This window comes from Spirochaetaceae bacterium (genome assembly GCA_009784515.1).
In the GTDB taxonomy this organism is placed as follows: Bacteria; Spirochaetota; Spirochaetia; order WRBN01; family WRBN01; genus WRBN01.
Genome location: WRBN01000003.1, coordinates 1 through 43,744, shown reverse-complemented (window position 1 = coordinate 43,744; position 43,744 = coordinate 1). Strand labels below are relative to the sequence as shown.

At 41.3% G+C, this 43,744-nt stretch carries 40 protein-coding genes and 1 tRNA gene; 15 read left to right on the top strand and 26 right to left on the bottom strand.

Annotated features, from left to right (window positions below; translation table 11 throughout):
* The first annotated feature begins 171 nt into the window (after positions 1–171).
* Both FWE37_00885 and FWE37_00880 read left to right on the top strand, forming a co-directional pair.
* Positions 172–244, top strand: a tRNA-Ala gene (locus tag FWE37_00885).
* Between the two features lie 148 nt (positions 245–392).
* Positions 393–3,128 (top strand): DNA translocase FtsK, encoded by a 2,736-nt coding sequence (locus FWE37_00880; protein MCL2519546.1) that lies wholly within the window; start codon positions 393–395, stop codon positions 3,126–3,128.
* 29 nt (positions 3,129–3,157) lie between these two features.
* Here FWE37_00880 and mnmE read toward each other — a convergent pair whose 3' ends face one another.
* From mnmE to FWE37_00865, 3 genes are all read right to left on the bottom strand, one after another.
* Positions 3,158–4,474, bottom strand: a complete 1,317-nt coding sequence (mnmE, locus tag FWE37_00875; protein MCL2519545.1) for a tRNA uridine-5-carboxymethylaminomethyl(34) synthesis GTPase MnmE — start codon at positions 4,472–4,474, stop codon at positions 3,158–3,160.
* Positions 4,475–4,663: a heavy-metal-associated domain-containing protein gene (locus tag FWE37_00870; GenBank protein ID MCL2519544.1), complete on the bottom strand. Its 189-nt coding sequence runs from the start codon at positions 4,661–4,663 to the stop codon at positions 4,475–4,477. It lies immediately after the preceding gene.
* A 77-nt stretch (positions 4,664–4,740) separates the two neighbouring features.
* Positions 4,741–4,965, bottom strand: coding sequence for a hypothetical protein (locus FWE37_00865; GenBank protein MCL2519543.1), 225 nt, complete (start codon positions 4,963–4,965; stop codon positions 4,741–4,743).
* Positions 4,966–5,213: 248 nt separating this feature from the next.
* Here FWE37_00865 and FWE37_00860 point away from each other — a divergent pair, with 248 nt between their 5' ends.
* Positions 5,214–5,966, top strand: coding sequence for a class II aldolase/adducin family protein (locus tag FWE37_00860; protein ID MCL2519542.1), 753 nt, complete (start codon positions 5,214–5,216; stop codon positions 5,964–5,966).
* A gap of 118 nt (positions 5,967–6,084) precedes the next feature.
* Here FWE37_00860 and FWE37_00855 read toward each other — a convergent pair whose 3' ends face one another.
* The 3 genes from FWE37_00855 to FWE37_00845 form a co-directional block, all read right to left on the bottom strand.
* The gene (locus tag FWE37_00855; GenBank protein MCL2519541.1) at positions 6,085–7,065 is read right to left on the bottom strand and encodes a TRAP transporter substrate-binding protein; all 981 of its coding nucleotides are present in this window, start codon (positions 7,063–7,065) and stop codon (positions 6,085–6,087) included.
* 100 nt (positions 7,066–7,165) lie between these two features.
* Positions 7,166–8,470 carry a TRAP transporter large permease gene (locus FWE37_00850; GenBank protein ID MCL2519540.1) on the bottom strand — a complete coding sequence of 435 codons (1,305 nt, stop codon included), beginning with the start codon at positions 8,468–8,470 and terminating at the stop codon, positions 7,166–7,168.
* Positions 8,471–9,040 (bottom strand): TRAP transporter small permease, encoded by a 570-nt coding sequence (locus tag FWE37_00845; protein MCL2519539.1) that lies wholly within the window; start codon positions 9,038–9,040, stop codon positions 8,471–8,473.
* Positions 9,041–9,295: 255 nt separating this feature from the next.
* Here FWE37_00845 and grpE point away from each other — a divergent pair, with 255 nt between their 5' ends.
* The 4 genes from grpE (at position 9,296) to dnaK (ending at position 12,466) form a co-directional block, all read left to right on the top strand.
* On the top strand, positions 9,296–9,823 hold the full coding sequence (gene grpE / locus FWE37_00840) for a nucleotide exchange factor GrpE (protein ID MCL2519538.1): 528 nt from the start codon (positions 9,296–9,298) through the stop codon (positions 9,821–9,823).
* Between the two features lie 30 nt (positions 9,824–9,853).
* Positions 9,854–10,087 carry a hypothetical protein gene (locus tag FWE37_00835; protein ID MCL2519537.1) on the top strand — a complete coding sequence of 78 codons (234 nt, stop codon included), beginning with the start codon at positions 9,854–9,856 and terminating at the stop codon, positions 10,085–10,087.
* 59 nt (positions 10,088–10,146) lie between these two features.
* A complete protein-coding gene (locus FWE37_00830; GenBank protein ID MCL2519536.1) occupies positions 10,147–10,371 on the top strand; it encodes a hypothetical protein in 225 nt (74 codons plus the stop codon).
* Positions 10,372–10,531: 160 nt separating this feature from the next.
* A complete protein-coding gene (dnaK, locus tag FWE37_00825; protein MCL2519535.1) occupies positions 10,532–12,466 on the top strand; it encodes a molecular chaperone DnaK in 1,935 nt (644 codons plus the stop codon).
* 420 nt (positions 12,467–12,886) lie between these two features.
* Here dnaK and FWE37_00820 read toward each other — a convergent pair whose 3' ends face one another.
* A complete protein-coding gene (locus tag FWE37_00820) occupies positions 12,887–16,447 on the bottom strand; it encodes a hypothetical protein (GenBank protein ID MCL2519534.1) in 3,561 nt (1,186 codons plus the stop codon).
* A 333-nt stretch (positions 16,448–16,780) separates the two neighbouring features.
* Here FWE37_00820 and FWE37_00815 point away from each other — a divergent pair, with 333 nt between their 5' ends.
* Positions 16,781–18,406, top strand: a complete 1,626-nt coding sequence (locus tag FWE37_00815; protein MCL2519533.1) for a CTP synthase — start codon at positions 16,781–16,783, stop codon at positions 18,404–18,406.
* Positions 18,407–18,465: 59 nt separating this feature from the next.
* Here FWE37_00815 and FWE37_00810 read toward each other — a convergent pair whose 3' ends face one another.
* Positions 18,466–19,845 (bottom strand): ATP-dependent 6-phosphofructokinase, encoded by a 1,380-nt coding sequence (locus tag FWE37_00810; GenBank protein MCL2519532.1) that lies wholly within the window; start codon positions 19,843–19,845, stop codon positions 18,466–18,468.
* Positions 19,846–19,886: 41 nt separating this feature from the next.
* A complete protein-coding gene (locus tag FWE37_00805; GenBank protein MCL2519531.1) occupies positions 19,887–21,077 on the bottom strand; it encodes an RsmB/NOP family class I SAM-dependent RNA methyltransferase in 1,191 nt (396 codons plus the stop codon).
* Positions 21,078–21,298: 221 nt separating this feature from the next.
* Between FWE37_00805 and FWE37_00800 the strand changes: the two genes are divergently transcribed.
* Positions 21,299–21,523, top strand: a complete 225-nt coding sequence (locus tag FWE37_00800) for a hypothetical protein (GenBank protein ID MCL2519530.1) — start codon at positions 21,299–21,301, stop codon at positions 21,521–21,523.
* A 231-nt stretch (positions 21,524–21,754) separates the two neighbouring features.
* On the opposite strand, the gene FWE37_00795 is transcribed toward FWE37_00800, so the two are convergent.
* The 8 genes from FWE37_00795 to yedF form a co-directional block, all read right to left on the bottom strand.
* Positions 21,755–21,892, bottom strand: a complete 138-nt coding sequence (locus FWE37_00795; GenBank protein MCL2519529.1) for a hypothetical protein — start codon at positions 21,890–21,892, stop codon at positions 21,755–21,757.
* 3 nt (positions 21,893–21,895) lie between these two features.
* Complete coding sequence (locus tag FWE37_00790; GenBank protein MCL2519528.1) at positions 21,896–22,195, bottom strand: hypothetical protein; 300 nt, start codon at positions 22,193–22,195, stop codon at positions 21,896–21,898.
* Between the two features lie 29 nt (positions 22,196–22,224).
* The gene (locus tag FWE37_00785; GenBank protein ID MCL2519527.1) at positions 22,225–23,025 is read right to left on the bottom strand and encodes a hypothetical protein; all 801 of its coding nucleotides are present in this window, start codon (positions 23,023–23,025) and stop codon (positions 22,225–22,227) included.
* Positions 23,026–23,042: 17 nt separating this feature from the next.
* Positions 23,043–23,975 carry a selenide, water dikinase SelD gene (gene selD, locus FWE37_00780; protein ID MCL2519526.1) on the bottom strand — a complete coding sequence of 311 codons (933 nt, stop codon included), beginning with the start codon at positions 23,973–23,975 and terminating at the stop codon, positions 23,043–23,045.
* 174 nt (positions 23,976–24,149) lie between these two features.
* Positions 24,150–24,386: a hypothetical protein gene (locus tag FWE37_00775; GenBank protein MCL2519525.1), complete on the bottom strand. Its 237-nt coding sequence runs from the start codon at positions 24,384–24,386 to the stop codon at positions 24,150–24,152.
* Complete coding sequence (locus FWE37_00770) at positions 24,383–24,967, bottom strand: hypothetical protein (GenBank protein ID MCL2519524.1); 585 nt, start codon at positions 24,965–24,967, stop codon at positions 24,383–24,385. The genes FWE37_00775 and FWE37_00770 overlap by 4 nt, the downstream gene beginning before the upstream one ends.
* Positions 24,964–26,076 carry an aminotransferase class V-fold PLP-dependent enzyme gene (locus FWE37_00765; protein ID MCL2519523.1) on the bottom strand — a complete coding sequence of 371 codons (1,113 nt, stop codon included), beginning with the start codon at positions 26,074–26,076 and terminating at the stop codon, positions 24,964–24,966. The genes FWE37_00770 and FWE37_00765 overlap by 4 nt, the downstream gene beginning before the upstream one ends.
* A 5-nt stretch (positions 26,077–26,081) precedes the next feature.
* Entirely contained in the window at positions 26,082–26,639 is a 558-nt protein-coding gene (gene yedF, locus FWE37_00760) for a sulfurtransferase-like selenium metabolism protein YedF (GenBank protein ID MCL2519522.1), read from the bottom strand.
* An 88-nt stretch (positions 26,640–26,727) separates the two neighbouring features.
* Between yedF and FWE37_00755 the strand changes: the two genes are divergently transcribed.
* Positions 26,728–27,459: a hypothetical protein gene (locus FWE37_00755; protein MCL2519521.1), complete on the top strand. Its 732-nt coding sequence runs from the start codon at positions 26,728–26,730 to the stop codon at positions 27,457–27,459.
* A 56-nt stretch (positions 27,460–27,515) separates the two neighbouring features.
* Here the strand turns inward: FWE37_00755 and rpoD are convergent, their stop codons facing one another.
* The 6 genes from rpoD to pepD form a co-directional block, all read right to left on the bottom strand.
* Positions 27,516–29,279, bottom strand: coding sequence for an RNA polymerase sigma factor RpoD (gene rpoD / locus FWE37_00750; protein MCL2519520.1), 1,764 nt, complete (start codon positions 29,277–29,279; stop codon positions 27,516–27,518).
* Between the two features lie 26 nt (positions 29,280–29,305).
* Entirely contained in the window at positions 29,306–31,087 is a 1,782-nt protein-coding gene (gene dnaG / locus FWE37_00745) for a DNA primase (protein MCL2519519.1), read from the bottom strand.
* A gap of 28 nt (positions 31,088–31,115) precedes the next feature.
* Complete coding sequence (locus FWE37_00740) at positions 31,116–31,709, bottom strand: hypothetical protein (GenBank protein MCL2519518.1); 594 nt, start codon at positions 31,707–31,709, stop codon at positions 31,116–31,118.
* Positions 31,669–32,439 carry a site-specific DNA-methyltransferase gene (locus FWE37_00735; protein MCL2519517.1) on the bottom strand — a complete coding sequence of 257 codons (771 nt, stop codon included), beginning with the start codon at positions 32,437–32,439 and terminating at the stop codon, positions 31,669–31,671. The genes FWE37_00740 and FWE37_00735 overlap by 41 nt, the downstream gene beginning before the upstream one ends.
* Positions 32,440–32,517: 78 nt before the next feature.
* Positions 32,518–33,243 (bottom strand): GerMN domain-containing protein, encoded by a 726-nt coding sequence (locus FWE37_00730; protein ID MCL2519516.1) that lies wholly within the window; start codon positions 33,241–33,243, stop codon positions 32,518–32,520.
* Positions 33,244–33,381: 138 nt separating this feature from the next.
* Positions 33,382–34,788, bottom strand: coding sequence for a beta-Ala-His dipeptidase (gene pepD, locus FWE37_00725; protein ID MCL2519515.1), 1,407 nt, complete (start codon positions 34,786–34,788; stop codon positions 33,382–33,384).
* Between the two features lie 543 nt (positions 34,789–35,331).
* Here pepD and FWE37_00720 point away from each other — a divergent pair.
* The gene (locus tag FWE37_00720) at positions 35,332–37,050 is read left to right on the top strand and encodes an AMP-binding protein (protein ID MCL2519514.1); all 1,719 of its coding nucleotides are present in this window, start codon (positions 35,332–35,334) and stop codon (positions 37,048–37,050) included.
* A gap of 137 nt (positions 37,051–37,187) precedes the next feature.
* On the top strand, positions 37,188–37,346 hold the full coding sequence (locus tag FWE37_00715; GenBank protein ID MCL2519513.1) for a hypothetical protein: 159 nt from the start codon (positions 37,188–37,190) through the stop codon (positions 37,344–37,346).
* 390 nt (positions 37,347–37,736) lie between these two features.
* On the opposite strand, the gene FWE37_00710 is transcribed toward FWE37_00715, so the two are convergent.
* A complete protein-coding gene (locus FWE37_00710) occupies positions 37,737–38,993 on the bottom strand; it encodes a hypothetical protein (protein ID MCL2519512.1) in 1,257 nt (418 codons plus the stop codon).
* A gap of 30 nt (positions 38,994–39,023) precedes the next feature.
* Positions 39,024–40,079 carry an N-acetylneuraminate synthase family protein gene (locus tag FWE37_00705; GenBank protein MCL2519511.1) on the bottom strand — a complete coding sequence of 352 codons (1,056 nt, stop codon included), beginning with the start codon at positions 40,077–40,079 and terminating at the stop codon, positions 39,024–39,026.
* Positions 40,080–40,219: 140 nt separating this feature from the next.
* Here FWE37_00705 and FWE37_00700 point away from each other — a divergent pair, with 140 nt between their 5' ends.
* Complete coding sequence (locus FWE37_00700) at positions 40,220–41,134, top strand: YjgN family protein (GenBank protein ID MCL2519510.1); 915 nt, start codon at positions 40,220–40,222, stop codon at positions 41,132–41,134.
* Here the strand turns inward: FWE37_00700 and FWE37_00695 are convergent.
* Positions 41,124–41,795: a hypothetical protein gene (locus tag FWE37_00695; GenBank protein ID MCL2519509.1), complete on the bottom strand. Its 672-nt coding sequence runs from the start codon at positions 41,793–41,795 to the stop codon at positions 41,124–41,126. The two genes, FWE37_00700 and FWE37_00695, sit on opposite strands and share 11 nt — an antisense overlap.
* A 282-nt stretch (positions 41,796–42,077) precedes the next feature.
* On the opposite strand from FWE37_00695, the gene alr reads away from it, so the two are divergent.
* A complete protein-coding gene (alr, locus tag FWE37_00690; protein MCL2519508.1) occupies positions 42,078–43,208 on the top strand; it encodes an alanine racemase in 1,131 nt (376 codons plus the stop codon).
* 140 nt (positions 43,209–43,348) lie between these two features.
* A complete protein-coding gene (locus tag FWE37_00685; GenBank protein ID MCL2519507.1) occupies positions 43,349–43,708 on the top strand; it encodes a hypothetical protein in 360 nt (119 codons plus the stop codon).
* The last annotated feature ends 36 nt before the right edge of the window (positions 43,709–43,744 follow it).

The window sequence follows — 43,744 nt, the reverse complement described above, 5'->3', positions numbered from 1 at the left end:
TGGGTACTTTCTATTACGGCTTACTCTGGGGTCTTCTATTACCCTAAAATATTCTAATATATTTCTTTTCTCTTCTTCCATTACTCCTTTTTACCATATTTCTTTTATATGCTCTAGCCCTGCGCTCACTCTTGACAAAAGTATCAATAAGCTGTAAAGTTAGTAAAGTTAGGGGAATTAGCTCATCTGGTAGAGCGGTAGCTTTGCAAGCTTCAGGTGATCGGTTCGAGTCCGATATTCTCCATAAAAGCCCCTTTTATAAAAAAGGGGCTTTTATTTAAATTAATACTCAAACTTTTTTATATAATAAAAAATTAGCTATTAAAACTATATAACTTACCTATTTATTGGCTTTGTTAAAATACAAGCTAAAATTACCCGATACTAATAGTGTGAAAAGTAATAATATAGATGATATCCTTGCGGTAACCTTTTTTGCTATTGCCGCCTTTTTTTTCTTAACCTTAATTATAGCCTCTATGGGTTTTGCCACTTTTGGTTTTGCTTCGCAGCTATTGCGAGGTTTTCATATAGCCGCCTTTTATCTACCGTTTTACTTTGCCGCTTTAGGTTGGTTATTTTATAACAAAAAAGCCACTGCCGAAAGTATTTTATTAGCTAACTTTAGCTTTATCCCCTTTATTACCTTAGCTTTACTCTTAAAAACTTTGCTTTTTGATGCCGACAACGCCAGCTTATTTGAAATACAGTTGCTAAATATTTCGCGTAATGGTGTCCCTTTAGTTTTGATGGCTCTTTTTGCCATAGAGCTAATAATTATATTAAAGCTAGCGCAGTCTACCAGCTTTGAGGCTAATAACGAACGGTCGGAATTAGTACACGTTAATAACATTAATACAACTAAAACAAATAATTACGAAGAGCTAAAACCTATCGAGTTACCGCCTAACCAAGATGATAACCAATCGGAAGAAGTTGGTAGTATTTTTTACAGAGAGGGCTCGGGCCTAAAAAGCCAGCTGGAGCAAATCAATAAACAGTTTAACGATATTAAAACAGTAGCATTTCCTCAGCCTGAAGTTTTTACCGGTGAAGAAAACGCTGAGCAACTGCTTACCGGCGATAAGCTAAAATTAAATAGCGATGCCGAATTTTTAAACGAGCTTAATAAAGCCGAAGATGACGAGCCTCCACTTGTTGATATTGCGTCCATCAATATTGAAAACGACTTTAAAAAACAAAAGGCCAAATTAGAAGAAGAAGGTGGTACCAACAAGTGGCTGCACGAAACCGACCCGGCTATTGCTATTTTAAGCAGCGATGATAGCTTGCCGCCGCATTTGCGCGGGAACTTGCTAAGTCCCGAAGAAACCGTCGCTTTAAACCAAATAGCCACCGATTTAGATGACGAAAATGAGATAAGCGAAGATACCCAAATAGTTAAAATAATTGAAGGAGCTACCAGCAGCCTTGACGAAGCCCTAAACAGCCCCTTTAAAATTAAGTCTAATGAAGAAGAGCCTTTAGCTAATAACCATATTACCCTAGAAGAAACCGATGAAGATGAACCTTATAGTAACGAAAATAACCAAGAAATTTATTTAGATAACATTAGTGAGACAGAGCCCGAAGTTACTACTACAAATTTAGAAGACGAACCGGTTTTTGATAATGTCCGCCAACAACAAGAGGCCATAAATGAAACAGAGCTACCGACGGCTACAAACGACGACGACGAAATAGCCACTTTTGAAAGCGTAGATGTAAAAAGTTACAGCTATGATGTGCCCATTAAGGGTTTGCTAGATGATTACCAGCAAAACGCTTATTGGCAAATAGACGATGAAACAAAAAATAAAGCTAAGTTATTAGAGGCCACCTTAAAAGAATTTAAAATTGAAGCCGAAGTAATTGCTATTCGTAAAGGGCCGGTTATTACAATGTTCGAGCTGCTGCCTTCGGCCGGTGTTAAGCTTTCGCGTATAGAAGCTTTAAGTGATAATATTGCCTTTAGACTAGCAGCTAGCCGGGTGCGTATTGTTGCCCCTATTCCCGGCAAACAAGCTGTAGGGATAGAGATACCCAACAAAAGCCGCTCGTTGGTAAGTTTTAGCGAAATTGTTGCCTCGCCCGAAATACATAGCAATAAAAATTATATTCCCTTAGCTTTAGGTAAAGATATTGAAGGGGCCAGCCAAATTATCGATTTAGCTAAAACCCCGCACTTGCTCATAGCCGGCTCGACAGGGGCAGGTAAATCGGTATGCATTAACGATATTATTTGCTCTATTTTGTATACCCGCAGCCCGCGTGATGTAAGGCTTATTTTAATAGACCCCAAAGTGGTAGAGCTTAAACCTTACAACGATATACCGCACCTTTTAACCCCAGTTATCACCGAGCCTAAACATGCCAATCAAGCTATCAACTGGTTAATTTATGAGATGGAACGCCGCTACCATTTACTAGATAGTTTAGGTGTTAAAAACATACGAAGCTACAACAAAAAAATTAAAGATGATAACTTAATGGTAGAGTCGCTGCCTTATATTGTGGTAATTATTGATGAGTTTGCCGACCTTATGGCCAGCTGTGGTAAAGAGCTTGAGATGGGTATTGCCCGTTTAGCCGCTAAAAGCCGCGCCGCCGGTATGCACCTTATCTTGGCTACGCAACGCCCCAGCACCGATGTTATTACCGGTTTAATTAAAGCTAACTTTCCTAGCCGTATTGCCTTTATGGTAGCCAGCAAAGTAGATAGCCGTATTATTTTAGATATTAGCGGTGCCGAGCAGCTGCTTGGTAAAGGTGATATGCTTTTTGTGAGCAGCTGGAGCCCCTTCCCTGTACGTATGCAAGGGGCTTTTTTAAGCGAAGAAGAAGTTGACAGAGTAACCGATTATGTACGTTCGTTGGGAGAGCCCGATTACATTGATGATGAAATTTTTATTGATGACGACACTGACGATATAGATATGGAAGCTGCCGATGACCCTTTATTTGATAAAGCCATCGAAATTGTGCGTGAGCAAAAAAAGGCCAGTGCCAGCTATTTGCAGCGCCGTTTAAAAATTGGTTATAACCGTGCCGCCCGCCTTATCGAACTAATGGAAGAGCGCGGCATAGTAGGTCCAGCCAACGGCAGCAAAGGCCGCGATTTATTGTAGGCAAAGTTAGTACGTAGTAAAATTATTTTTTATTTACCTAAACAAAAGCTGCTAAACATGGTGGTAATGGCATCTTGCCTAGCATTTTGCCCTAATAAGGCTGCCAAAGCTTCGCCGGCTTTTTTTAAATAAAAGCTTTGCTCACTTAAATCATTTATATAATTTAAATTAAACATAGCCGTTAAAGCCTCTTCTACCAACTGGTATTGTCGCAGCGAGCCCAGCATAACTTCGTTATTTAAATTATTTTGGCTGCTTAATCTATGATTAAGCTCCGTTATTAATTTCTCTAACCCGCTACCGGTTACGGCCGATACCGCTAACCCTTTGGCTTGTGTTGGCTTAAGGTCGCTCTTACTACCTACTATGAGTGTTTTAGAGCTAAAATTGATTAATTCTTCACTAAGTTGCTTATTATCATTGGTTAAATAAATTATAACATCTGCTTCTTCCAAAAGACTAACAGCTTTGTTAATACCTAGCAGCTCAATTTCGTCGGTTGTTGGCCGGATACCGGCGGTATCAATTAGCCTAATTAACTGGCCATTAAGGGTAATGGCAGCCTCAATATAGTCGCGCGTGGTGCCGGCCACTGGGCTAACAATAGCACGTTCGCTGCCTACCAATACATTAAAAAGGCTGCTTTTACCTACATTGGGCTGACCGGCTATAACTACTAAAGCTCCATTTTGTAATTGCTTAGAGCGATTATAAGAAGCCAACAGCTGCTGTAACTGAGCAATAATATGATGGTAGCTTATCGGTAAGTTATCTGTTTCTTCCAGTTCATCGCCATAATCTATTAAAACATTAACTGCCGCTAAACGCTCAATAATTAAATGATAGATTTGACTAACTTTTTTGGTTAAAGCTCCGCTTAAACGCAGCAAGGCCGCATTAGTAGCCGCCGTGCTGGGAGCGGTAATTAATTCGTGCACAGCTTCGGCTTCGGTAAGGCTTAATTTACCATTTAAATAGGCACGATAGGTAAATTCACCGGGTAAAGCTAATCTAAAACCATTGCGGCAAAGTAACTTGATTAAATTATCAGCTATATGCATATTACCGTGCAGGTATATCTCGCCACTTTCTTCACCAGTGTAGCTGTGCGGCGGCCAAAAAGGAGCCAGCATTACTTCATCTAATTGCTCGGTATGCTGTAAATTGTTATAAAGATGGCCATAAACCATTTGCCCGGTAGCAGTTTGTAATAGCTGCTTAGTTTTACTAAAAAAAGGGGCTAACAAATTAATACAATTAGCCCCGCTTAACCTAATCACCGCAATAGCCGATTGTCCTTGTGCACTGGCCAAAGCTATAATAGGGCTATTTAACTGATAGTTCATCTAGTTAGTTACGGTATAGCCGGCAGCGGTAATAAGCTGAATTAATTTATCACGCGGTACGGTACTTTCTACACTAGCAAAACCTAGTTTAACTTCGTTAATAGTTACACCATCTAGCGTCAAAGCCTCTTTAACGCTATCTATGCAGTGGTCGCAGCCCATACCATCTATATTAAATTGCTCGGTCATTATAAAATCTCCTAAGCTAACTTTAACTTATAAATGTAAAGCTATCAAGACCACCAACGGCTTTCAGATGATATAAATTAGCGAATATGGTTTTGCATATAAAAAATTAACGATACCACAAAAGAGACCAGCCCAAAGCCGAGTGCAAAATAGCTAAAAAATTTGTTGGTTTTTTTGCTTAATAAAGCAGTTAAAGCTAATATTATAGCAAGCAAAGGTACAAGCACCCACATTATGGGAAAAAGGCGGCCAAATAAGGTAATGGCACTTAATAAAATAGAGGTTAAAACTACTGTTTTCATAGCTTAATAATAAGAATAAATAACTAAAGTGTCAACTGTTAATAATTGTTTACTAACTATTCTTTTAGAGTACTACCCCCAAATTCTCTTCGCTGACAAAAAAGATTTGTAGGCTATTTTTATTTTTGGTATCTATAAGTGGATAGCTAGAACCAAACAAAAGCCCAGCCAAATGGTTGACAGCCAAGTGCTAAACTACTATAATTAAACTGCAACAATTAAATTGGTGCTATATGTAAGGAGAGCCTATGCGTATTAAAGATTTAAAACGTGCAAGCTACGAAGCCACTATAAATATGAAAAAAAATCATTTAACCGTCCGCAATTTAGGGGCAGTTAGTGTCTTTGATAAAGCTACCGGCTTGTTAGCCATAAAACCTGCCCATAGTTATTACGATAATTTAAAGTACACCGATATGGTTATTTTAAACCTAGACGGCCGGATAATAGAAGGCAAAAACCCGCCCGGCGAAGTAAAAACCCACCTTGTTTTATATAAAGAACTTAAAGATATAGCCGCTATTTGCCATAGTTACAGCCCTTACGCTACCGCTTGGTCGCAGGCCCGGCGCAGCATACCGGTTTATGGCACCACGCATGCCACTTATTTACCTTGCGATGTACCTATTGCTAACGAAATTAACGTAAAAAAGCTTGGTAATACCGATTACGAAACCGCCATCGGCGAAGCCATTATTAAGCTTTTTAGCGACAGCGAAATTATTGTTAATGGTGTTGGTTTTGGGATTGCCGCCTTAAACGAAAGCACCATTGTTAAAGCCCAAAGCTCGTTAAAACCGCTGGAAATACCTATGGTGCTAACTGTAGATAACGGCCCCTTTACTTGGGGTATATCCGCCGGCGAAGCCGTTAATAATGCCCAAGTACTGGAAGAAATAGCCCATTTAGCCTACTTAACCGAGCAAATCAACAGTAAAGCCGTAAGAATTAACGATAATTTACATAAAACCCTTTACAAAAAAGAGCTCACTAATAATTAGGAACTATCCATTTTATAAGGCCCTCAAGTCCCTTTTGCTGACATTACAAGCTTTGCCTGATTATAAAAAACCCCTCTTACGAGGGGCTTTTATTTTTTTTATAACTTACTATTACAAATTATCTTACGTTGCGAATGCGTTCTATTATAGGAGCAAATTGGGCATAGGCCGGTTGGTCATATAAAGGCATTAAAGCATCGGCAAAAAGCTGTAGTTCAGCCGGGGTAGGAACGGTAATAGTATTCCCGGCAGCCCTAGCTATGTTTTCGTAATGTTGCTCGGCCTCAAGCCATGCCCTGCGTTGTACCTGTGCGCCATGCAAAGCGCCGCGTTTAATTATATCTTGCTCGGCAGCGCTAAAGCTATTCCATAGCTGAGTATTAATTAAAAACATTTCGGGAGCAGCCATATGTTGGTTTACGGTAAAAAACGGCGCTACTTCAAAGTGAGCGGCGTTTACGTACGATGGCCAGTTGTTTTCGGCGCCATCAATAACACCGTTTTGTAAACTGGTGTAAACTTCGCCCATACTCATAGGAGTTGGCGAAGCGCCAAGCATACGCACCATATCCATCATTAAGGCACTTTCTTGGGTACGGATGCGTAAACCGGCCATATCGGCTGGGGTACGAATTTCGCGTTGGCTGTTGTAAAAGTTTCTAAAACCGGCATCTAACCAACTTAAACCCAATAAGTTTTGACTGGTTAAACTGGTTAACATTTCATCGCCAATAGGGCCATCTAACACCGAAAACATATGAGCCCGGTCGCGAAATAAAAAGGGCATCGATAAGGCATTCATAACCGGGTTAATAGCGCTTAAAGGGTTGGTACCAATACGCACAAAAGCCAAACTACCGGTTTGCACCATCTCCATTGTGGTACGTTCATCACCAAGTACGGCGTTATTAAAAACCTCTATACGGATAGAGCCATTACTTTCGCGCAGTACATATTCGGCAAAAGCTAACGCACCTACTACCGTTGGGTAACCATCGGCATGAATATCAGCTAACCTAAGAACGCGTGTGCGCTCGCCGCAAGCCAATAAAGATGCCGCTACCAGCAATACAGCCAGTAAAGATAAAATTTTTTTCATATACTCTCCTCTTTTTTATTTACTAATTTATAATTTACTAATTTATTTTTTTATAAAACAATATATTTTACAAATGTTGCTTACGGCGCAGGCTCACCTGCTAACTGCCAAACATTAGGTTAGGTATAGTCATGGTAATGGCCGGCACATAGGTAACCAACATTAAACCAATAAACATAACTACATAAAAGGGCAATAAGGCCCGGATAGTTTGCTCCAACTTAATACCACCAATAGCGCTGCCCACAAAAAGTACCGTACCAACCGGCGGCGTAATTAAACCCATACTTAAGTTGTAAATCATCATTACCCCAAAGTGGATAGGGTCCATACCTATTACCGGAGAGGTTACCACACCTATTAAAATAGGCGCACTAATGAGAATAAGCGGGGCCATATCCATAATAGCGCCCATCGCTAATAAGGCTAGGTTAATAAGTAACAGCAGCACATATTTGTTATCCGAGATAGCTAGCAATAAATTAGTTACCAGTTCGGGGATACGCAAAATAGCCATCATATAACCAAAAGCGCCGGCGGCGGCAATAAGCGACATTACTAAGGCAATAGTGCGTAAGGCCCTTTTTAAAATAGGCACAATATCACGCGCTTTAATACCTTTGTAAAAGAAAAGAGCTACCAGCAAGGCCCATAAACAGGCAATAACGGCCGATTCGTTAGCGGTAACAATACCGGCAAAAACACCGCCCATTATAATAACGATAGTAAAAAGACCCAAAAAACTATCGGCAATAATTTTAAGCGATTGTTTAAAAGAATACCCTTCACCTACCGGGAACTTTTTAATACGCGCCATTACGTAACAATAAATAAGCAGCAAAGCGCAAAGCAAATAGCCCGGGATAAGCCCGGCCATAAAAAGCCTGCTTACACTGGCCCCCCCAATAGCGCTGGCATAAATAATAAGGTTGTGGCTGGGCGGCGTAATAACGGCAATGGTAGCGCTGGTACAGCTAAGGGCTACAGCAAAAGGTGTTGGATAACCTTGTTTTTTCATCATGCGTATTTCGATAGGGCCCATCGAAGAGATAGAAGCTACCGCCGAGCCCGAAATCATACCAAAAAAGACGCTGTCTAGGGCATTAACCATCGCAATACCGCCTTTGCGTTTGCCTACAAAAACGCTGGCCATATTAAAAATGCGGTCGCTTATGCCGCCGGCCCCCATAATTTCGCCGGCCAAAATAAAAAAGGGGATAGCAAGCAGGGCAAAACTATCTAAGCTGCTTACCATTTGCTGCGTAATAGCGCTAAGCGGTATAAACATATACATAGCGGTAGCAAAAGCGCTAAAAGCTAAACAAAAAGCTACCGGCACCTTTAAAACTAATAAAAACACAAATATTCCTAGCAGTAAAGTAATACCGCCCACATCTACAAACATTTATAAGTCCTCTCTTTGTAGTTCTTCTACTTTTAGGGCTGCTTCAGCCTCTTTACTCTCTTTAAGGCCTTTTAGCTTTAAAGCCTGTTCTTCGTCGGTGCCAAATTTAAAATGGTCGTAAATTTGGTAAACACAAATTAACGCAATAATCACCCCAATGGCGGTAGGTATGGCATAAACCCATAACACCGGTATGCCGCTGCCCGGCAAACGGTTATACCTTAACCTTTCAAAGAGTAGGCTCATATTTACGCTCATCATTATCCCTAAAGTGGCAATAAGGGCTTTGCCAAAAATTTCGATAGGCAGCCTAATTTTATGCAACAAACCATCGGTAAAAAAAGTTAGGGCAATATGAATTTTTTCGCGTACGCCAATAGCTATACCAATAAAGCTAAAAATTACCATAAACTGCCTAGCCATTTCTTCGCTCCAACCGGGAGTGTTTCTAAAAACATAGCGGCCTACTACCTGTATAATTACAGCTACCACCATAGCGGCTAAACAAAAAACGGCTATATATTCAAAAAATGAAACGATTTTATTGATAATCTTTTTGTAAATATTCACGGTTTTTTCCTTTTAAATCATTTTAAAGCCATTATGGCTATTTGTCAAGCAAAAAATACATTTGTTAAAAATAAAAATTTTTTAATTATGATTGATTTTTAAAAAATTATTTTTAACATTTATACAAAAGATAGCTTGACGCTAGCAGCATAAAACTTTATTTTATAGATAAGGGTTAAATGTTTTTGTTTATTCTTTAGAGAAATAATTAACCTTTATTATAATTTTAAATATAAAATGTTTAAGGAAAGAGCCGTGCCAGAACAAGAAGCAAGTAATAATAATGACGACAAAGAAAAAGATGAGCTACAAAGCTTAAAGGAACGTATAGGCGAGCTGGAAGAACTTAATGCCGATTTGCAAGATAAATTTTTGCGTAAACACGCCGATTACGAAAACTACCGCAAACGTATGGTTAAAGAAAAAGGCGAGGCCATTTTATATGCAAATGCCGATTTAATGAAAGGTATGCTTGATGTACTGGATAACTTTGACCGCGCCGAAGAAGCCGCCCTAGCCGCTAATGATATTGAAGCCGTTAAAGCGGGAGTAGAGATGATTAACAAAAGTTTAATCGAGCTGCTTACAAATAAAGGACTGGTTAAAATTGCCACTATCGGCGAAGAGTTTAACCCCGAAGTACACCAAGCCATTGCAATGGCCGAAGATGAAAGCGGCAAACTAACCAAAGATACGGTGGTAGAAGAGTACCAATCCGGCTATAAACTTAACGATAGGGTGTTAAGACCGGCGGTAGTGAAGGTAGCAAAGGCTAAAACTTAGTTGATAGTGGAGAGTTAAGGAGGTGGTGCTATGATAGCAGAGGTGTTTATAAGTAACGGCTTACAAGCCATACGTTTACCTAAAGAAATACGTTTACAGGCAGATAAGGTTAAAGTTGAGCAGACAGCTAAAGGTATAGTAATATCTCCTGTTATTGAAAAGAGTGATTGGCATAAGATATTAGATGACGCTTATGGTTGTTGTCCAAATTTTAGTACAGAGCGAGAAACACTTAACGATACTCCGCGTGAGATAGAGCTATGAGATACTTATTAGACACGGATATTGTGAGTTTGTTTATACGTGGCTACTCAGAGAATTTATTGAAAAAGGTAGATAGCTTTAACTTAAAAGATTTGGCTATTAGTGTTATTACTTATGCTGAAATTGTGTTTGGTTTAAAAAAGAAAGGCAGCAAAATATTATATGACCATGTAATGTCCTTAGTTAGTAAACTGCCTGTTATTTATATTGATGAAAATACAGCTGAAGAGTATGCAGCTATTCGGCTAGATAATATGGATATGATGATAGCAGAACTGCAATAGCGAATGATTAGCAAATAATACGACACATTTTAGCCGTATTGCAGGGGTAAAGATGGAAAATTGGGAGAGAAAATAAAAATTAAAAAAAATGAAAGGTAAGCATTTTTCAGTTTTCACCTTTCACTTTTCAGTTAAATAAAATATAGGAGATAAACAAAAAATGGGTAAAATTATAGGTATCGACCTAGGAACAACTAACAGCTGTGTGGCCGTTATTGAAAATGGTGACCCCATAGTTATTCAAAACTCAGAGGGGCAGCGTACTACACCGTCTATTGTGGCTTATACCGATAAAGGCGAGCTGCTGGTAGGGCAAAGTGCTAAAAACCAAATGGTAACCAACCCCGAAAACACTATTTACAGCGTTAAACGTTTTATGGGGCGCAACTATGGTGAGGTAAGCGATGAGCTTAGCCGCATTCCTTATCACATTAAGGCCGGTCCCAACAGCGATTGCCGCGTTGATGTGCGCGGCAAACTTTACTCGCCGCCCGAAATTAGTGCCGCTATTTTACAAAAAATGAAACGCACCGCCGAAGATTATTTAGGCGAAACGGTAACGGAGGCCGTTATCACCGTGCCGGCTTATTTTAACGATGCCCAAAGGCAAGCCACCAAAGATGCCGGTAAAATTGCCGGACTAGATGTAAAACGTATCGTTAACGAACCAACGGCCGCTGCGATGGCTTACGGCCTAGACAAACAAAATAAAGACGAAAAAATTGCCGTGTACGACTTAGGCGGCGGGACTTTTGACGTAAGTATTCTCGAGCTGGGTGATGGCGTTTTTGAGGTATTAAGTACCAACGGCGATACCCACTTGGGCGGTGATAACTTTGACCAAGCTATTATTAACTGGTTAATTGACGAATTTAAAAAGACCAGTGCTATCGATTTATCAAACGACCGTATGGCTTTGCAGCGCCTAAAAGAGGCCGCCGAAAAAGCCAAGATTGAGCTTTCTAACAGTATGAGCACCTCTATCAATTTGCCTTTTATTACGGCCGATGCCAGCGGCCCGAAGCATTTACAGATGGAGCTTAGCCGCGCCAAATTTGATCAAATGACTGCCGATTTAGTAAACCGTACCAAAGGCCCTTGCGAGAAAGCTTTAACTGATGCCGGCCTTAAAGCCGGTGATATTAATGAAGTTATTTTAGTGGGCGGCTCTACCCGTATCCCGGCCGTACAAAAGTTGGTTAAAGATTTATTTGGTAAAGAGCCTAACAAGAGCGTCAACCCCGATGAAGTAGTAGCTGCCGGAGCTGCCATACAGGGTGGCGTAATTGGCGGTGATGTAAAAAATGTGGTACTGCTTGATGTTACTCCATTAAGTTTGGGTATCGAAACCTTAGGCGGTATTATGACTAAGCTGATTGAGCGCAACACTACCATTCCTACCAAAAAAAGCCAAGTATTTAGCACTGCTGCCGACAATCAACCGGCCGTTAGTGTACACGTGCTGCAAGGTGAGCGCGAACGTGCCGACCAAAACCGCACGCTTGGCCGTTTTGATTTAGCCGATATTCCGCCGGCCTCGCGCGGCACACCGCAGATTGAGGTAAGCTTTGATATTGATGCCAACGGTATCGTAAGTGTTAGTGCTAAAGATTTAGGTACCGGCAAAGAGCAAAAGATACGTATCGAAAGTTCATCGGGTTTAAGCGAGGCCGAAATTGAACGTATGGTTAAAGATGCTGAAATGAATGCCAAAAGCGACCGCGAACTTAAAGAACGCGTAGAAGCTAAAAACGAAGCTGATAATTTAATTTACAGCGTAGAAAAGAGCTTAAATGAGCACGGCGATAAAGTTGATGCTACTGAAAAGGCTGCCATCGAAGCTGCGGTGAACGACCTTAAAGCGGTGCTTAATAGCGAAAATGTGGCCGATATTAAAGCCAAAAGCGAAGCCTTAAAACAAGCCAGCCACAAAATGGCCGAAAAAATTTACAGCCAACAAGCTGCCGGTGGGGCATCAGCGGAAGGAGCTCCGCACGCTGAGGCTGGACCGCAATCGGAAGAAGCCGCAGCACCGCATAATGATAATGTGGTAGATGCCGACTTTGAAGTGGTTGATGACGATAAACAGGGTTAGCAGACGGCAAAACCTAAGATTGTGTACCCTTAGGTGGCGTTTACAAGGTTACTTTTATTTATTATGAAGTAATAAAACAATTAAAGAGGGCAAAAGCCCTCTTTTTATTTAAACCTAATTAAAGCAGCAATAATTATTCCTTTTTTACAGATACCAAAATGGCGGTAACTATCCATTTATAGGCACCAAGCAACAAGAACTCCCCTTCGCTGGTGAAAAGGAGCTAGCAGCAACGCTTTATCCACAGGGAGTGGATAAAGCGTTGTAAAGTTTTTGCTACCACCCACCTATCCCCGCCGTAAACGGCGAAGTATTACAGGGCGGGCTTACAGGTTTTCTTACGAAAACCGCCGCAAAACATTCTCAACGGTTACGCCCTTAAGGGTCGAGGTATTAGACCTGAATCCCTACGGGCATAAATTAATTACGCGGCCAAAAATATAAAGTAAGTAAATCCATCAGCGGTGCGGTGCGGATTAATTGGTCGGGCCTATTGTTGGTATTAGTATACCTAATGTGAAAAATAATACGGCCTGTACTATCATAATCTATGTAGCTAACGTTACGTATTTCGTATCTGTTATTAAGGCGCACAATCTCAAATTGGTAAATACGGTAATGCAAACCGCGTAAATCCATACGTTCACGGTTTTCGGTACCTTGTACCCTAAAAGCCGGGACAGGGTGGCTATTAACATTATTTACCGTAGGTGTGGTAAACACATTACCGTTATTTAAGCCGCTATGCCAAGCATTAGGAGTAGCATTGGGTGCCGGCGGGCGCGGTAAAGTGCCCATAGTAACCGGCCTCCAGCCTAGCCCTATCATATTACGGGCCGCACCGGTTTCGGTAGCGTTATTAAGAATAATATTAAGGCCTGAGGGCGGCATCTCGGTTAAGTTATATAAAGGCACACGTACGCTAAAGATAGCTCCTGCCGTTACCCCGCCATTAGTTATGGCAATATCGCCAATATGCTGCGGTAAGGCAAACATACCAAAATCTACTTCGCGGTGTGCGGTATTTTGTCTAGTAGCCGTTAAATTGTTGCTGGCTACTACACCGGTAAATAATGGTACTGGCCTAATTATCCTTTGCCGAACCGAACCATTGTTGTTACCTTCAGCCCATAAACTTAAAAAGCTGTTAATGGTACCGGTAATTTCGGCTAGTTCAGGAGTGCGCGAGCCGGCCGGAGGAAATTGCACGATGGGTGGTACTTCGCTTACACTAACATTTACAATAAGCTGGCCGTTATTGGGCGAGCCGGCAAAGTTAATTAAAGGGTTTACCGCCGTATTGTGCAATAACGAGTTTACATGGTTTACAATAGCCGCTTGGGCGGCATTGTTAGTTAAACCGGTACCAACAGGGGTAGTAAAGCCGGTGGTAAGGGTAATTCTGTTACGGGCAAAGTTATCTACCGTTAAGGTAATACCGGTAAAGTTGCCTGTACCGCTAAGACCGGTACGGTTTTCGATAAAACTACGCACCGCCAATACTAAGGCCGACTCAGTAAGCGGTAAAGTATAAACTGGGGTTAAAGTGCCTTGTGTAATAGTTACATTGTTAAAGCTGCTAAATAAGCCTCTTACGGCACTTTGTACATTACTCCAGTGGTTACTGCCGCTATGCCAGTAACTTATATTAATGGCGATAGGCGCATTAGCCAAAGCGTGACTGCCGGCAATATCGTTGCCATTAACGGTGTAGGTAATAATAACGCCGCCTTCTACCCCTACTTCAATTAAGTTGGGGGCCGGTATCGCTACACTTCTTATCCCTTCTATGGCGGTAATAACATTAGCTCTTGTGGGTAATAAGAATAACTCGGTTCCTACGGGAGTAACCGTTACGTTAAAGCCGGCATCGGTAAATAAGGCAGTAATGCCAGCCCTGATAGCATTAATAGGGTTAGTGCCGGTAAACTCGTAACTTAACTGCACGGCAATAGCGGGATTGGTGGTTATATCGGCATTAGCGCCATCGGTAACATTGTTGCCGTTTAGGGTGTAAGCGGTAAGGGTTACACTGTTGGGGCGGGCACCGGCGGCTTCGGCGGCGGTAATAATAGCGTGCCGTGCCGGCAATAACCTGATAGGGCTGGTGGTGTTAAGGCCGGTGGCGCTAAAACTGTTACCGCTGTTAGTAAAGCCGTTAAAGAGGGCCGCTATAGCGGCGGTAACATCGTTGCTATTTACCGTTTGCCCAATAGGCAGGGTGTAACTAAAAGTTACCTCGATGTTAATAAGGGCGTTCGCTAAAGCATCAACACTGTTGATAATGTTGTTACCGGCAGCGGTGTACGTTATAACGGTTACACTAGCGGAGTTGATAGCCGGGTCTACCGCCCTGATAGCTTGCTCTACTTGAGCACGGCTGGGTAAAGCCAGTAAAGAGGTACCAACTGGGGTAATCGTTACGTTGCCGGTAAAACCTGCATCGGTAAAGAGGGCGGTAATAGCGGTGCGGATAGCATTAACCGGGTTAGTGCCGGTAAAATGGTAACTTATTTCAACCACGATAGCCGGGTTTGTAGTTATATCGGCACTGCTGCTGTTAGTAACATTACTACCGTTTAAGGTGTAACCGGTAATAAGGACACTCTCGGAGCGGGCACCGGCGGTTTCGGCAGCGGTAACAATGGCACTACGAGCCGGCAGCGGACGTATTGGGCTGGTGGTGTTAGAGCCGGTGGCGCTAAAGCTGTTACCGCCATTGGTGAAATTATTAAAAAGAGCAGCAATGGCGGTATTAACGGCACCGGTATCAATTGCTTGGCCTATGGGTAAGGTGTAATTAAAGGCTGCCTCAACATTAATAAGGGTATTGGCCAGCACATTAGCACTGACGTTAATGTTATTACCGGCGGCGGTGTAAGTTATCGCCGTTAGCGTTATATTGGCAGCGGGGGTTACGGCTCTTATGGCAGCCTCTACCTCAGCACGGCTGGGCAAAGCAAACAGCTGCGTACCGGTTGGGGTAATGCTTACATTGGTAAAGCCATAGTTACTAAACAAGCCGGTAATAGCAGCCCTGATAGCGTCATTTAGGTTAGCCGTAGTAAAGTGGTAGCTTAGCTCCACCACAATAGCCGGGTTGGTGGTTGGGTCGGCCCGGTCGCGGCTGGCGCTAACATCTAGTCCATTTAAAGTGTAACGGCTAATATTAACGCTGCTATATTGGGCGCCGGCACTAAAAACGGCATCAACAATAGCTTGGCTGCTAGGTAAGGCAACGGTAGGGTCATTAATATTATTCCCCACAGCTTTAATGTTAAGGTTGTTAAAGCCGGTAAATAAAGCGTTAATAGCGGCCTCTACAGTGCTGTAATCTAGGGTTCCTATAGGTAAATCATAATTAAAGGTAACATCTACCACAATAGGGGTATTAGCAAAACGGTTAATACTATCCGTAACCTGCTCGCCGGCAGCTGTGTAAATAATAGAGTAAATATCTATCGCCGGGTTTACAGCTAAAATGGCAGCTCTAACGGTATTAAGGTCGGGCAAGGGGCTTCTAGCTTCACCGGTAATCTCAAATATGCGGTTGCTAAAGCCGGTGTATTCAAATAAGCTGTGCAAAACCCCGCGTATGGCCGATTTAAAAGCCATATCTTGGCTGCTGCCGGCTACTAAACCAATATCTATATTAATTACTAAATTAATACGGTCATCGGGCCTAGCGGTAGGGCCGGCCGGGTTATCATTAACGGTAAAAGATATAATAGCTATATCGTCATCGTTAAAGGAAATAGGATAACGGCTGCTTACTTCGTGCATAGCGCTGGTTACCGTAGCTAAAATTTGCTCGTGGCTAGGCAAGGAAATATGCCCGACGGCAGAAGTAACAGACCCCTCGCTGCCGGTTTGGCCTGCATCGTTGTTGTTGCTACTGCTGGCACTGCGGTTATTACAGGCAGCAAAAGCTAAAACCGTTAATAAGAGTAAAATGTGGTGTGTTTTAATTAGCTTTGTCATAGTTTTATCTCCTCTCTGATGTATTTAGTATTATAACTAATATTAGCTGCATTACTCAAAGCAAAATGGCACTGTACATTAATTTATCAACTACGTAAACCGGGGTACCGCTACAATTTTGATGCAAGCTATTGTAAACAAAGTAGTATTATATATTATTTGTTTACAATATACAAGTATTATAAGTCATAGATTTTGTAAAATAGTTGTAACATACAGTTTTATGGGTTTAAAGAGGCTCTTTTTAGCAGATAAATTTTTAAAAATATGTTGCCGGCTTTAGTTTTAAAAGCTACTTGCCTAGCGGCGGGCAAGCTGCTATAATAAAGTTCCATGAAATACATTTTTGTAACCGGTGGCGTAGCCAGCAGTTTAGGTAAAGGTTTAATTGTAAGTAGTTTAGGGGCGGTGCTGGAGGCACGCGGCTTTAAGATAAGCCTGCAAAAAATAGACCCTTATTTAAATATTGATGCGGGGACGATGAACCCCTACGAACATGGTGAAGTTTATGTAACCGAAGACGGTGGCGAGGCCGACCTCGATTTAGGCAACTACGAACGTTTTACCCACTTGGTAGTAACTAAAAATAATATTATGACTACCGGTCTTGTTTACGATACCGTAATTAAAAACGAGCGGCAGGGTGATTATTTAGGTAAAACGGTACAGATAATCCCGCATATTACCGATGAGATTAAACGCCGTATTAAGCAATGCGCTGCGGGGGCTGATATTGCCATTATCGAAGTAGGCGGTACGGTGGGCGATATAGAGAGTATCCCTTTCCTCGAGGCCATTAGGCAGCTGCGGCGCGAAGAAGGCCGCCACAACGTGGCTTATGTGCATTTAACTTTAGTGCCCTATTTAATGGCCGCCGAAGAAATAAAAAGCAAACCCACTCAGCACTCGGTGCGTGAGCTACGAGCGGCGGGGATTAATCCCACGGCGATTGTTTGCCGTAGCGCCTTGCCGTTAAGTGATGAACTTAAACGCAAAATTGCTCTATTTTGTGATGTTGACGACCGAGCAGTTATCTCGGCTTACAACACCCCCAGTACCAGCACCATCTACGATATACCGCAGATTATCGAGCGGCAAGGCCTAGACGAAGTGTTGCTGGAGGCCTTAAAATTAACCGGCCAAGCTCCTAAAGCGAACTTAGAAAAATGGCATAATATTGTTGGGATTGTTACCAAAAAAGATAAACCTACAGTTACCATTGCCTTAGTAGGTAAATATGTGGCTCATAAAGATGCTTATAAATCGGTAAACGAGGCTCTTTACCATGCCGCTATTACCAATAAAGTGCAGCTTAATTTAGTTAATGTCTCGAGCGAAGAGCTGGAGGCCGATAATAACAGTGCAGCGTGGCAAATGATTAAAGAAGCGCAAGGTATTTTAGTGCCCGGCGGTTTTGGCGAACGCGGCATAGAGGGTAATATTTTAGCCATTAAGTATGCGCGCGAGTTTAATATTCCTTTTTTCGGCATTTGCCTAGGTATGCAGTGTATGGCTATCGAGTTTGCCCGTAATGTGTTAGGCATTGCTGGGGCTAACTCGCTAGAATTCAATAAAAATGCTCAGCAGCCCGTTATTACTATGATGGAAGAGCAAAAAAAGATAGCCGGCTTAGGCGGTACGATGCGCTTGGGCAGTTATTCGGCGGCTTTAACGGCCGGTAGTTTAGCCTTTAAAGTTTATGGCCGGCCGCAAATTAGCGAGCGCCACCGCCACAGGTATGAATTTAATAATAGTTACCGCACACAATTTGAAGAAGCCGGTTTTGTTTTTAGCGGTATAAACGAGCAGCTTAATTTAGTAGAAATTATGGAGTTACCTAGCCACAAGTTTTTTATTGCCGGACAATTCCACCCCGAATTTAAGAGTAAACCTTTTGCAGCCCACCCGCTTTTTAATGCTTTTGTTAAGGCTGCTGTGGGTGATTTTGATAATGGGTAGCAGAAAATAATCTTAAATCCCTTTCGCTGGCGAAGGGGATTTAAAGTAGAGCCTCCCGTTTACTTAACTTCGTTTAACATCGTAATAGGCTGCAAGGTGCTTTCAATTACATCGCGCCATAGGCTGGATTGCGGGTTAATTTGGGCGCGTTTACGGGTGGCCAACTCGATAGGTACGTGCACATAAACCCCGTTCCACTGGCTTACCAGCATACCGGTTTTCCCGGCCATTGCGGCGTGCACGGCATTAGCCCCTAAACGGGCACAAAAGATAGAATCATTACTGTTAGCGGCACTGGCTCTAATCATGTAGCTGGGGTCGATGTAACGCACGCTAGATTCTAACCCTAAATTTTTAAGATAAGCTACTATTTTGCTGCGTAAAAATATGCCAATATCGTGCATAATTTTATTGCCTCCGGCATCGGTAGCTTCGATGATACCTAGCTCACGGCTCATTAATTCTTCGCCGGCCCCTTCGGCTATAATAATAACTAAGTGATTTTTACGGCTTAAACGTTTTTCTATTTGTTTTAACAGGCCGTTAGGGCCATCAAGGTCGAAAGGCACTTCGGGTACCAGTACAAAGTTAGCCTCTTGGCTGGCTAGGGCCGTTTGGGCAGCAATAAAACCGCTGTCGCGCCCCATTACTTTAACTAAGCCTACACCATTGTAAGCTCCTTTAGCTTCTACGTGGGCGGCATTAACAGCCTCTACGGCCCGGCCAACGGCGGTTTCAAAACCAAAAGAACGGCTGATAAAAGAAAAATCGTTATCAATAGTTTTAGGAATGCCCACAACAGCCAGTTTGTAGCCGCGTTTTTTGGCTTCGTTATTAATGGCCAGCGCCCCTTTTTGGCTGCCATCGCCACCAATAACAAAAAGAATATTAATACGGTAGTGGATTAAAGTATCAACAATTTCGGCGGTACGTTCACCGCTGCCGCGGGCACTGCCTAAAATGGTGCCGCCTTTGGCTTGAATATCGTCCACTAAATCGGGGTCGAGCGAGATGGGCGGCTCGGGGGCATCGGGCACTAAACCACGATAACCAAACTGAAAGCCCCATACTTTACGTACGTGGTAGCCCAACATTAAATTACGTACTAAAGCCCTAATAACGTTGTTAAGGCCGGGACACAAGCCACCGCATGTGCAGATACCGGCCGTTACTTGCTCGGGCTTAAAAAAAAGCTTTTCGCGCGGGCCGGCACGTTCCATACGGTTGTCTTCATTTAAAATTTGACTGTCATCACGCGTGGAGTCTTCAAATAAAAACGTGTTATAAAGGGTTTGGTCTTTTTCCGAGACAAAGTTGGCCGAGTAATCATCTTTATTATCGGCGTAAGTAAAAGGACTGTCGTAAGTGGCTTTGCCCAAACTTTCAATTTTAAAATTGACGGAATTATTAGCGTTTTGAGGTGGTAACTTTGCTTTCATACTTTATTATACATTAAAGATTAACTAAATTCAAGCAGCCATTAACCATCTTTTTGTATAATAGTCGCAAAGAATAAATCGGCCTTCAGGTTAATTTTATTACGCAAATAAAAATTGTCATAAAAATAATCATTTGTATTAAAACTATTGTACGGGCTTAAATTTTGAGCTAATCTCTCTTTAGCATTAACTAATTGGTAGTTACTGTGGTTAGTTAAAAACCATTCAATATTTTCTTCGTTTTCCCGGCGGCTAAAGCTGCAAGTTACATAAATTAATTCGCCGCCCTTAGCCACCAACTTAGCGGCTTGTTTTAGCAAATGACGCTGCGTTGCGATTAATTCAGCTAGTTTTTTATCATTAATGCGGTATTTATCTTCGGGGTTGCGCCGCCAAACACCGCTGCCGCTGCAAGGCGCATCAATAAAGACGGTGTCAAATTGCCGCTCTATCTTATGATAATTGAGCCACTTTAAACTTACGCCGGCTAATTGGGCTCGTTCCATTGTGGTTTCGGCTAAATGGCTGCGAATATCGTCGGCATAAAGTTTTAACTGTGGCCAAAAGGTTCCTATAGCTATGGCTTTGCCACCGTGCCCGCTGCAATAATCGAGTAAATCCTTACTTGCCGGATTAACCAGTAAGGCCGTAAGCTGGCTGGCTTCATCTTGTGGGTGAAAGAAAAGTTTATCATTTTTGGGTACTTTGCCTACTAGCTTAATCCCAGCCGGCGAAAGGTGGCTTACCGCCGCTTCAGTTATTTTGTTGTCATTATTAAATTGTTCAAGCAAAGTTTCGCGGTTGTTCCGCCTTAATAAGGTAAACAAAGTAACGCCGGCACGTTCATTTAGGTAGCCGGCTACTTTATTAGTTTCGGCGCCAAAGGCGGCCACAAGCTGCTCTTGCCAAAAGTATGGTACACTAGCTGTGTAATTTTCTTTAAGTTCATCAGTTAACTCTTCGTATTTATTTTGGGTCTCATCGGGTAAGCCTATCAATCCCTCCCCGGCTAAAGTTAAGGCGGTAGCAGCTATATCATTACTATTCTCGGTGTTAGCTAAAAATTCTACTAAGTTTTTGTGTCTTAAGTAATAGTAAAAAGCTTCATAAACTTCGGTCCTTTCGGCTTTTCCCAGCGGGTATTTACGCAAAAGTCCTTTAAGCAGTAAATCGGCTTTGGGTTTGCTTGCATTAAATTTGGTGATGGCTTCGTTAATAATTTGTAGTAACACTATTTTAGTTTAACTAATTAAAGGGCCTTTGGCAAGTAGCTTTGCCCTGCAGGTAACTATCTATCTGTAGCTACCAAATGTTTGCTGCAAAATTAAACCACAGGCCAAACTTTTATATTTTAGCTTTACTTTAACTCTAAACTATGCTAAACTAGAACTATAAAAAAATATTAATTATAGTTTTATTACTAATAGCCACAAGTAATATTTATGGGCAAGGTTTGCCGGTACCGGCAAATGCTACGCTGGCCAGTTTGTTCCCTGATGAGGATTTAAGAAGAATGGCGGCGGAAGTATCGGGAAGGGACGCTAACCTTACTGGGCAGGCGTTGAGTGATAGACTAGCTAGAGTGGAAATTTTTAATGTTAGAAGTCGAGGTATTGGTGATGCTACTGGAATTGAATACTTAATAGGATTAACTCACCTTGAATTAGGGTTTAATTGATTAACTAATCTGTCAATAGAGAATAATCTTGGGGATTATATAGATATAAGCGACAATGTTAATTTAATAAAATTCTTGCTATCTCCCTCCTATCCCCGCCGCAGAGTAGCGGAGTATTACGGCGGGCTTGCAGGTTTTCTCACGAAAACCGCCGCAAAAACATTTTAAGTGATTACACCCTAAAGGGTTGAGGTATTAGACCCGTGCCTACGGCAATAAAATTAAGCACAGCTATTCCTTTAGTATTAAAGTTTCTTCGGCTTTTAATTTCTCTTGTTTTACTTTTTTATACCATGCCTGCAAGGCCTTTACTAAAAAAGCCAAAACAATAACACGCAGCGTTATAGCACTAATAACGGGGTTTCCCATGGTTTAAAACCCCGCCACACTATTGGCAAACTCTATTATAAATGTTACAATACTGGCAATTAAAGCAAAAATTAACCATTTGTTGTAGTTAATCACCGCTACCAGTATAATTAAAGCTAAAACAAGCCAAAAAGCTATGGCCATAATTGCTCTAATATTAATCCAACCATCTAAATAAGGTATGGCTCTAATTACCAGCGAAGCTAGAAACCCGGCTCTCATCACCAGCATAACTAATAAAATTATCAGGGCGATACGCCCTCTTTTAATATGTTTGTTAAGATTATCTGTATTATCTTTCATTATTATTTCCTTAATAAGTTTTTAAAGGGTTATTCTTCTTTTAGCAAAATTTCTTCGTTTTTTAATTCTTGTTGCTTTAATATTTTATGGTGCCATCTTAAAGCGTTAATAATACCAAAAGTAATTAAGCCATAAACAACCAGCCAAAAAATAACTCCAAACACTCTCGCCGTATTCCCCTCAGCAAGCCTGCGAAATAAAGAATAAAGATAATTAAAAATACCCAGTAAAGAGATAATAGTACCAACTATTAAGGCCAAACTGCGGTTGGTTTTATATTTAACTATCGTTATAAAAAGAGCAAAAAAAGGAATAAAAGTAATTACGGTAACAAATATATTGCGTCTGCCAAATAAAGAAAATAAAAATACCACAAGTGATACCATTAATAGGGCCAACAGCGCTACCAACCCGGCCTTTAAACGAATGTTAATATCTTCCTGAGAAAAATCAGGCCTTATTTTCCGCCAATATTTAAAGGCATCAAAGACGGCAAGTACTAGTGCCATACGCATGAGCAGCCAAATTATAAACACTCCTCCCGAGTCATTGTCATTATTAAAAACCCTTACGTATAATGTAAATATATACCAAATAAACTCTAAGACAGCTACAATAAGCCCGGCCGTTAAGGCAAAATTTAACCACGAATTATATTTAATTACGGCTACCGCTACCACAATAGTCAACAAAAAATGAATATGAAAGACGGCTTGCCCCCTATTTTGCCATAATCCCACCACTATAGAAAATGTTAAAAGAATCAATAAAACTATAAGCGCGCTGCGCCCAGCCTTTAATTTATCTTCGTCTTCAAAAAAATTAAGCATAACTATTCCTTTAAAAACTAATTAATAATAATACTTTTATATTTTTTAGTTACTACCTGCCCAATAAGAGCGGCCTTACAGCAGCCGGCTTGTCTTAAGGCCATTAAACAGCTATTGGCTTGTTCTGCCGGCAAACTAATTAACAGCCCACCGCTGCTTTGAGCATCGTATAAAATGGCTTTTAGGTTAAAATCGCTTACGTTAAAATGGCAAAATTGCGCTGCATAGGCTTGGTTATTAAATAGGGCTGTATTTAAAGCCCCCATCTCAGCTAAACGATAAGCGTTATCTAAGACAGGCACGTTAGCGGCCTCAATTTGTAAGGTTACCTCACTGGCCAAAGCCATTTTGAGGGCGTGCCCCAATAAGCCAAAGCCGGTAATATCGGTAGCGGCGTTAGCCCGATGAGTCAGCATAATCTCGCCGGCCTTAGCGTTAAGTTGCTGCATATTAATAATGGCCTCTGCCAGCTCGGCCTCATTAATCAAACCGGCTTTAAAGGCCGCTAAATTAATCCCTGTACCTAGTGGTTTAGTTAAAATAAGTACATCGCCCGCTTTAGCATTATTGTTAGTAACAATCTTGCTAGAATTGATGATACCCACCACAGCCAGCCCATAAACCGGCACATTATTGGTAATGGTATGGCCGCCCAGCAGCACCGCCCCAGCTTCGGCCACTTTACTTTGGCCACCCTGTAAAATATCGCTTAAAACCGATAGCGGCCAGCCGGTGGGAAAAAGGGCAATATTTAAAGCCATTAAGGGTTTACCGCCCATCGCATAAATATCGCTTAAAGCATTGGTAGCGGCGATAGCGCCGTAATCATAAGCTTTGGGGGCAACGGGCGGAAAGTAATCTACCGTTACCACTAAGGCTTCGGTATCGCTAAGCTTATAAACCGCCGCATCATCGTGGGTTTCGGCCCCCACCAAAACTTTATCGTTAATTAGGGGCTTTAAGCCGTTTAAAGCTTCATCTAAGGCAACTGCCTCTAATTTGGCGCTTCAGCCGCCGGCCTCAACTAAAGTTAATAGGTTATCGTAACTATCCATAAATTATACCACCTTACAAACTAAACCACTACCCCACCCTTCGGGCGCCCCTTTTCCAAAGAAGAGGATTTAGAAGCTCTGCTTAATAACAAATTCTGTATCTATAAGCTGTTTACAGTTATCTAACAGGCTTTCGTCAACTTGTATCACAAAACCGCATTTACCAAAAATCTCTTCAGCACTCGCCACCACTTTACAAACCAGCCCATATTGGCTAAGTTTGTTATAGGCCAAAGTTAGATTGCGCATAGTATCAAAATAAAGATGATATTGGTTGGGCGAAGATGTTTTATCTAACCGGCTCATAGCACCTCTTCATCAAAGTAATCGTCCATCAAAATGCTTATCACAAAATCAAAAATACCCATTTCTACCAAAATTTTATTGGTTATGGCCCCCTCAGGCAAATTAGGGTCGCTATTTTCCCTCGCTTGTATACTGGTGGCATAGTTAAATAATAAACTGGCTACAATAAAATAATAATCCCTAACTGTAGGCTTTAAGGATTGCAACTCGGCAAATTTATATCTATATTCTGTAAGAATATCTATTCTTTCATTAGCCTCCGTATAAAGCTCTTCTCTCTTTAAAGCTATGGTAACCTTTGTTACAAAATAATCCATCTTTATATATTTTAGCTCTTTATCAGCTAATTTATATTCTTTAGTTTTAGGGTTTAGCATTAAATTTAGCACCATATCGGGCGGTTTACCTACTTGAGCTGCTACCGCATGTTTTATCCCATCCCACAAAAAATTAAGGGCTAAAAAATAACTATCGGTGCCGCTTAACCTGTTTGGCACCTCTATCCCTACCACTTTAGTTGGCAGCTCCAGCTCAAAGCAGCCCTTTATATAATCTCTATGTAATATTTCTCTTCTTGTCATAATTTTGTTACAACTCCAGTTAAAGCTTTTAATAATTGTTCTAAATCGTTATTGGTGGTAAAGGGGCCGTAACTAAAACGTACCGCCCCTAAGGTTTGTAAAGTTTGATGGGCCAGCAAAGCGCAGTGGTACCCGGCCCGGCTTTCGATAGCATAATCATCGTAAAGTAGCTGGGCTAAACGAGCGGTTTTAAAATTTTGATGGCTAAGACTAACTACCGCTCCCTGCCCACCGTCATCGTTAGCTTTATAGGTATGATAACCTAGTTTACCTACCTCTTTAATAAAGTCTCGCCACGTAGTTAAGCTTATAAACGGCGGCTCGTTAAAGCGTAAAGCCATTAATAACCCGGCAATGGCCGGCATATTTAAGGTGCCGGCCTCAAAGCGGTCGGGCATAATAGGGCTGACCGCTAACTCGTTCCAGCCGCTGGCATAACCTCCCAGCTTAGTTGGATTGACGGTGGTTTCATCTTTTAGATAAAAACCGCCGATACCCTGCGGCCCCAGTAATCCTTTATGGCCGGCAAAAACAACGTAATCGGCCTCGATTGGCAAATTGTTATAATTAGTTAAATATTGGGCACTATCCAACATTAAAGGGATATTAGCTAAAACCTCTTTAAGTTGCTTTATGGGCTGCATAAGGCCATTAACATTACTTACCATATTAATAATGGCTAAACGAATTTTTTTAACTTTAACTAAGTTACTTAAAGCCTCTGCATCTATTAAGCCATCGCTAAAGTGCGGCATAACCTCGTAGTTAATACCATAAAGCTCTTTTAACCGCTGCACAGGCCGCAGCACCGCATTATGCTCCAGCGGGCTTAGCAAAATAAGGTCATCTTTATTAAAGCTTAAACCATTTAAAATAAGGTTAATAGCCTCTGTTGCCCCGCCGGTAAAAATAATATTTTGGGGCTTATTAGTTAAAAACTTAGCGGCTAATAAATTGCGGCATTGTTCTACCATTAAGTTAGCCTGAAGCATCCGCCTGCCTAAGCCGCGCCCATAACTGCCGCCACTTTCTGTAAGGTAATTGGCCATAGCCGGCCCGAGCAAAGGCGCTTTAGGAAAAGAAGTGGTGGCATTATCAAAATAAGGCATAATTATTAAGGTTTTAATACTTTACGGCTAGCCATAGCTTGCACAATAGTCAGCATATTGGTAGTGCCAAAGGGCTCTACCGCGTTAGTAAGATTGTAAAAATTAACGCAAGCCCCACAAATTTGGATATTTACACCAAGTTCTTGCAGCTCACTTAACTGATTTTTAGTTGCTGCATTTTTTACTAATAAAGCCCCGCCATTATAAAGATATAAACTGGTTGGTAAAGGCACTAACTCTTTTAAGCTGGTTAAAAAGGCGCTCATCAGGGTTTTACCCAGCTCACTATCGCCCAACCCCAGTTCTTCGCTGCCAATAACAACAATGGGGCTAAGTCCTGCTTGTTCTTTGGCGCCATCACTGCTTAAAGTTTTATCACTTACCATAATATTGCCATTATCATTAGTAAAGGTATAGTTATTTTCGGTTAAAAAGCTGCTTACGTTACGGCGAACAATAACATCATCAATTAAAATATGTAACTGATGGCTATCTTGTAAAGCTTGTTTGGTTAAGATAATCGGTTTAGGGCACTGCATACCACGTACATCTAAGGTTTTCATAACTTAGTTTACCACTAGTTAATTGCTTTGGCAAGAGTTACTAGGCAAAAAAACTAGACAAAGCCCATAAAGTAAGGTAAACTAAGTAATGCCCAACGATGAAGAGTTAAGCGATATAGAAAAAAGCTGGCCGATTGAGACCTCGCAAAACATTATGAAGATAATGCAGGCCGTTTTAAACCACGAACTTAAAGTAACGGCCATCAGGCATCAACGCCCCATCCAAACCAGTACCCACGCTAAAATTCATATCCCGCCCGATGACGACCGGGCCGCTATCTTCCGGATAGGTGAAGACGGTATGGACCCTAATAAAACCGAGCACTTTTGGACGATTGGCCTTAACGAACATTTTGAGATATGTTTTTTAGACTTAATCGCTACCGGTAATGAAATTACCGTAACATTCCCCATTGTTAAGGCCTTTAGAGGTTTTATTTACTATGCAGCAACTCAAGCCATTTTTGTACATAACCATGTAACCCAAGAGCCGCCCCAATTTAGCGAACCCGATAAAAAAACCACCGTAAGGTTAATACGGGCAGGTCATATTTTAGGGATAGATGTTTTTGACCATATCGTAATAAACAGCAACTTAGAACCCATAAGTATGCTAAATGAAGATTTAATAGAAAACCTAAAAGGCCGGGCCGCTTTTGCCGAGCTAGAGATAGAAAAAGTCGCTAAAGTTGTGGAAAAACTAACTGAAGAAAGCGATTTAAAAGACGAAATGATTAACTTAAAAGATAAAATTCTTGCTAGAAAAGAAGAAGAAATAACCCGCTTAAAAGAAGAACTGGCTAAAGCTAAAAACAATTAACGGTAACACCCTAATCCCCTTTCACTAGCGAGGGAACTTGTTTTTATTGGCCGCTCCTAGCTGCCTAAAAAATCGCGCAAGCGGCGGCTGCGCTTTGGGTGGCGCAAGCGGCGGAGTGCTTTAGCCTCTATCTGGCGGATACGCTCGCGGGTTACATTAAAGTAAAGGCCAACTTCTTCTAGGGTTAAACTATAACCGTCTTCTAGGCCAAAACGCATCTTTAATACTTCGCGCTCGCGCGGGTTAAGACTAGAGAGGGTTTCACCCAATTCTTCCTGCAAAATACGAAAGCTGGTTTGGCTGGCCGGATTTTCTACACTTTTATCATCGATAAAATCGCCTAACAAACTATCTTCTTCTTCGCCAATGGGAGTTTCTAGGCTGATAGGTTCGCGGGCCACACTTTTAACATTTTTAACACGTAAAGTTGTCCAGCCCAATTTTTGAGCAATCTCTTCATCGGTAGGTTCGCGACCTTGCAGCTGCATTAATTGGCGGCTTTCGCGGGTAACTTTATTAATTTGCTCTATCATATGCACCGGCACGCGTATGGTTCGCGCTTGGTCGCTTATACTGCGCGTAATGGCTTGGCGTATCCACCAAGTGGCATAAGTGCTAAATTTATAGCCTTTACGATACTCAAATTTTTCTACCGCTTTAATTAAACCGATATTCCCTTCTTGCACCAAATCAAAAAAATGCAAGCCGCGATTGGTATATTTTTTAGCGATAGACACTACCAAACGTAGGTTAGCCTCCGTTAAGCGGTCTTTGGCGCTTTTCATAAGCTCTTTCCCGCGGGCTATTTCATCGCTCATCACCAATATTTCGCTGGTAGAGTTTTCAAATTCGTATTCTATTTCTTTGAGCTCTTTTTCGGTTAACTGAATTTGCCGGATAGTTTCTTTAATTTCATCGCTGCTTAGTCCTAGCTCGGCCTCGATAGCGGTCCGCTCTTCGGCAATAGCTAAACTGCGGCCAAGTGTTCTGATACCCCTGCTCCCGCTAATGCCCAGCTCGACCTCCATACGTGTAATATTTTGCCGACAAACAGTAATTTTATGTGCCACATTTAAAAATTTATCGGAAAAATAAAAAATTTCTTCCTGATGAATCGTTATTTCACCCAGTTTAGCTTTAAGCTCGTTATGTTCTTTACGCAAAGTTTCGTGGGTTAGTACATCGCCGTCTTCATCGGCTATCTTACTTTTTTGCTCAAGATGCGCTTTAAGCGCCGGGTACAGAGGCTTAAGGCTATCTTTATAAAAACTATTTAAACGCCGGCGTTCGGCTAAGGCATCGTTATTTTCTTTGCGTTCAATTTCTTCGGCTTCTTCGCGTTTTAAAAAAGCCCGGTTAGCCAGCTCGTAAAATTCGCTGATAATTATGCCCGATTTCTTTAAAACCTCTTTAATTATTTGTTCGCCGTCTTCCATCTGCTTGCTAAGCTCAACTTCTTCTTCGGCCGAAAGTAAAGCCTCTTTGCCTATTTCGCGCAAATATAACCTAATAGGGTCGTCGACATCACTTTCACTTTCGTTTAAAATTAAACTACGTTTTTTGCCGGTATTATTGCCTTTAGTTAAGGCCTCTTGCAAAACTAAATCTTGCGATAAATTTATCTCGATAGCCTCATCGGTCTCTGTACCCACCGGCTCGGTATTTACCACATCTTCTTCGATACTGATATTTTCGTTACCCAAAACAGAGAGTATTTCTTCCATTTTATCGCTATGTAAAATATTTTCTGGCAAAAGTTCGTTGAGTTCGTCATAAGTTAAACGTTTTTTTATCTTACCATACTCAATCAATCGTTTCATGCTCTCACTTTCTAGCTCTGACAACTTTACAACCTCGTTTTTAATATTTGTATTTTACTTGCAATAATCATTTTATCTTCCAGCAATTTAACCACCTCTTCGGCATTAGCTTCATTAAGGCTAGTTATTATCTGCAAAGCTTTTTGCTCTAAGCCGGCTATCTCTAAGCGGCAAAGCGCCCTTTGCGCCCGCTCTTCGTAACTGGCCGGCCCGGCGCTTTTTAAGCTATTTTTAAAAAAATCTTTTAACTCGGCCGCCAAATTACCTTCTTCAAGATAAACAAATAAATTTTCTTTATCGCTGCTTTTAAGGTAATTTACTACCTCGTTAAGCCTCTCGTCCGTTATATATTCGGTTAATAATTGATCGCCGTATTTTTGGTATAAATCGGGCCTAGCTAAAAAGGCTAACAGCAGCTCATAAATAGCACCGCCTTTAATGGCCATCGGCTTTTTTGGTTTAGCTACCTCACTTTTAACCGCCTTTAGGTTATGCTGCCGGCTGGGTTGAATATGGTTAGTTTTTTTAAAGTGTTCAAAGGCTTTAACTATGGCTTCGTAACTAATACCCATTCTATCGGCCATTAACCGCAAATAAGCCTCGTGCTTTATAGCCGATTTTACCGCCCGTATGTAAGTAAATAACTGTTTACTTAGCTCTTCCAGCCGTAAGGCCTTGTGGCCATCTTTACTCAGCGCCTCTGTTAAAAGATAATCAAAGATTAAGCTAGCATTATTTATAGCTTTTGTCAAGATATACCCTTCGTTTTTCTGTAAAATTTCGGCCGCATCTTTCGCTCCAACCAACTTACAGCCGTAACCTTCCAGTTCTTCTTCCTCACAAATAACCGCACTGTCCAACATCGCTTTTTGACCGGTTTCATCGTTATCAAATAACAGTAAAGCTGTATCGGCGTACCTTTTTAATAAGGCGGCTTGCCCGTTAGTAAAGGCCGAACCCAGCGGCGCTACCGCCTGTCCGTAACCTAATTGATGCAAAGCGCACACATCGATACTGCCTTCGCATAAAATAAACTGTTTTTGTTGCCTAATGGTTTCTTTAGCTTGATACAGGCCGTAAACCTGCTCTCTTTTATGATAAATTAAGGTATCGGGGCTATTAATATATTTGGGACTTTCTTTAGCGGCCTGCGGCAGCGAGCGGCAGCTAAAGGCCAGTACCTCGCCGTTAGTATTAACCACCGGAAAACTAATCCGATTGGTAAACAAACTATAATCGGTATAATTACGGCTAAACAGGCCGCTCTCAGCTAAAAAATCTTCGCTATAACCTTTTTTAAGCAAAAAGGGATACAAAAATTTCCCATCTTGATGGGTATAACCTAATTTAAATTTTTTAATAGTGGTCTCGCTTAAAGCCCTTTGCTGCAAATAAGCTAAAGCTGCTTTGCCGGAAGCGGTGTGCCACAATAAATGCTCGTAAACCCCGCACACCTTTTGATACAAATCCAGTAAGGCTGCTCGTTTTTTTTGCTCGGCCGCATATTTTTCATTATTTTGCTCGTTTAGTTGCACACCGGCCTTAGTTGCCAATAATTTAACGGCCTCGTAGTAACTTATTTTTTCTATCTCGCTCACAAATTTAAAAACATCGCCGCCGGCTTTACAGCCAAAACAATGATAAAACCCTTTGCTGGGAGTTACCGTAAAGCTAGGTGTTTTTTCGGCATGAAAGGGACAATTACCCCAATAGGTATCGCCTTTGGCTTTTAAATTGACATATTGGCCAATAATATTTACGATACTGATGTTTTGCCTAATGGCCTCGAGGATTGCTGGTGAGTACATAGTGGTTTATGATTTTTATTGAGTATTTTTAGATGCAAAAGTTCTTGCTCATACCTTCATTAAATTTTTTAGGGTCGTACCAGTAACAGCCTATACAACTACCATTATAGTTAGTTCCACCTTTTAACACAGGTTTACTATACCCAAGCTTGGTGGCATCAAAACGCACACCACTATCTTTACAATTTTTACAGTGCTGCCTTTTGGCATTATTAGCAGCTTTAGAAAGCGGCTGAAAATGGCTTATATCTTGGGTGTTTAAATTGGCTACTGTATTGTCATCGTATCTGCCATCTTTGTGGTCAACTTCGGGTTTAGAGGTAGCAAGCACCACACAGCGCTGCAAGCTTATAGCTTTTGTTATATCATTACGTATAGCTTTATTAATTTTTTGCTTCTTCTTTCCCTCTAGCCTAATAGTAGTAATTTTGCTGCCATTTTTTAGCCTTACAATGTTAAATTCATTACCCAGCGAACTATCATCTCTGCACCAACTCCCCCCGTTACCAAGCTTTAACTCAGCATATTCGCCTATAAATTCTTCTACACTTACTTCGTGTGAAAAGCCGTCTTCATCGGGATTAGCAAGTTGCAGAAATAAATCTTTCTTCGATTTTTTCATTTAAAGGTTCTCTTTTTAAAGGTTTACGCGCTACTTTAACCATATTTTCAATTCTATTTTTAGCAACATTGTGGTAATGTTCGTCTATCTCTATGCCAGTAAATCTTCTATTACAAGATAACGCCGCTACACCAGTTGTTCCGCTGCCCATAAAGGGGTCTAACACGACATCACCTTCGTTACTATGTTTTTTTATTAAATCTTTCATCAGCTCTAACGGTTTTTGGGTAGGGTGTAACCTTTTACCATTATTCTCAATGGGGTAACGATAATTACCGGTATCATAGGCCGAATTAAAAGTAGGTTTTGTACCTTTTATACCCAATAAGGCTATCTCGCGGCTATTAGTTAAATAGTTACATTTGCTATTTAATGGCACAGGATTACTTTTATCCCACACAATAAGCCTAATCATTCTAAATCCGGCGGTTTCCATCGCTTCTTTTAAATAAGAAATTTTCCAAATATCAAAAAAAATAATAACCGTACCGCTTTTTTGTAAACTATCATAAAAAAGCTTACACATAAGGGTTAAATTTAAATCATTCTTATCCCAATCACCAAAATCCATAGTTACGGCAAATCGTTCCACCCCATCTTTTACGCTGCTAAACCCTGTTTCTTTAGAGATAAGATAAGGTGGGTCGGTTAAAATAAGGTTAGCGCTATTAGATAATGAAGGAATTATTTTAAAACAATCATCGTTGTAAAATTTCATATCGTTTTTCATTTTAGCATATAAGCTTTAGTCTTGTAAATAAAGCGACTTAATGTATTTATCTATTATATTTTAGTTATTATTTATTAATTATCTAAAACTTTGCCGACTTAACGGCTCGGCAATACTAATACCTTCGGTTAAAAAATCTACCCGCTCGCTTTCTATTAAAAATTGTACTCGCTCTACGGTGGCAAACTCGGTGGCGGTATACACAATCTGCCTAAGTTCGGCCTCGTAGCCATCACGGCCAAAGGTGTTAAACCTAAAGTTTTCGTTAAAGTTTAAAATAGCGGTACCGTCTTCTACCCTAGCCCATATTAACTGCGACCCTTCGGGTATCATCGTTAAAAAGCCCCTGTTAGCCATTTCGGCAGGCGGGCCGGCCAATAAAATATTGATGGTGGCGCTTAACGGCTGCTGGTTGCTATAAGTTATAGGCACTACGGTACTTTGCAACGCCAGCCGGCCATCACTAACGGCTTGCACAAAAAAGAGCCGTCCCTCACGGGTGCGTTCGTTGTTAACGGCTGCCGGCGGCAGTTCGGTTATGGGTTGCACCATTTCGGCCACTTCGGTTACCGTTACGGCGGGCGGCTGTGTTTGCCCCTCAATGGGCAGCGAATCGGCCTGCGGCAAATAAGCTTCGGTAAGCATAGCCCGTTCGATGATAAGCTCTTCGCCATCGGCCATCGGCTGGGTAAAGCCATAACGTGAAATAAAACCCATAATGGTTAAAACTAAAAAAACTATTACTAAAATAACGGCACAGGCCAAAAAGAGGGCGTTGTTATTTTGTTTTTTACTACTTTCCATAGCTCTCCTTATTATATTATAGGCAAAAAGCAGGTAAGAATTTAGGCTTGTAAATTAGTTGAGAATGGAAAACTGCAAGTTGAGAATATTTTAACTTTCAACTTAAAAGGCCGCGAGAGCGGCCTTTTAATATTAACTCTAAATTTTAGCCATCGTCTCTTTGAGTAAAGCTTCGGCACGGTCTACACTGGCAATATCCAATCTTTCTTGCGGGTTGTGCAGGTCGTAAATAATCGGGCCCATACTAATAGCGCGCAGGTTAGGGTTTACCTTAAGTAAAAAGCCGCACTCTAAACCGGCATGCACCGGGCTGGTGTGGGCATCTTTGCCGGTAAGGCCTTTGTAAATAGCTTTCATGGTATCGGCTAAAGGGTTAACCGCCGCCGGCGCCCAGCCGGGATAAGGCGCCGTGTGGGTAGCCTCAAGGCCTTGCTCTTTAGCATAATTTAGGCAAGCTTGTTGTATCTCGACCACTTTGCTATCGATAAAACTGCGGCAGCTATAAGTTACCTCGATACTGCCATCTTTAATTTTAATAATAGCTAAGTTAGCGCTTGTTTCGACAATACCCTCAAATTGTTTGCTCCAAGTAATGACTCCGTGCTGCAAATGATTGACTAAAGCAATAACTTTGGTAGTAGCCTCTGCACTTAAAGGAGTTAGGCCGCTAACTTTGGTAAACTGCTGCCGGTAATTTTTTTCGTCAGGGTAATCGCTAATTTCGGTAATTAATAAACTACCGGCCTTTTCGGCCTCGTCAGCGCCGGCAAAAGCTACCACTACATAACCGGCATCGGCAATGGTGTTATGGAATTTACCGCTATTAATATCGGCCACTCTTAAATTAAGGCCGTTATCTTGCCATTTTTTAAGCTGATGAGCAATGAGCAAACTAGCCGAAGCTCGTTTTTCGTGAATTTGGTTACCGCTATGGCCGCCCATTAAACCTTTAAGCTCGTATTTAAATAGGTGGTCGCTGCTAAAGCTGCTATCGCTGCCGGCTTTAATTTTAAAAGTAACTTCGCCACCGCCGGCACAACCTACGGTAAATTGCCCTTCTTCGTGGCTATCAAGGTTAATGGCTAAGTCGGCGGTAAAAAAGCCGGGCTTTATCCCTTCGGCCCCGCTCATACCGCTTTCTTCGTCGGCGGTAAACAGTAGTTCGAGCGGCGGATGGTTATCCAGCTGAGCACAATAAAAGGCCATTGCAATACCAATCCCGTTATCGGCCCCTAAGGTGGTACCTTTGGCTTTTAAGTAGCCATCTTCTTCGTAAATGGTTAACCCATCGTTAAAAAAATCGATAGTTACCCCTTCGTTGGCCACCGTTACCATATCCATATGACCTTGCAGCATTACGGTAGGTTTGTTGGCTTGCGCCCCTTTGCCGGCTACTTTTACCAGCAGGTTACCGGCTTCATCAACTTGGTAGGGGTAGTTTAGCTCTTTGGCTTTGCCGATTAAAAACTCGCGCATTTTAGCTTCGTGCTTACTGGGGCGAGGAATTTTGGTTATTTCTTTAAAAAGATTTATACTGTAACTCATTTAATTTTCTCCTTATCTATTATTAGCATTGTAAACCGATAATGGGCTATTGTCAATCGTTAAAATAATTTGGCAGTGCTACAATAGCATAGTGTGCTATGACCATCACCTTTTCATCAACCTCTTTTACATAACGGTAGGCAGTAACTACCTAATAAGCGGCCTATTCTTCTAAAGCCACAGCCTTCCAAATAATATTCAATAACTTTCAGTTTAAGCTCTTTACTATAGCCTCGTTCTGTAGCTTTTGTAAAGTTACAGCCGCACTCTTTACATTTATATCTTGGACTACCTTTCATAAACCTGTTTTTACTATAATCTTTACTTTTACATTTTGGGCAATTCATCTTCACACCTCTTATAAAAGTAGTTTATCATACTTCTTTATTTTTATTCTATGCTATTGTAGCACTACCAAATTTTGGTACCTATAAAGGGATAGTTACCCTACCAAATTTTTTTATTGACAAACCAAATTATCCGGTTTATACTAAATTGACACATTATAAATTTTTGTAAAAATAATTTTAAAGGAGTATATTAATGAAAGATAATTTTAAAAAACCGTGGCAGCAGCTTGATGAATACCGCGGCAAATATTTTAGCGATAAATGGCCTACCATTCCGCAAATGCTTACGATTAGCGCTCATCGTTTTCCTAATAACATTGCTTTTAGCACCTTCGAGGGTGATACCTTAAGAACATACAGTTATACGCAAGGTAAAGAGCTAGTCGATAATATCGCTAGCTTTTTAGTTAAATCAGGTGTTAAAAAAGGCGATAAATTAGCGATAACCGGCGGTAATAGTCTAGAGTGGGCGATAACTTTTATTGCCATTATGCAGGCCGGCGGTATAGCTATTCCTATTGATAACGGTATGAGCAGCGAAAAAGCCATCGCTATCATGAAAAGGGTAGAGGCTAAAATGCTTTTTTGCGACTATGAAAAATTAAGCAAGGGGTTTGACCAAGCCGGTGTGCCCACCTACTCTTTAACACAAGGCAAAGAAGGTTATGTACTTAATTTAAAAGGTGATAGCGGTACCATCTTCCCGCCAAGCTCGATGGAAGATGTGGCGGCTATTCTGTTTACCAGCGGTACTACCGGGCAGGAAAAAGGCGTAATCCAAACTCACCGGGCTTTAATAAGCGATGTTTGGCTGGCCCAAAATTTAATTGATGTTTACAGCACCGATATTTTTTATGTGCTGTTGCCTATCCACCATAGTTATTGTATGACAGCCGTTTTTTTAGAAGCTATCAGCTGCGGCAGTCAGTTGCTGTTTACTAATAAAATGGCTATTACCAACATTTTGCACGACCTTAAAGAAGGCAAAGTTACTATGCTATTAGGTGTACCTATGCTTTATAACAAAGTTATTAACGGTATAATGAACAATGTTAAAAAGAAAGGGGCGGTAGCTCATAGCTTGGTAAAATGTATGATGACTATATCGCGTATGGTAGGGCAAGAAAAAGGCCGTAACTTGCCCATTTTAAAAGGGATACTCGAAAAAGCCAGCTTATCTACCTTGCGTTTGCTTATTAGCGGCGGCGGCCCTATTGCTCCGCGTACTTTAAAGTTATACAATAACTTAGGGTTACCGATGGTGCAAGGGTATGGTTTAACCGAGACCGGGCCTATCATTGCTTTAAACCCTATCAATGCCTTTAAAGAAGGTGCCGTTGGCCGTGTTGTACCGGAGGCCGATATAATTATTTTAAACGCTAACGAGCAAGGTATCGGCGAAATTGCCGTTAAAGGGCCGATGGTTTTTGAGGGTTACTATAATGATAACGAAACAACGGCTGCCGCTTTTACCAATGATGGTTACTTTAAAACCGGCGATTTAGGCTGGAAAGATAAAGACGACTATGTGTTCCTCACCGGTCGGGCTAAAAATATGATTGTAACCGAAGGCGGTAAAAATGTTTACCCCGAAGAGGTAGAAGACGTTTTTCAGCTTTACATCGAGTTTGAGCAGCTGCTTGTACGTGGTTATATTATTGACGAAGCCAATAAAGTGGAAGATATTGAGGCTGTTGTTTACCCTAGCACCGATTTTTTTAAAGATAAAAGTAAAGACGAGGTTAAACAACGGGTCATCGAGGTTGTGCAGGAAGGTAACCGCAAGTTACACCCTTACCAGCAAATTAGACGCATTCGTTTAGTAGATAAACCACTGGAGCTTTCTAGTACCAACAAAATTAAACGCTTTACCACCGCTCGCGATGAAGGCGAAATAATTTTTGGGAAATAAAAACTCAAATAAAGCAAGCCGCCTTGTAAGCGGCTTGTTTTTTAATTAGCCTCATCAACTGTTATAGCTTTATTATTAAAAATATCTTTGTTTAAAGTGCCCTGCCGACCGATAATGCTGGTGAAATAGCCCAAATAATGTGCCGTATTTTAAAACGCAAAGTTCAGTACAGCCGACTGCCGCCCTTAAAAGAGGGTAAAAACAAAGCTAAGGTTTTAGCCCGCCACGAAAATATTTTGCACGATGTACTTACCGATGGTACGAACCTGCTGGACAGCGAAGCGGAACATTTTTAGACGCTGGGTTTACGTGCCGATTTACGGCTAGCTTTTATCGATTTGGTAAGTGTGAGCCACGCTACCAGCGCTATTATCGGTGTACCCGAAGCCTTTAGAGGTTTTGGTTATTACAATGCTCTTACGCTATATTTGTACACAACCATACTTGCAGCAGTACCAATTTTAGCGAAGGTGATATAACCGTTACCAAAAGTTTAATAAAGCGGTTACACCCTAAAGGGCGGGGGTATTAAACCCGTACTACGAAATAAAAAATTAGTCGCTGACAACGAAGAGAAGATGGCGCAGCTAATTAATAGTGCTATAGTTATGCTTAAGGTCGGTGTTACAGGTTTTACTGCGGAGCAAATTATTAATTTTAAAAATAGCTAACTCATCACTCTTATTTTAATCAAAAACCAAATTAGTTAAATAAAGTTCACGGCCCTGTGCCATAAGCACATACAACCGGCTATTACGTTGCTGGGCAGCTATAATGTTGTTAAAGTAACGCCGTTGGCCGTCTTCTCGGGTTATGGCTAAAATATGTTGGTTATTGTAACTTAACCAATAGTAGGCAAAGCTGCCGTCATCGGCTAGGTAAGGTCGTGAAAGCACATTAATATAACCGTGATAACGATTGTTATTAACTACTAAAACCCAGCGACCATTTTCGCGCCCCCAGTAGGCAAAGTCGGCATTTAATAAGCTAAAACCTAAAGTGTGTAAATCTTCAAAAACGGGGCCGCGCCGGCTGTTAATAACGTAGCTGGAGGTACGGCTACTGTTGCTAAAAACACCATAACCAATTAACGAGCCGCTGCGGTTAGTCGTTAAACCAAAAATATGGTCGTGGGCGAGGCCTTCTTCGCCGTTAATCACTACAAATTGGTGGTGATTATCTACCACTACCGCCGCCCATTGCCTGCCATCATTGGTTAGAGTAAAAAGCTCGATACTGGTAAAGGGGCGCGAGACAACCTCGTGGTTTTTAACCACCACCCAGCCTTCGGCGGTTTGGGCGGTGTAAAATAAATCGTTACTATAAAGACCAAAGCTGTAGAAGCCGTAATCTAAAAATGTGCTAAATTCTTCGTTATTTACTACTATGAGCTTTTGCCCTTCGCTGTTGCTGGCACTATAAGCTACGCTGCCGCTTAGGCTAATAACCGGGTCGCTTACTATTTGGTAGGGACGGCCAAGTTGGCCGTTGGTAATAACGGCCACGCCGTCATCGATAAGTACTTGATAGGCAATGGTATCGTCTTCTAGGTTGCTGGCAAAGCTGCCAATTTGGGTAAAGCCTTCGTCTTGCTCGATGTGGTTAACCACTAAAAAATCGAGACCGTTGCGGCTAGCCACCATTACCGGTTGCCTAATATGAGTAAGATAACCAAAAGCCGCTATTTCGTCATAAACAGTACCTTTTTCTTGGTTGCTTACCAAATAACTGCCGGCAGTGGTATGGATAAGCAAGTGGACAATATCATCAACTTCATTATAGATAAACCCGGCTAATTCTTCGCCAGCAGCTAAGTTATAAACAAGGCGGCTGTCGCCGTTTAGTTGGGAAAGAGTAAGATTATCGGGTGGGGTACCAAAAAAGATACGGCCATAAGCCGGCCAAATAAAAAGTAAAATAAATGTTAAAATAAGTTTTTTCATAGTTATCCTTGCTTAGCTTATTAGTATAAGTTAAGCTATATCCTCAAAGGTAATGCCGTTACCAGCCGTTATGGTGTACCTAGCGGTACGACCAACAATAACCGGCCACAATTTAGGCGGCAGGCCAACTTTTAGTTTTTTTTCGGCCCGGTAAAGAGCGGTATTAGCAGCAGTAAATAATTCGCCTTTATTTATATTATTTACGGCACATACAGAGCGATTGGTGCGGCCATAGTTAGCAGCCTCGCTGGGGGCTAATATTTTATGGCCGTTGCCTAGCACCGCCTCTACTTGCTTAGCCCCATATTCGGCAATTAAGTCATTAAAAGCCTGTTCTTTGTTATGTTGCATAGCTTTAACGACCTTAACCATCTCTTTAAATTGCTGCGGCTCTAGGGCAATAGGGTCGTCTAGGCCGTCATCGTTACGGCTTAGGCAAATATGTTTTTCTATCACCGTTGCTCCCATATAGGTAGCTAAGGTCGGTACCAGTTTGCTGTCTTTACTGTGGTCGGATACACCTACTTCTACGTTAAAGATGGCTTTAAGATGCGGCAGTAAACGTAAGTTGTAATCGGCCTCCGGTGCCGGGTAGCTGGTTACGCAGTGCAATAAAGTTGTGTTTTGAATGCCGACAATAGCTAAGGCCTCTTCAATGTCGCTTAGTTTGCTTACTCCTAAACTTAATAAGATAGGTCTGTCAAGTTTAGCCATAGCTGTAAGTAAGGGCAGGTGGTTAAGTTCTGGGCTGGCTACCTTGTAGCTATTAACTCCCAGCTGGTTTAGCATAGCTAAACTTTTAAGGCCAAAGGGGGTACATAAAAACTGTAAGCCGGCGGCTTCGGTAAGTTCTTTAAGCTGGGCATAAAAGCTAAGGGGTTGCTCCAACTGCTTAAAGCTTTGGTAAATGTCGATTTGCCCGCCCGGCAGCGGCACTTGGCCCACGTTTGGGTGGACAATTTCATCGGCAATAATAGCCTGAAATTTGACCACATCGGCCCCTGCCTCTTTAGCGGCCATAATTAAATTTTGCGCTAGGTTTAAAGAGGCCTTGTGGGCGGTACCAATTTCGGCGATAATTACCATAGCTTAATTATGCTCTTAAATGGTAATTTAGACAAGAGGGCTATCGGCGACTTTTATTAAACCTAGTTGTAATATTAACTATTTTATGATATATATAGATGGGAATACAAGATTTTCGTTATAATAAAAAAGGAGTTTTTATGGCTGAAGAAATGGCTAACAGCGATGTTGGCAAACGTTTAAATTGTACTTTAAAGTGGTACAATCTTTTATTAAGTGTGTGGGCTTACATGTTATTTAGTATTATAACTTTATTTATAGGTAGCTTTTATGCCGCTAAAAGGTTGCTTCAATATTTAAGCAACCATGTATTTTTAGGTAATTACGAAAAACGCTTTACCTTTAATGGTAGCGCAGTGCAGTTATTTTTAATTTGCTTGCTCTTTTTTGGTATTTATATGGGAGTGCTGGCTTTTATGGCAGTTTATAGTATGGCAACCCTCGCTGCCGACAGTGTAATTGCTCTTGGTGTGGCTATAGTTGTTAGTATAGGTATTATGCCGTTAATAGCGTATTTTATAGCTAAAATTATCCGTTGGGGAGTAGAAGGTTTAGCTCTAGAAGGCAGCACTGAGCCTAGCCTTTACAGCGGTAAAATGTTTGCTTTAGGCTGGCGTGTGTTAGGTTATGGGTTGCTATGGTTAGTTTCGTTTGGTTTAACTTTGCCGTTTATTTGCCGTAAACTTTTAAGTTATGTTTATGCTCACAGCAACATAGCCGGCTTAAAGCTGGTCTTTGACGGTAACTTTAAAAACTTTCCTAAAAAAATTTATTACCTGATTGTGATGATAGCCGGCATAGGGAGTATTGGCTTTTATTTAAGAATATGGGTACTTGGCCTGCACGCGAGGGCGCAGCTAACTGAGCTAACACTTAATGCTACCCCCGAGCAAATAGCAGCAGGGGAAGAAGCATTTGTTGCCACTATACCTGCAATAGTGGCAGGGAGCTGGGCTTATGGTTTAGCAGGAACTGTCATAACTATGATTGTTACTATAGCTACTTTGCATTGGTTAGCCCAACATAGTTATGTTGAAGAGGTAGTTAAAAGCTAAAACCATAACCTACCCTAATGGCTATAACAATGCTATCGTTGGCTACCCAGCGGGCCCGAACGGCGGCTTGGATAGGAAATTTAAAATCGGCGCGTAAGCTTAGCAGCCACTCGCCGCTGCTGTTATAGATAGGCAACCTTAAGCCGGCTTCGGCTACAGCCGCTAAAAGCGTCGTTGGGCGGTAAACCACCTCACCCAACGAGAGCTGCTGGTAATAAAAAGCCGGGCCAACGGTAAAGTAACCATACCCGCCGCCATAACCACCAAAAGGGGCCAATTTACCGGCGACTAATAATCCCGCCATAAAGTTATGGGCGGTGTAGTTCATATTTCTTATCTCGATGATAGAGCTATAATCGACATCAACTTGGCCAAAAAAGTGGCCGTTGTAGCCGGTTTCCAGCTGTAAACCCCATTGTTTAATAAATTTATTATCACTAAAATAGCCAAGCCAGTGCGTAAAATAAAGTTCGCCGCCGGCCGTTAAACTGCTGTTGCCTAAATATCTTAAGGTTTTGTTGGTTACCGGATGGCGGTGCTCTTCGGCCATCAGCAGGCTAATACCAAAACCGCTTTTTAGGCCAACACTAAAGTTATTAGCGTAGCTATGGGCGGTAGTAACATTAATAAAGATAATGGCCAGTAAAAAAAGCTTTTTCATCTAGCTTATATGATAACATAAAACGGGCACTTTATCCACTCCCTGTCGATAGTACGGTTATAAAAAGCCCATCGAAACAGGCTTTTGTTACAATAAATAAAAGCATTAATATTTACGGATTTAGGAGAAGATTTTTAGTATAATTTAACTTTGAATAAATAAAATTAAATGGCCGTACCTTACTCGTAGGAGCAGGCTAAAAAAATAGGTAACTATCCATTTATAGGTACTAAAATGGCAAACTGCCTTGATTTTATTAATAAAACTCACTAAAATAAAAAAATGCGCGCTACTCGGGCTTTAATTTACAAGGATAACCTTGAGTTTAACTTTAAACTAATTAAAAATAATTTTAACCATCAAACCTTTATTTGTGCGGTGGTTAAAGCCAACGCTTACGGGCATGGTATCGAGATGGTAGCCCCTATCCTAGATAAACTGGGGGCGCATCGTTTTGCGGTAGCTTGTTTAAGCGAAGCACGTAGGCTGCGAGCTATGGCTATTACTAAGCCAATCCATTTACTTTCACCTTGTATGCCGTACGAAATTAGCGAGGCTATTTATCTAAAGCTTATTCCTTTTATTTCATCGTTTGACGAAGCTAGGTTATGGCAAAGTATGGCCAAAGCTATAAATAAAGAGGTTACGGTACACATTAAGGTAAATCTTTCGATGAACCGTATAGGCTGCGATATAAGCGAGCTTATCCCCTTAACAAATTTTGTTAGCGAGCAAAGCTACTTAAAGTTAGAGGGCATAGCCAGCCACTTTGCCAACGGTGATGATACCACCAACCCTAGCTTAGAGGACGATTTATTTAATTTTACCCATTTAGTAACTCCGTTAAAACAGCAGCAACCTCATTTAATTGTGCATTGTGCCAATAGTGCAGCTATCCAGCGGTTGGCGGCTAATAATTTATTTAATATGGTACGGCCGGGTATTGCTTTGTATGGGTACTCGCCGTCAAGTTATGCTCAGCAACATTCACTGCTTAATGGTAACTTAAAGCCGGTAATGGAATTATGCTCGTTTATCACTTTTATTCACCAACTTAAGGAAGATAGTGCCGTAAGTTATGGTTCGTTGTATGTAGCTAAAAAAGGCAGCTATTTGGCTACTATCCCATTGGGTTATGCCGATGGTTACAGCAATATATTTTCTAACAAAGAGGCGGCCGTAGCTATTAAAGGCAAGCTTTATAACATTGCCGGTTTTGTTTGCATGGATCAATTAATCGTAGATTTAAAAGACAACCCCGATAATATTAAACTGTATGATAAAGCCATTTTTTTTGGCCCAAATAGCCCATCCCTTAATGCCGCCCAGCTTACGGTAGGCCTCGCCCATTTTTCGCCTTATATGCTGCTTAGCGGCATTAGTCAACGCGTTGAGCGGGTTATAGTGGAATAAATAGAAGGGTTTATATGAAAAAAATTATTTTATTATTTTTATTGCTACATTAAATTTTTAATGATTGACAAAATAAATTTATATGCTACAATACACATAAAGTTTAAAATAGTTTAATTCCCTATTTAGGAGAGAATTTAATGAAAAGAATTGTACTTTTAGTGATTTTTATAGCAGTTTTTTTAATGGCTTGTGCAAGTTCTAACTCTAATCAGCAAAACTCAACTATTACTATTGTCAACCGAACCGGCTTTACTGTCTTTTTTGTTTATTTTAGCCCGGTGGCAGATAACTACTGGGGGCCTAACAGGTTGCGCAGCAACCAAGTATTAAGGAATGGTCAAAGCGTTACTTTACCGCTGCCACACCCCTTAAATGTAACTAACAGGTACGATTTTCGCCTTGTTGATTTAGACGGCGACAGTTATATAAAACAAAATATATTAGTTACTAATAACAGTGCCATTATTTTTACTTTTAGCGATTTTGTTGGCCGCTAACACTTTGAGTATAACTTTCTTGCGTGGTTTTACCGG

Excerpts from the sequence above, each read along its gene's own strand:
- FWE37_00715 (MCL2519513.1), top strand. The coding sequence starts at position 37,188 with ATGTGCCGTATTTTAAAACGCAAAGTTCAGTACAGCCGACTGCCGCCC.
- rpoD (MCL2519520.1), bottom strand. The coding sequence starts at position 29,279 with ATGAAACGATTGATTGAGTATGGTAAGATAAAAAAACGTTTAACTTAT.
- FWE37_00870 (MCL2519544.1), bottom strand. The coding sequence starts at position 4,663 with ATGACCGAGCAATTTAATATAGATGGTATGGGCTGCGACCACTGCATA.
- FWE37_00770 (MCL2519524.1), bottom strand. The coding sequence starts at position 24,967 with ATGACAAGAAGAGAAATATTACATAGAGATTATATAAAGGGCTGCTTT.
- FWE37_00860 (MCL2519542.1), top strand. The coding sequence starts at position 5,214 with ATGCGTATTAAAGATTTAAAACGTGCAAGCTACGAAGCCACTATAAAT.
- FWE37_00855 (MCL2519541.1), bottom strand. The coding sequence starts at position 7,065 with ATGAAAAAAATTTTATCTTTACTGGCTGTATTGCTGGTAGCGGCATCT.
- FWE37_00765 (MCL2519523.1), bottom strand. The coding sequence starts at position 26,076 with ATGCCTTATTTTGATAATGCCACCACTTCTTTTCCTAAAGCGCCTTTG.
- FWE37_00705 (MCL2519511.1), bottom strand. The coding sequence starts at position 40,079 with ATGGTAATTATCGCCGAAATTGGTACCGCCCACAAGGCCTCTTTAAAC.
- mnmE (MCL2519545.1), bottom strand. The coding sequence starts at position 4,474 with ATGAACTATCAGTTAAATAGCCCTATTATAGCTTTGGCCAGTGCACAA.
- FWE37_00775 (MCL2519525.1), bottom strand. The coding sequence starts at position 24,386 with ATGAGCCGGTTAGATAAAACATCTTCGCCCAACCAATATCATCTTTAT.
- FWE37_00695 (MCL2519509.1), bottom strand. The coding sequence starts at position 41,795 with ATGAAAAAGCTTTTTTTACTGGCCATTATCTTTATTAATGTTACTACC.
- FWE37_00735 (MCL2519517.1), bottom strand. The coding sequence starts at position 32,439 with ATGAAAAACGATATGAAATTTTACAACGATGATTGTTTTAAAATAATT.
- FWE37_00850 (MCL2519540.1), bottom strand. The coding sequence starts at position 8,470 with ATGTTTGTAGATGTGGGCGGTATTACTTTACTGCTAGGAATATTTGTG.
- alr (MCL2519508.1), top strand. The coding sequence starts at position 42,078 with ATGCGCGCTACTCGGGCTTTAATTTACAAGGATAACCTTGAGTTTAAC.
- dnaK (MCL2519535.1), top strand. The coding sequence starts at position 10,532 with ATGGGTAAAATTATAGGTATCGACCTAGGAACAACTAACAGCTGTGTG.
- FWE37_00790 (MCL2519528.1), bottom strand. The coding sequence starts at position 22,195 with ATGAAAGATAATACAGATAATCTTAACAAACATATTAAAAGAGGGCGT.
- FWE37_00810 (MCL2519532.1), bottom strand. The coding sequence starts at position 19,845 with ATGAAAGCAAAGTTACCACCTCAAAACGCTAATAATTCCGTCAATTTT.
- FWE37_00785 (MCL2519527.1), bottom strand. The coding sequence starts at position 23,025 with ATGCTTAATTTTTTTGAAGACGAAGATAAATTAAAGGCTGGGCGCAGC.
- FWE37_00710 (MCL2519512.1), bottom strand. The coding sequence starts at position 38,993 with ATGAAAAAACTTATTTTAACATTTATTTTACTTTTTATTTGGCCGGCT.
- dnaG (MCL2519519.1), bottom strand. The coding sequence starts at position 31,087 with ATGTACTCACCAGCAATCCTCGAGGCCATTAGGCAAAACATCAGTATC.
- FWE37_00720 (MCL2519514.1), top strand. The coding sequence starts at position 35,332 with ATGAAAGATAATTTTAAAAAACCGTGGCAGCAGCTTGATGAATACCGC.
- FWE37_00835 (MCL2519537.1), top strand. The coding sequence starts at position 9,854 with ATGATAGCAGAGGTGTTTATAAGTAACGGCTTACAAGCCATACGTTTA.
- FWE37_00700 (MCL2519510.1), top strand. The coding sequence starts at position 40,220 with ATGGCTGAAGAAATGGCTAACAGCGATGTTGGCAAACGTTTAAATTGT.
- FWE37_00795 (MCL2519529.1), bottom strand. The coding sequence starts at position 21,892 with ATGGGAAACCCCGTTATTAGTGCTATAACGCTGCGTGTTATTGTTTTG.
- FWE37_00685 (MCL2519507.1), top strand. The coding sequence starts at position 43,349 with ATGAAAAGAATTGTACTTTTAGTGATTTTTATAGCAGTTTTTTTAATG.
- FWE37_00820 (MCL2519534.1), bottom strand. The coding sequence starts at position 16,447 with ATGACAAAGCTAATTAAAACACACCACATTTTACTCTTATTAACGGTT.
- FWE37_00755 (MCL2519521.1), top strand. The coding sequence starts at position 26,728 with ATGCCCAACGATGAAGAGTTAAGCGATATAGAAAAAAGCTGGCCGATT.
- pepD (MCL2519515.1), bottom strand. The coding sequence starts at position 34,788 with ATGAGTTACAGTATAAATCTTTTTAAAGAAATAACCAAAATTCCTCGC.
- yedF (MCL2519522.1), bottom strand. The coding sequence starts at position 26,639 with ATGAAAACCTTAGATGTACGTGGTATGCAGTGCCCTAAACCGATTATC.
- FWE37_00865 (MCL2519543.1), bottom strand. The coding sequence starts at position 4,965 with ATGAAAACAGTAGTTTTAACCTCTATTTTATTAAGTGCCATTACCTTA.
- FWE37_00740 (MCL2519518.1), bottom strand. The coding sequence starts at position 31,709 with ATGAAAAAATCGAAGAAAGATTTATTTCTGCAACTTGCTAATCCCGAT.
- FWE37_00730 (MCL2519516.1), bottom strand. The coding sequence starts at position 33,243 with ATGGAAAGTAGTAAAAAACAAAATAACAACGCCCTCTTTTTGGCCTGT.
- FWE37_00815 (MCL2519533.1), top strand. The coding sequence starts at position 16,781 with ATGAAATACATTTTTGTAACCGGTGGCGTAGCCAGCAGTTTAGGTAAA.